The organism is Lysobacter sp. ESA13C (assembly GCF_019970005.1).
In the GTDB taxonomy this organism is placed as follows: domain Bacteria; phylum Pseudomonadota; class Gammaproteobacteria; order Xanthomonadales; family Xanthomonadaceae; genus Lysobacter; species Lysobacter antibioticus_B.
Genome location: NZ_JAHXYK010000004.1, coordinates 57,672 through 113,964, shown reverse-complemented (window position 1 = coordinate 113,964; position 56,293 = coordinate 57,672). Strand labels below are relative to the sequence as shown.

Sequence of the window (56,293 nt, the reverse complement as noted above, 5' to 3'; positions counted from 1 at the left end):
TCGACGACATCCTGGCGCGCGGCACCAGCGCGCATGCGCAACTGGCCCTGTACCGCCAACAACGCGACGGCGGCGCGACCCGCGCGGCGGCGCTGAAGTCGGTGGTCGATTGGCTGCTGCACACCACCGTACCCGCTGCCTGAGGCCCGCGATCATGTCCGCGAACGACCGAGACCCCGCCCTGCCCGCGCCCGCCCGCAAACTGCTGATCGGCCTGTCGCCGCGCCTGATGCGCAACCTGCCGCCGGCGTACGGCTTCCGCAACAAAACCCTGCAATACCTCGAACAATCGATGGCGCACTGGGTCATGTCGAGCGGCGCGCTGGTGGTGATGATCCCGACCGTCGACGCCCTGGGCGAAGTGCAGGCCACCGATTTGTCGGTGCGCGATTACGCGCGCTCGCTCGACGGCCTGATCCTGCAGGGCGGCGCCGACATCGACCCGCAGGCCTACGGCGAGCGCCCCAGCGAAATGCTGATGACTACCGACCCGGAACGCGACCGCTTCGAGTTGAACCTGCTGCGCGCCTTCATCGAGGCCGGCAAACCGGTGCTCGGCATCTGCCGCGGCATGCAGCTGATCAACGTCGCCCACGGCGGCAATCTCTACCAGGACCTGGTCGACGGCGGCGCCACCCGCAATCAGCACTACATTCCGGCGCGCTACGACGAACACGCGCACCCGTTGCGGATCCGCGAGGGCGGCTGGTTCGCCGAGCTGTACCCGCAAGCGCAGGCACAGGTCAATTCGATCCATCACCAGGGCATCAAGAGCCTCGGCGAGGGCCTGGAAGTGGAAGCCTGGTCGGAGGACGGCATTCCCGAATGCATCCGCAGCGCCGGCGCCGGCTTCGTGGTCGGCGTGCAGTGGCACCCGGAGTTCCACGACCAGCGCTTTCCCGAACTGTTGCCGGGGCGCCCCTTGTTGATGGCCTTCATGGAAGCGGCGCGCCAGCGCGAGCAGGCCGAAGCGGCCTGAGTGGGTTCCAGTGGACCCGCCGGAGCGACCGCACCGCACTGCGGCGACGGTCGCGGGACAACGGCCGCTTACAGCGCGGCCGTCACCACGATCTCGACGCGGAATTTCGGATTGGCCAGCGGTGCCTGCACGGTCGCGCGCGGCGGCGTATGCCCGGCCGCGACCCAGCGGTCCCACACCGCGTTCATGCCGGCGAAGTCCTCCATGTCGGCCAGGAAGATCTGCGCCATCAGGATGCGGGTCTTGTCGGTGCCGGCGCGCGCGAGCAAGGCATCGATCGAGGCCAGGGTTTCGCGGGTCTGGCCGGCGATGTCGAGGTCCTCGCTGTCGGGCACCTGGCCGGCCAGGTAGGCCACGCCGTTGTGGATCGCCATTTCCGACAAACGCGCGCCGACGTCGAATCGCTGGATCATGCATCACCTCCTGGATGTGGGGCGGCCATTGTCGGTCAAACCCGCGCCGCGCACACGCACAATGCCTCACCGGACCGCCGTGACCGGCGGCCTCGTCCTCTGGCACATTCTTTCGCACATCCCGGATGGCGCTACAGCTCCGGCGTGCTGGCCTCGATGATGCGTTCGCTTTCCTCGCGCTCGCCGCTGCGGTCCGGGCCGCTCAGCGCCGCGTCGGCATTGGCGCGATGCTGGGCCCGCACGTCCGGCGGCAGCACGTCGATCTGGCGGTGCGCCTGCGCCACCGCGCGTTCGCCGGGCTTGAGCTGGCAGTTGCGGCTGAGGATCTCGAGCTCGTCGCCGGTCTGCGCCGCGCCGCTCTGCAGATTGATCACCACCCCGAGCGTGTCGCCCATCGGTTCGAGCCGGTTGCAGATCGCATCGATGGTGCCGTAGCTGCGCTGGCCGTTGCGGTCGACGATGGCCAACAGGTTTTCGCCGTCCACCCATACCGCCGAACGCACGCCGGCCACGCTCTTGGCGGCGATGCGCGCATTCTCGCGGTCGATACGGCGGGCCGGGTCGACCAGGCGGATCGCGCGACGCAGGTCGCGGTCGAGCGCTTCGACGTTCTGGTGCAAGGCGACCTGGTCGCCGGCGATCGCCTGACCGCGCATCTTCGCCAGGCGCTCGGCGGTTTCGCTGCGGTCGATCGGCACGCCGGCGCGCGCCGGTTTCTGCGCCACCTCGCGCTCGGCCTGGCCGCTGCAGGCGCACAGCGCCACGGACAACATCAAGCCGCAGAGAACTGCGCCAACTGCATTTGCGCCACGTTTCATCGCATCACCTCGTGCAATGAGGACGGCCCGTATCGATCGGCCGGGCCTTGGCCGCCCCGACCGCTTTATACCCCGCGACGGCCCGGAACGGTTGCCGCATCGCAACGCAAATGCGACCGCGGTCGCGCCTCGGCCGCTTCGATGCAAGCGCGGGCCGGGCCGGGACGCGTTTCGCGACCGCGTCCCGGATTCGCCGGCGACCGCGCCGCTACAGTCGTTTGCAGGTCGTTCGCGACCGTCGCCACCCGCATGCGGCCTGAATGGACGCATGCCGATCCTGGGAACGGCCGGCTATCGCACCGGTCGCAGCGACGGTGCCTGAGCGCAGGCAAGGCCCATAAGCATAAGCAAGCCGCATGCAACGCCTCGCATCCGGATCGACCGCATGCGTACCCCGGGGGGACCGAGCGTCCACAACCGAGGATACGTAATGAACGCACCCAACCAGACCGCCCCCTACGGCAAGCGCCGCCGCACCGCCTGGGCCGTCGCCGGCCTGCTCTGCGCCCACGGCGCTTTCGCCGCACCGCAGGCACCGCGCGAAGACCTGTCCGCTGCACCGAACACGACGACGCAGGCCGGGCCCAGCGCGACCTGCAGCTATGTCGACTGGAGCCGCGGCATCAACTACACACTCGGCACCATCGTGAAATACCTGCCCAACGGCCAGTACTACAAGCTGGTCAACGTCGGCAGCAACGGCAGCGACGGCACCGACCCGACCATCAGCACCTGGTACTGGCAGCCGACCAGTTGCGACAACACCACCCCGCCGGGCGGCGGCGGCTTCATCGTCACCCAGGCGCAGTTCAACCAGATGTTCCCGAACCGCAACCCGTTCTATACCTACGCCGGCCTGGTCGCGGCGATCAAGTCGTATCCGAACTTCGCCCACGAAGGCGGCGACACCATCGCCCGCCAGGAAGCGGCGGCCTTCCTCGCCAACGTCAACCAGGAAACCGGCGGGCTGGTGCATATCCGCGAGCTAAACCAGGCCAACTGGAACCATTACTGCGCACCGGCCGGCACCTGCGGCAACAAGCAGTACTACGGGCGCGGGCCGATCCAGCTCAGCTGGAACTACAACTACGCCGCCGCCGGCAACGCGCTCGGCCTAGACCTGCTCAACAACCCCGACCTGGTCGCGACCAACGCCGCGATCGCCTGGCAGACCGCGCTGTGGTACTGGATGACCCAACGCGGCGGCGCCAGCAATACGCCGCACCAAGCGATGGTGAACCTGCGCGCGTTCGGCGAAACCATCCGTGCGATCAACGGCGGCATCGAATGCAACGCCAGCGGCCTGGGCCACCAGCAGATGCTCAACCGCGGCACCTACTACCGCAATTTCGCCGCGATCCTCGGCGTGCCGCCGGGCAACAACCTCACCTGTTGATCGGCACCGCGTCTCGATCGATGCCGCGTCCGGCCGCCGCATGCGCGGCCGGACGTTTCGCGGTGGCGGAGGTGACGCGCGCGTCAGCCGTCGAAGGCGGCGCAGCCGATCTCCTGCGTGCCCGCCTGCTCGCCGGCACGCACGAAGCGCAGATCCGGCATCGGCACGTCCTCGCTCGGCTTCGCGGTCGGCACCCCGAGCTTGAAGTACTCGCGATAGGCCTCGGGCACCGGCTGCGCGCCGATCGCCGCGCGCGCTTGTTCCGCGCTCGCCTCGACGACCACGGCGAAGGTCGAACCGCTGCCGAAGTCGTAATCGACGCGGCGCACCGGGAAACCGTGCAGACGCGTGGGACGGCTGGGGGTGAGCGTGCCCCAGCCGGGGCCGACGTCGCCGAGATTGCTGTCCGGGTCGATCGCCACGCCGGCTTGGCGCAGGGTCTGCGCGAATGCAGCGTCCTGCACATCGGCGAAGTACTCGCCCTGGCAAGCCGCATTGGCGGCGACCCAGGCGGCGAAATCGAACGCCGCGGCCGCCGCGGGCACGGTCGCGGGCGGCGATGGCGGTGCGGCGGCGACCGGCGACTTCGCGTTCTCGTCGTCCGGGCCGACGCAGGCCGACAAAGCCAACGCCAGCAACCATGCCCCCTTGCTCAGGATCTTGCCTTCCATGTCCCCGCCTCCGTAATCCGATGGCCACAGCCTACCCCGCAGGGCGACATCGGGACACAGAACGCCGGAGACTGACGGGCGTGAAGCCGGCGGTCGTGAAGCGCGCGGCTTGCGCGTGTCACGACCGCCGGCACGGGCCGAAAGGCCGGGTTCCGCCTATCCGATCATTCCGCGGTGAGGTAATAGGTGAAAGTCTTGTCGTGGCCGATCGTATTGGTGCCGTGCACGACCAACGTATGCGAACCCGGTGCGAGCGGCTTGAACATCATGAAGAAACCGTCGACCACCGCCGGCTGCCAGGCGCCGGTGATGCAGCCGTCCATGCGCGGGCGCAGGCTCGGATCGCCCTTGATCGAGAACAGGTTGTCGGACGCGTAGCGATAACCGAACACATCGCGGATCGGGCGCCCGTCCAGGCTCACTTCGAGCAGGTTCACCGTGTCCATCGCCGCGGCCGCATCCTGGCGCAGGAAGTCGTACAGGGATTGGCCCGGCGCCGGCTCGAAGTTGGGGTCGGGACAGGGATAGGTGTTCACCACCGCGCCGATGTAGAGCAGGATCGACTTGCCGCGCGGGATCGTGCAGTGGCGCGTGCCGCTGAACACCGGCGGCCCGGCGATGCGGGCGATGTACCAGACCGGCCCGTGCTGGTCGACCGCGCAGTTGGCGCCGGTCGGGTCGTACAGCGGGCTGCGCTCCAAGGGTTGCGCGTACACCCATTGCGAAGCGGTTTCGCCCCAGGTCGACATGCTCTTGCCGAAGGGTCGCGAATCGCGTGGATACAACACGCGCTGGTTGGCGTGGTGGCTGCCGTTGTCGACGGCAGGGCTGCCGGCCTGCGCCGAAACGCTGCAGGCGAGCAGGACGGAAAACAGGACGGAGATACGGGTCTGGCGCATGGGACGATCCCTCGGCTGAGGTGGATACGGCGACGGTGTCTGCGCGAGCGGATGCGATGGAGTGCGGACGCGCGCGCAGGCCTCGGGCGATTGCCTTGGCGAAGGCGCAAGCGCTCCCGGCGGTCACCCGCGATAGCGGGCCGCGTCGGGAGGGTTCGGCAACGGATCGCCATCCAGCAAGCACCCTCGGCGCGACGCTAGGCTGCGTGCCGGGCGATTACTCGCTGGTTTCGGACAAGGTCGTCCGTGGGCGCGTTTTCGGTCTGCCTGTGCACAAGGCGATGCGCGCCAGGCGCATCGCCGTGGCTCTGTTTACCGCGGCACGCGCTATTGAGGCACCATCAGGCAAGCGCCGTTGCCGTTCGGCGGCGGTTGCTGCGGAAAGGTCTTTTCCGGATACACATGCACCGGCGTGGTGGCGACGAAGCCGTCGGCGAAGGCGAATTCGACGAAGGCCGCCGACCAGCCCGTGGCGGGCAGCGTCAACGCGGCCTCGACGCTGTTGCGGGTCAGCGGCAACGGCGATTCGCGGTAACGGATGCCGCAGGCATAGCGAAAATCGCGCCCGCCCGGATTGTCGGCGACCCACAGCTTGGCGCTGACCGGCCGCTCCGAGGCGCGCGCGCTCAGTCGCAGCTGGCCGCCACGCTGGTTGAGCCGCGCGCGCACGCTCGGCAAGGATTCGTTGCGCCCCCAGCGTTGCAAGGCCGGGATCAGGGTCTCGCGCATATGCCGGCGCACCCCGCCGTGATCGGAGTTCGGCGCCGCGCGCAGGCTGGTCGCGCCGGGCAGATCGTCGACATAGAGCCGCTGCGCATCGGGCGGGAAGAAATCGTCGCCGCTGGCGCTGACCAGGTACTTCGGAATGCGCAGACGCTGACGGTGGCGCGTGCGCAGGTAGGCGTAAGGGTCTTCGATCTTCATCAGGTCGTCGAACTCGGGCTGCCGGTAGCGCGTGGTGATGCCTTCCTGGTGGTAGGGCTGCAAGGCGATCGGCCAACCGCCGCCGTAGCTGCGGTTGATGTGTTCGATCAGGGCCTGGATGCGCATGTCGATGACGTAGGAGACGATCGCCTCCACGCGCGGGTCGCCGATCGCGGTCAGCCACGCGGTCCAGGCGCGCTTGGACGCACCGGTGACGACGAACGAACGCACCCGCCAGCCGCGCAGTTCGCGCTCGGCCAGGTCCATCGCCTTGACCGCGCTTTCGGCCATCGGCACGTGCAGCGGCAGGGTCGTATTCGCCGCGGGGTCGTCGAGGAAACGGCGCCAGGTCGCGGCGACCAGCACGTCCTCTTTCTTCGCGACCGTCTCGCCGGGCAGGGTCAGATATTGGTTCGGCACGTCCGACACCGAAACCACGATGGTGTGGGTGCTGCGGGCGACTTCGAGCGCCAGGGTCTCGTCGAAATCGCTCGGCGGCCGCACCGGGTCGTTGCCGCTGGCGCGGTTGCTGCCGTTGTTGATCACCAGCAAAGCCGACTTCGGCCGGGCCACATCGGGAATGTAGATGTCGACCCGATGCGTCCATTCGGGCGGGATGGCGCCGCCGTTCTCGGGCCAATGCTGCGAAGCCAGGCGATAACTGCGTTTCTCCACGCCCTCCAGCGGCGTGCTGCCGAGGCTTTCGTAACGCAGCGGCACACGCGCCTGGCGCTGGCGATAGTCGGGCCAGACCTGGCTGTAATCGATGCGATGGCCCGACGTGTCCGGTGCCGCTGTCGAGGCCGCGGCCATGGCGGTCGCGCTCGACGCGAGCGCCATCGCCGCCAATCCCCAGCCCAGCAACCGCTGTTTCATCGATGGTCGAATGCTCGGAACCGTCCTCCGACTGATCGTCCGATTCATCGTATTCAGCCCTCGCCTGCCGTATCGGCGTCCAGCCTAAACGCAAACCCGGGCCGGACCTGTGCGGCAGCGCAGAGATCGGCCGAAGGCGCGGCCTACAGGTTGCGCCAGGCGCCGATCAATCCGAACAGATGGACCAGGCCGATGGCGAAGCAGATCGCCGAGCTCCAATACCAGAACGGGGTCGCCGGCTGCGGCACCGAAGCCACCGCCATCGGCACGACCACGAGCCCGCGCAGCAGATACACCGCGGTAATCGCGCACAGTGCCGGTTTGGCCCAGGGCCACGGCGCGATCAGGCCCGAGCCCGACAAGGCATAGCCGCCCCAGATCGCCAGCATGAGGGCGATGCAGGCGGTGAGCGCGGCCGGATACAGGCGCCCGGCTTCGTCCATGCGCGCCATGCCTTCGCCGGCGCCGAAGAAGCGATACCAGGCGGCGCCGCCGAAGATCACCGCGACATGGGCCAACGCCGCCAGCCCATTGAGGACCGCGGCGAACAACAACCAGGGCTGCGAGAGCTGCGACATCATGCGGCTTCGGGCCCGGAAGCATGGACGAAGTAGAGAGATCGGATCGGCATCGAGCGATCCTGGCGGACACGAAAACTGTGCGCGAGTGCCGAAAGCAACGGTCGCGCCGGCTGCGGATACCGAAGGCCGTATCCGGCGCCAACAGACAGCCTGTTGGCACGGGTTGCGACGCATCGGCGCCCGAGGGCATCCACGGAAGACATGGCCCCTCGCCGACCGCCGCGGCGGAATCGTTCCGTTGCGGCGGCCTTCCCCGGAGACCCTCATGCGCACCGCCCAGCGTCTGATCCATTCCCTGCTCGCACCGCTGTTGTTGCTGTGCCTGCCCGGCACCGTCCATGCCGCCGCCGCGACGCCGCGCGACAGCGTCGCCGACGTCGCCCGCCGCATCCAGGATCATTACTACGACGTCGATCGCGCGGCGAAGATCGGCGAGAGCCTGCGCAAGGCCGCGGCCGAAGGCGAATTCGACCGCTACACCGACCCGCGCGACCTCGCCACCGCCTTGACCGAACGCATCAAGTCCCACGATGGCCATTTCCGGGTCAATTGGCTCGCGCCCGAACAACGCGCTGCCGATCCACGTGGGCCGACGCAAGGTGCCGACGCCGGGCCGCGACTCGCCCCTGCGGGTGTCGGTGCCGGCCCGGGTGCGGGACCCCGCGTGCGCGGGCGGCCCGGCCCGAACGTGGCCCAGCCCGTCGATTACGCGCGTCGCCGCAACTACGGCGTGCATCGGGTCGAGGTCCTGCCCGGCAATCTCGGCTATCTGGATCTGAAAGAGTTCGCCGACTTCCGCTTCGGCGAGCCACGCGCACCGGCGCGCGTCGCCCTCGAATCGGCGCTGCAACTGCTGGCCTCCACCGATGCGCTGATCATCGACCTGCGCGACAACGGCGGCGGCTCGCCGGTCTCGGTCGGCTATCTGGTCAGCGCGTTCACCCCGAAAGGCGCCGACATCTACAGCAGCTTCCACTGGCGCGACGGCGACAGCCTCGGCAGCACCTCCGAAGCGCCTGTGGACTGGTACCCGAACCCGCGCCTGGACGTGCCGCTGTATCTGCTGACCAGCCCGCGCACCGCCTCGGCCGCCGAGGCCCTGGTCTATACGCTCAAGAACGTCGGCCGCGCGGTGGTGATCGGCGAGACCAGCGCCGGCGCCGCCAATCCCGGCGCCGAGATCGACGCCGGCAACGGCTTCAGCGTCTTCGTCGCGACCGGCACACCGACCAGCCCGATCACCCATCGCAACTGGGAGGGCAGCGGCATCGCCCCCGACGTCGCCGTGCCGCAACGCGAGGCCTTGCGCACGGCGCAAGCGCTCGCCCTGGACAGCCTGCTGAAGAAAGGCCTGAGCGGCGGCGATGCGATCGATGCGCGCTGGGCGCTCGACGCGGTGCGCGCCGAGTCCGCATCCGTGCCGGCGCCGGCCCACGCCGAGTACACCGGCCAATACGATCGCATGCGCATCGAAGAAGACGCCGGCCGTCTGTATCTGCGCAACGGCAAACGCCCGCAGCAGCCCCTGGCCGCGCTGGAACGCGACCTGTTCTACCTCGTCGACGACCCGAGCGTGCGGGTGCGCTTCGAGCGCAACGGCGACGGTCGCGTGGCCGCACTGGAAACCCTGCGCCCGGACGGCAGCGCCAACCGCTACAGGCGCTGAAGCGGCGGGCGTTGAAATGGTGGGCGTTGAAGCGGCCGTATCAGCACGGCCTGCCGGCGACGCGCGGCGGCATCGCGCCGCGCGTCGTCCTTCACAGGCCCGCCGGGCCTGCGTTTGTTGTCTGTGCAGAGCGTCGCAGCCTGCGTCGGCGACCCCTATCATCCGCCTCCGGCCGGGCTGCCGACGCTCTGCGCCCGATCACAGCTCGCGCAGGAACGCGACCAGGTCTTCCTTCTCCTGCTGCTCCAGACGCGTCTGCAATACGACGTTGAAGAACTCGACCGTGTCCTCCAGGGTCAACAGACGACCGTCGTGCAGGTACGGCGGCGAGTCCTTGATGCCGCGCAGTGGAAAGGTCTTGATCGGTCCGTCAGCGCTGGCATAGCGGCCGTTGATCGTGTGCGGCTTGAAGAAGCGCTCGACTTGCAGGTTATGCATGCTGTTGTCGGTGTAATACGGCGGCGTGTGACAGGCCGAGCATTGCGCCTTGCCGAAGAACAGGGCCTCGCCGCGCTTCTCGGCCTCGCCGGCATCGGCCTTGAGGCGCCCGAACACGTCGAGCTTCGGCGCCGGCGGGAAATCCAGCAGCGCCTGGAACTCGCCCATCGCGTGTACCTGATGACCGCGGTCGAGGATGTTGATGCCCTTCTTGGTCGCGATCACCGGGTCGCCGTCGAAATAGGCCGCGCGCTGCTCGAACTCGGTGAAATCCTCGACCGTCTTCAAGGCCCGCTGCGAACCGAACAGGCGCTGGATGTTGACGCCGCGCAAGGTCGGGGTGTCGATGCGATGACGGAACGGCTGTGGCCGAATATCGCCGACCAGATGCGTCGCCGCGACCGTATGCCCGTTGCTGTGGCAGTCCAGGCAGGCGACGCCGCGGCTCGGCAGGGCCGAACGCCTGTCCTCGGTCTGGTTGAACTGCTGCTGCGCGAACGGAGTCACCAGCAAGCGCAAGCCTTCCAACTGCTTGGGGTTCAACACACCGTTGAACAGCTCGAAGTAGTTGTTGATCGTGACCAATTGGCCCTTCGACACATCGCCCAGGTCGGGCCGCGTGGTCAGATAAATCGGCGCGGGAAAGTCCGGAAGAAAATGATCGGGCAAGTCGAAATCCAGATCGAAGCGGGTCAGGTCGCGCTGCTCGGCGCGCTTGACCGCATCGATGTGAAACTGCGGAAACAGCATGCCGCCCTCGGGATGGTTCGGATGCGGCAAGGGCAGGAACCCGACCGGAAACAGGCCGCGCTCGCGGATCTGTTCCGGGCTCATCGCGCCAAGCTCCTCCCAACTCGTCCCCGACGGCAGCCGCGCGCGCACCCCGCCCTGCACCGGCTTGCCGCCCGACATACTCACGCCGCGCACCGGTTTGTTGCCCAGGTCGTAGCGTTGTTCGAGCAGGCTGCGATGGCGTTGCATCACCGCCGGCTTGTCGCGCTCCATGCGCGACTTGATCGCGGCGAAGGTTTCCTTGATCACCACCGGCATGTAGCTGCTCGGAGGATCGGCGGCCAAGGCGATGCCGGACACGCCGAGTGCGCCTAGACATAACAGCCACAGTGGCCGAAGCCGTGGAGACTTCTGCTGCCTCATGGTCTTTCTCCCTGGATGGCGAAGACGTCGCTGTCGGGCACCGCGGACGCGGTGCGCTGCTCGAGGCTAGTCCTCGCGCAGGCACGAATGAAATCGTTTGATTCGATGGCAGCGATAGCCGATGGCTATACGCATGACGGCGCGGTTAAGCGCCGTGCGCATCGTCATGATGGTGGCGCGATGCAGGTCACGAAACCTTCTCTGCGTCGGAAGGGTCGCGGTCATGAAACCGCGGATACGATGCAAGCCGCATCCGCACCGTCGCGATCCGACCTCAGCGGTCTCTGGCGATGAACCGCGAATACCCGAATCGCCGCGCCTCGCGGCTCAGGCCACTTCCTGCCAGCGGTAATACTTGCGGTGCGCCAGATCGAGCAGATCCAGGTCTTCGACGGTATCGCCATAGGCATACACCGTCGCATAGTCGTCCAGATCGATCCGCTCGCGCACACGCCGCGGTTTTTCCGGTCCGCAGCAGTCGCGGTCGCGATAGCGCCCTGTCAGCACGCCGTCGTGCGACTCCAGATACGAACAGATGAACTCCAGGCCCTGGTCCTCGCACCAGGCGGCGACGAACAGATCCAGCGAAGCGGTCACCACGACCACGCGATCGCCGCGCTGGCGATGCCATTGGATGCGCTCCAGCGCTTCCGGCCGGATCTGCCGTGCGACCACCTCGCGCGCATGACGCGCGCCGGCTGCGCGCACCTCGTGCTCGGGGCGTCCGCGATAACCGAAAGCCACGATGCGCTTGCGCACCGTCAGCCCGGACACGAGGCCGAGCTTGTAGCCGACCACGTACGGCGCCAGCAGCACCTGGCCCAGGGCCAAGGTACGCCGGTCGATCGTGGCGCGCACGAAGCCCGGAAAGGTTTCGTCGAAGGTGATGGTGCCGTCGAAATCGAAAAGCGCCAGATCCATGCCCGCCGGGCGGCCCTGTCATCGGCAGCGGATGACTTGCATGGACGATCGCCGGCCCGGCGAAGTCTAGCCGGATTGAGTTGGGCTGCAGCGTGGGAGGGTGCTGTTGCCGTTCAATAAGGGTGGTTCTCGATCGAGAGCAAATCCCCCCGCCCCCCTATTTCAAAGGGGGGAACTCTTCGGATGGGGTTCGAGATGGCTGAATCGGATTCGGCAGTCGGTCGACTCAGAACCAACAGCAGCACCGAACTCAGACACCGAAGCCGCCGAACCTTTGCCCCCTTTGACAAAGGGGGCTAGCGCCCAGCGCATCGGCCGAAAGCAAGCGACTTGTAGCGCGGGGGATTTGCTCTTGAGCGCCCTAAGGCCCGAGCCATCAATCGGTCATCGGCCCGTACGGCATCAAGCCGAAACCGCGTTCGGATTCGACGATGGAACGCACCTGCCGCAGGGAAATCAGAATGCAGCCGCACAGGCAGAAGTCGCCGTGGCGCGCCGCCGGGCTGCCCTCGACCCGATGGGTCGGGTCGCCGGTCAGGACGATCGTCAGGCCGTGCTCGTGGCAATGCACCTCGTCGCCGACGCGCGCCCAACTGAAGCCGCCGGCGCGCTCCGGCGTCGAACCGGTCAGCACCGTGCCACCGCTGCTGGTCGTATCGCCGACCATTATCCAATGCCGAACCATCGCCCACCTCCGCTCTCGACTTGGTCAGACCTCAGGCAAGAAAACGGCGCAACGATCGCGGCGTGAATCGCCGTGCGATCGTCGGTTCCGCATTTGCGGACGCGCGTCATGTCGAACGGTCTTCCTCGCGGTATTCGAGAGCAATCGAAAGTTGCGCATATCGTCAACGTCCCGGCTGCGCGGCCGACAAGGCGATCGCCGACCCGGTGAACGGCAGCACCAGGTCGTAGATCGGCGCGGCCGGCGGCGTCGCCGGAAATGCGATCGGCGTGGTCGCGGCGGTGCCGAACTGGGTCACGCCGTCGAGGATCGTGCTGAGGTCGTAGCGGCGGCCGCCGAACTCGAAGGGCCAGCTGTCGATCAAGCGCGCGCTGAACACGTTGTTGGCGAACACCGAGGTCGAAGTCGCGCCGATCTGCGCCGCCAGCGTGGTGCCGACCACCAGGCCGGTGCGGCGGAAGGTCGCGATGCGTTCGCCCTGCGCGAACGAATCGGGCCGATCGAAATCGCCGGCCGGCTCGCGCTGCAGGTACACCGAGAACTCGCCGGCCGGGTCCAGCCCGAGCGTCAGCGCGCCGTTGTCGACGTCGGGCGCCACGAACGGGCACGCGGCGAAGGTGAAGTGCGCGGTGGTTTCGCCGACCGCGCCGGAGAACAAGGCACCCTCGATGCCGGACAGATGCAGGAAATAGCCGTAATCGGCCAGCGAGCCGGCGGGCGTGCGATAGAAACGTCCGGTGACGTACCAGGCGAGTTCGGCGGACAACAAAGGCGACATGGGCGGGCTCGGCGAGGCGGGGCGATGCCGGCTCGGCAAGGCCCCGCAAACGGAAGGGAACGCCGCATCCGCGACGTTTCCTCCAGCTAACGCCGCCAGGCCGAATTAGGAGGACAAGCGACCGCCCGCCAATGTCCGGAACCGTGCGCGAGCGCTCATTCCGGCGCGGCATCTCCGGCCCGCTCGGCGATCGGGCGGGCATAACGCACCAGCGAGACCAGGGTCTTGCCGGGCTCTTCGGTGAACATGACGTGCGCGGACCGCTCGAACCAGACCAATTGCTTGGACGGCGCCTGCAGGCGTCCGAACCATTCGGCCGCGAGTTCGGAAGAGACGTTGTAGTCGTCGCGGCCGTTGAACAGGATCACCGGGCAGTCCAGGCGCTGGACCGAGCTGTAGTCGCGCTGCATCGCCTCGACCAGCAAGCGCTTTTCCGAGAACTCGTTGCCCTCCCAGATGCGCGCGATCTCGGCGTCGCTGTATTCCGGCGCCAGCGCCACCGCGGCCGAGACCGTGTCGTAGCCCTGCAGACTGCGCAGGGCGCCGCCGTAATGGCCCAGCCATTTGCGCTGCAGGTACAGGTCCTTGGCCGCGAGCGGCTTGCCCGGTTGCGCATAGCCCTCGATCGTGGCGAGTTCGCGCAGCGCCTCGGCATTGCCGTCGCGCTTGGCGCGTTCGAGCGCGAACTGCAGGCCGCGGCGCTCGCTTTCCGGCGAATTGGTGACCTGGCCCATGCCGATGTAGGCATGCAGCCATTGCGGGCGACGCTGGGCGAATTCGAGACCGAGCACGCTGCCCCAGGAATGGCCGAGCAGGAAAATCTTGTCCTTGCCGAACTCCTTGCGCAGCCAGGCCACCATCTCCTCGGTGTCCTCGACCATGCGCTCGCGCGTCATGGTCGGCTCGAGCTGGGCCGGATCGTTGAGCAGATAGGTCTTGCCGGCGCCGCGCTGGTCCCACTGCACGACGGTGAAGTAATCCTCCCAGCCGCGCTGGAAGTACCAGCTGTACGGCATTTCCACGAAACCCGGCCCGCCGTGCAGCATCAACAGCACCGGATTGCGCTTGTCGACGCCGCGGATCGACACCCACTGCTCGATGCCGCCGATCTTCACCTTCTCGGCCCGCTCCACGCCTTCCGGAGTGACGATCCGGCGCAGATCGGCGATCAGCCGAGTGGCCTCGGCGCGGCTGGCCGGCTTCGCCGCCTGCTGCGCCGCGGCATTCGTGACTGCGCTCAGGCCCAGGGCCGCCGCGACGATCCAGCTCGTCGCCTTGTTCTGCCAATCGCTACGCATCTCGGTCGGTCTCCACTGTGGAGTCGCAAGAGATACGGGCAGACGCGAGGCGGTTGCAGCCGATGACATACCCCCGGAGGTGAGGCCTGTGGCAGCATGACCGCATCTCCAGCCGGCTCCCGGTTCCATGAATCGATCGATTGCGCTGCTGTTTGCATTGTTGTCCGTCTCGCCCGCCGCCTGGGCCTGCAGTTGTCCTGCCGAGACCGAATCTCTCTGGAACGGGGCCCATCAAGTGGCGCTGGTCCGGATCGATGCGGTCCATGTCGAGCGAGAACTCGCAATGTCGCGCAAGCGTTGCACAGCATCGGAAGCGACTTGCACGATGAGGCAGGTCGCAAGCTATACGCCGGTCGAGTTTTTCAAGGGCAATCGTCTGTCTGCCCCTACTCTGGCTACGGGCTACGGCGGCGGAGATTGTGGTTTACCGATGATCGCCGGTACTTATTATCTGATCTTCGCGTCCGATACGAGCGGGCAGATCGGTATCTGCAACGCCGCCGGCCCTTATCGCTGGGTCGGGTCGAGGAACAGCCTGGAGCAGCCGAAAGTGCTCAAACCGCTCCTCGAGGCCCTGCGTAAACGTTCCAAGGAGCCGGCAACGAAACTTCCGCCCCGGCCGCCATCGTCTTTGCCTTGGTAGCAACGTGCACGGCGCATTGGACCGCCCCACCGACGAGCCGGTACGGGGCGATATTCAGCCGTCCCTGTGACCTTCGTTGACCGGCCGAAGGCACAACCGCTGTCGATTCCCGCCCTCCCCGTTCGTCGGATCATCAAGACAGCGCACACACGGCCGCTCGGGCCGCGCTAGCGTGCTCTGTCCTCGACCGCCCATTCACGCTTCCACTCCAGGACCCCGCCATGCGCTCCTTGCTCTGCTCGATCCTGTTGCTCAGCCTGCCCAGCCTCGCGATCGCCGATCCGCGCAAGGATTGGGACGATTTCCGCGCGGCGATGACCCAACATGCCGGCGGCCCCACCGGCATGTATGCGATCCAGGACGTCGCCGTCGTCGATGCCGGCAAGACCGTGCATCTCGCAGCGGCGCGCGCGCCCGCCGACATCCGCTGGGCCGAACAGGCCGGCGGCAAGGGCCAGTTCAGCGTCTCCTACGAGAACGGCCGCGCCCTCCTCCGCGGCCCGGGGCTGGCCGAGGTCGATCTGTTGAAAGCCAAGGAACAGCAACAGGCGCTGCCGGACGGGCTCATCGTGCGCGGCACCGTCTACGAAAAGTCGATCAAGGCCTGGCTCTACAACCCGAAACTTCCGGCCCAGCGCTTCAAGAGCCTGAGCTTCTTTCCCTACGACCCCAAGGGCGTGGTCAGCGCGACCTTCAAGCGCAAGAACGTGCCGGTCGGTGTGAGCCACCTGGACTCGCGCAACCACACCGGCCTGATGTACTGGATCGGCGACATCGAACTGCCGGTGCACGGCAAGACCTACCGCCTGCGCGCCTTCAACAAGGAAAAAGACTGGATCAAGATCAACCACGTCCTGCTGTTCCTGACCGACAAGACCTCGAAGAAGACCACTTACGGCGGTGGCCGCGTGCTCGAAACGCACTTCCCCGCCGGCGAAGCGCCGAACACGATGACGCTCAACTTGAACACGCTCTACAGCTTCCTGTGCGCGCATTCGGACTACTACAATTGCCCGATCAACCTCACCAGCTTCGTCGACACCGAACTGAAGTACGGCGAAATGTATCCGCCGCAGACGAAGTAAGCGCGATCAAGGCTTGAGCAAAGGGCAGCGCAAGCGGCCAAGCCCGGACTGCCGGCTTGGCCCGCGAGCAGCGGGCCGCTTCGTCGAGCAGCTATGCTTGCCGCCCATTCTCGACCGATAGCAAGTCCCGCCCCCGCTCATGCAGACACCGAAACCCGCTCGAACCGGCCGGATCCTGTTGACCTTATCTGGCGTGGTGCTGACCGAGGCCGGTGCGTGCGCGATCCTCGCCGACGTTCTGGGCAATCGGCCGATACTGCTGGTGCAATCATCGAGCCATAGCTATCTGCGGATCGTGCCGACGCAGGGTCCTTATGCATTACCTGTCGGCATCGCCTTGACGCTGCTTGGGACTGGGCTGCTGATCGCATCGCGGCGGCGGCGCCCAAACCGATAGGCGCTGCCTCCGCAGCTATCTCGGCGAGCCCAGACTGTGCTGCGCACGGCACCCATCGCAGGAATCGCATCGGCTGCTCGTACGATCACACCACCGGCAATGCGCTCGCATCGTACTGTTCGACGAACTCGCCGCTCGGCGGAATCGGCTTGATGATGTCGATCAGCACGCCGTTCGGGTCGCTGGTAATGAAATGGCGCTGACCGAAGGCCTCGTCGCGCAGGCTCAACAGAATCGGCAAGCCGGCGTCCTGCAGTTGAGCGTGGACCGCGTCGACATCCTCGACCTCGAAGTTCAACAGCAGGCCGCCGACGCGGCCGCGTCCGGACTCGGGGATGGTGTGGTGGCGACCGTCCAGCACGGCCAGATTGATCGACGGGTCCTGCGCCGACTGCAGATGCACGTACCAGTCGCTGTTGAACAAGGCCACGAAGCCGAAATGGGCCTCGTAGAAAGATGCGGTGCCGGCAACGTCGTGGGTCATGATCACGGGGTAGTAGCTGGTGACTTTCATCTTGTCTGCTCTCTGGGATTTGACATACAGTCTGTATGTAAATCCAAATTAACATACAGGCTGTATGTATGCAACAACCTAGCCAGCCCCGATCGCCCCGCTCCAACCGCGAACGCACCGAAGCCACCCGCCACGCCTTGCTCGAGGCCGCGCGGGCCCTGTTCGTCAGCAAGGGCTATGGCGACACCTCCACGCCCGAGGTATCGGTCGCGGCCGGCACCACGCGCGGGGCGCTCTATCACCACTTCGTCGATAAGCGCGACCTGTTCCGGCACGTGCTGCAACGCGAAGCCGAGGCCGTCCGCAGCGACATCGTCGCCGCGGCGCCGGCCGGCTTGGGCGCGTACGAGGCGTTGATCGCCGGCAGCGAGGCCTATCTGCAGGCCATGGCCGTGCCCGGCCGCACCCGTTTGCTGTTGCTGGAAGGCCCGGCCGTGCTCGGACTGGCCGAGACCGCGGCGATCGACGAGTCCAATGCGGCCGAGACCCTGCATGCGGGCCTCTCCGCGGCAATCGGCGGCGGCGACGACGTATCCATCGACGCCCTGTCCAAACTGCTCTCGGCCGCGTTCGATCGTGCGGCCCTGGAGATCGATGCCGGCGGCGACCCCGAAGTGATCAAGGCGGCGATGCTGTGGTTGTTGCAGCGGGGGCTCGGCAAAGGCGGCGACAAAACGGCGCGCAAGCGTAAATAGGTATTGGCCCGCGACGACGAACGGGATGCACGCCTGCATCCATCGCACCGGAGTAGCTAGGCGCTATCGCCGGCCTGGCCACCGCACTCGCCTTCCAGCCAGGCCGCGAACGCCGTCGCGCCGACGCTCGCCGGCTTCAGCGCAAGCCGGGTCAACCAATAGCCACCGGCGTCGAGCATCGGCTCGAACGGTTGCAGCAAGCGTCCTTCGGCGATCTCGCGCTCGAACATCGCCGGCGGCGCCAGGGCGATGCCGAGCCCCTGCAAGGCGCATTGCACCATCGTCACCGACGAATCGAAGATCGGCCCGTTGACCGACCCATTCGGCACGACCTGCGCCGCCTCGAACCACAACCGCCAATCGTCGACGAAGTAGGAACGCAGCAGCGGAAAACGCGACAGATCGGCCGGACCGCGCAATTGCGCGGCGAGGCTCGGCGTGCACAAGGGGGTCAACGGCGCCGCCATCAGGAAACGGCTTTCCATGCCCGGCCAGTTGCCGCGGCCGTAACGGATCGCGTAATCCAGCCCTTCGCCGGCCGGATCGACGCGGTTGTTATGGGTGCTGACGCGGACGTCGACTGCGGCATGACGACGCATGAAATCGGCCAGCCGCGGCAACAGCCAACCGCTCGCGAAAGTGCCGACCACGCCGACATGCACGACTTCGCGCGCCAGGCCGTCGCCGACCCGGTCGAGCGCATCGTCGATGCGGTCGAAGGCTTCCTGCAGCACCGGCAACAGGCCCAGGCCCTCATCGGTAAGGGCGAGCCCGCGTGGCAGGCGCCGGAACAATTCCACGCCCAACTGCGCTTCGAGCTGGCGGACCTGCTGGCTGACCGCGGCCTGGGTGACGTTGAGTTCTTCGGCGGCGCGGGTCAGGCTGAGCGCGCGCGCGGCGGCCTCGAACACTTTCAGCGAACCGAGATTGATCCGGGGATGGGCCATCGCGGCTCCGTATGAATGCGAACAGGGGTGTTGCGCCCGGCGAATCGCACGCGAACGACGATTCGAGCGGTGTCAGGTCGGCGATTCAAGCCGTCGCCCGAGAGTGTAGCAACCGAACGCGACGGCTTCGGAACGCTAACCGCCCGCGGGCACGAACCAGGCCTCGTCCGGCGTCCGCACCGCGGCCTCGGCTTGTCTGTCGCGCAAGTAGCCGTACCACTCCTCTTGCACGCGATCGATCGGCCCGATCCGTCGTTCGAACGCCTCCGGCGAACCGCCGTCGCGGATCAGCGCCCGATAGCCTTGCGCGTATTTGCCGTCGCCATAGTGGAACAGGAAATGACTGAGGCTCCAGTACTCGACGTAGTACAGATTGAGATGACGGCCGATCTCCGGCCCGGTGTCGGCGAGCAGGTCGCGCAGCGGTATCCAGCGGCGCTGCGCGATGTCGCGGCCGAGATCGCCGCTCAACGGAATCCGGGTCAGCCACCAGATCGGATACGCCGTCGCATCGACGGTGCCGGGAAGCAGCACGCCGTTCTCGATTCGGCTCGCACCGAAGTAGGTCGCCAGCCCTTCGTTCATCCAGCGCCGGTTCTTGAAGCCGGCGACTTCGTTGTTCAACTGATGGGTCGCTTCGTGGACCATCCAGTGATAGGGGTTCTGCCCGCCGCCCGAGTAATAGGCGTGGCAGATCGGCGCACGGTAATAGGCCTCGGCCCAAGGCATGCTGCGGTTATGGGCGACGAACTCGCCGCGGTTACGGTACAGGCGCAGTTGCAGCCTGCCCGGCTCACGATTGGCGGCGAGCTCCTTGGCGAAGAACCCGCTATAGGCCCGATGCAGGCTTTCGACCGCAGCGCCGATGGCCTGGGTCTGCTCCGGCGTCGCCGTGGTCGCTATCGCGTAATGCTCGGTCTCGAAGACCTCGACCGGGGTTTGGCCGGCCGGCACGCGCTGCTGTACGGCTGGTTTTTTGTCCGATCCCTCACGGTGAGCCGGGTCACTACCCGAGCCATTGCAACCGGTGCAAGCCGCCAGCACCGCCGCCAGAACCAGGCGCTTCAGGGCAAGTCGAATCACACCCATCGAGTTTCGCCTCGGCATTCGACAGAGGCTCACCGCAACCGCGCCGAACGCAGCTCGTGCTTGCGACATAGTTGCTCGGGCTCTAATTGGCGATAGCGCGGTCCGAACCACAGCCACCCGGGCCTCAGTTCGCCGATCGACAGGACACGCGCATCGTGCAGGCTGAAAAGCACGTTGACGTAGTCACCCGACATCTGCTCGTGCTTGACGCCCGGCGCATAGAAATCGACCGAGATGTAGTACGGAATGTTGCTTTGTTCGTGATACCAGGAACCACTCAGTTCGATATCCTCGACACGCCGCGCCTTGATCAGCTCGGCAATGCAGTTCGGCAGCCTGATGGCGTTCGGACCGATCCTGAGTGTGACGAGCGGCGGTTGGTTTTCGGGAAATCGCAGGTCGAGAGCGACCGGGCCGAACCGCTGCGGAACACCCGCGACGCTGCCGTCGGAGCGCCGATGCAGAACGCGGTCGACATGCGCCTGCACCGTCATCGGCATCAGCACCAATGCCGCGAGCATCCACCCGGGCCGGTTCATCGCGCTCCTGGGTAGGAGCGGCGCAAGCCGCGACCGTGATGATTCCGGTCGCAGGCTGCTTCGCCGCCGCGCGCATGGCCGTGGTCGCAGCTTGCGCTGCTCCTACCCTGGGCTTGCGGCCGAGCGATCGCGAACGAATCGCGCGCGGTCTCGGCGAAACGCTCGATGGATGAATTCATTGGCTTTCTGGACAGCGGCTGTCAGGGCTGGGCTTTCACCAGTTTTCCACCGGTCCAACGGTAGCTCCAACGATAGCGGCCGGGATCGGGGCAATGGATGGTCTCCTTCTGCTCGCCGTTCCCGGTCGTATAAAGACGCTTGCAGATCGGCGAATCCTCTTTGACCAGGAACGACACTTCGACCTGGCGATTCAGGACGCGTATGCGTTCGACTTCGCCCGGGACCTGTTCGTTATGGCCGAAGCGATAGCCGGTGCGCGCCGCCGCATCGCGCAGCGCCAATTCGTCGGGGCTCAAGGCGGAGACGATCGGCGCCGGCGGGCCGGCGACCAGCACGACGAGTTCGTTGGGGCAGTCGAAGTTCGCGCCGACGCAACGGGCGGTGGCCAGGAACAGGATTTCCTCCTTGCCGTCGCCGTCCAGGTCGGCGGCTTGCGCACGACTGGAGAAACGCTCCTGGACGATGTCGTCGCTGTAGAACATGGCCATCTGGGCTTTGACGGCCTGGTCGATGCGCGCCTTCTCCAGCGCCCCGCTCGCGGGCGACGCCATCAGCAAGACGACAGCCATGCTCAGCAGGCTTGTTGCGTTGGTACGTGACATCGGGCGCTCTCCTTGGTGGCCAGTGCAGACGATCCTTCGCCGCTACGATAGCGCGCCGCCGCATCCGATCCAATCGGCCGGGCATCCGTAGCCGTCCGCAACCAGCCCCGGGGCGCCACCCGCCGGATCGGCCAGGATCGCCTGGCCGTGTGCGCCCGGCTCCGGGCTCCCATGCCGGTGTCGACCGGCATGGGCACCGCCGGGCTTACTCGCTCGGCGTCACGCACTTCTTGTCGCGGAACAGCGCCCACTCCTCGCAGACCTTGCCGTCGGGCAAGGTGCATACACCGAATTGCCCGCCGTCCTTGCCGGTGCGGATCTCAAGCGTGCCGCCCAGGTCCTTGCAATGCACCGAGGCCGGGTTCGGCATGCCGATCTTCGGGGTCAGGCTGGCCGCGCTATCGGCGGGCGTGGTGTCGGCCGGCGTGGCGCAGGCGGCCAAGGCCATCATGGCGGTCAGCAACAGGGCGAAACGGGGCAGGTTTTGCATGGCGAGGGCCTCGGGGAAACGAGGCCTCACTATACCCGCCGCCCGACAAGGCCCGGTCAAGACGCGTAGGCGCGATCGAGGCCGCCGGTGGATGCAACGGGCCCCGGGGCCCGCCGCATCCTTCCGGCTGCGGGCGGCTCAGGCGGCCGCGCGCAACGAGCGCTCGAAGCGCATGTGCTCGCCGATTTTGTCGACCCAGCTGACGTCGCCGCCGGCTGGCGGCAGCTTGCTCAGCATCGTCCACTTGGGCTGGATGTAATCGGGGAACTGGCCGACCCACTGCTGCGGATTCGCCGGCAAGGCGTGGCTCAGCACCGTGGTCAGGTTGACCACCGAGTGCCGCGACAATTCGTGCGGAAACCACTCGCCTTTGACGTAGAAAGCGGTCTGGAACGCCGAACCCACCGCATGGAAACCCAGGTCGCTAGGCGGCAGCGTCGGCACGTAGTCCCAATAGTTGTAGACGCGAATGCTGTTCGCCGCCGGGATGCTGGCGTTATAGGCGGTCTGCCAGTCGAGGGTGCCGACCATCGGGCTGGAGAAATTGATGTTGGTCGTGCTCATCGGCTGGCTGACCGCCAGGTCGAGCGAGAACAACTGGCTCAGCGCGGCGCCCAGGCTGTGACCGGTGACGTAGAGCTCGCTCGGCGTGTACTTGGCCAACAAGGCGAACAGTTGCTGCCGCATCGACTGGGCCATCGAACCGCCCTTGTCGTCGTAGATGCTGTAGAAGCCCGAGGCGACATGCGGCGTCGGCGCGACCGTGCCGCTGCTCGGTACGAACTCGGTGGTGAGGAAACGTACGTCCTCGTAGATGTCCATGTCCGAGTCGGTGCCGCGGAACGCGAAGATAAAGGTGCCGGGGTCGGCGATCGACTGGAACACCAACCCGTACTTCTCTTCCGAGCCGCTGATCAGGAAGGCGTCCCAACCGGTCCACGCGTCGATCTGCTGATAGCCCTCGGGCGACTGGAACGGCTGGCCCTGGTAGTAGTCGTAAGCGGCCTTCGAGGCTACGGCGAGTGCGATCGTCAGCGTTGCGTCGAGCGTCGCTTGGGTGGATGCGTTCGTGGAATCGGTGGTCATCGGATTTTTCCTCTCGGTAGGCAGATGCGAGCAGCCGACCGCACCGCTCTCGCCACCACAGCACGCAATGGGGTCCGACGACCGGCCACGATGTCGCCTTCGCATCCACATCGGCGAGGGATCGGCCATAAAAATTGTGACCGGACGCATGATTCCGGGGTGGCGATCTGCGATGGAGCGTGGCTTCCGACAGCGCAAGGACGTTCGATCTCGCTGCACAGCGCGGGGCTTCGCTATTGGCATCCGAGCGGCCGGCTCTTTCGATCGAGAGCCGATCCCCCTGCCCCCTCATCAAAGGGGAAGCTCTTCGCGGAGGGAATCGCGTCGGCCCCCGAACTCCAGAGGAGGAATGCATCAGACAAAGGAACTCTTCGCCGTCGGCTCACCACGCTCAACGACGCATCGCGCATTGAGCAACTCGGTCAGTTCCTTTCGCGATCCGGGTACATCGTCGCGCGAACGCCTTCGATAACGTTCAGTCTCCAACCACTCCAGCAAGGACCGAACATGAAGAGTCGTACTTCGATGGCCGCTCTCGGCATGACGCTCGCGTTGTCCGGTTTGACTCCGTTCGCCGCGGCGGCGCAGGACCCGATGGCGGCGCAGCACCGTCACTGCGAACGCGAGTTCGAACGCACCTCCGAAGCGCTCGGCGATGCCTTCGCCCGGCGCGATCTCAATCGTTTCATGGCCGGTTTCGCCGAAGATGCGGTCCAGGTCAACAGCCTCGGCCAGGTGCTCAACGGCAAGCCGGCGATCACTGCCTTCTATCGCGCGGTGATGGCCAACGAGTATGTGTTCAAGCGTACCCTGCTGGCGCAGACGATCAGCCAATGCTCCAGCGCCGTGGTCGTCGACCGCATCGAATTCACCATTCCCTCGGCCGGCATCACCCTGCACGCGATCGATGTCGCCAACTGGGCGCGGGTGCGCGGTCAATGGCGGTTGAGCGCCGACACCACCACGCCGATCGCCAAACCGTAAACCAGGCAGGCCATAAGCGGCAGGCTCCGGCGGGGCCTGCCGCAAGGGTGTGAAGCAAGAATGGCGGCGCACTGCTGTACGCTTCCGGTTCCGGGCCTGCATCACGCCCGGCGGTCCGAGGGCTCATCGTCGCAGGCATTGCGATGCAGGTGACGTATCCAGGCATTCGGGAATGCCATGGGATCGCAGAGGCCGCCATGTACGTCTATTACGTGAACCGCAACGCACAGCCGAACGGAAACCACGAGGTGCATCGCTCCGACTGCCCGTTCGTGCCGTTCAACAAACAAGACCTGGGGTATTACCTGCATTGCCAATCGGCGGTGGTCGCGGCTAAACGCTACTTCGCCCAGACCAACGGCTGCTATTGGTGCTCCAAGCCCTGCCATAGCGCTTGAACGCAAAGGCCCGCCGAATGGCGGGCCTTTCTTTATCGAAATGCGCCTGCCCGCCGAATGGCGGGCCTTTCTTTATCGAAGTGCGCCTGCCCGCCGAACGGCGGGCCTTTCTTTATCGAAGTGGACCTGCCTGCCGAGTGGCGGGCTTTTCTTTATCGAAATGCGCACCGAACGCAAGGCCGGACCGATCAGCCGCCGGTTTCGCGCAAAGTGACGCCGTGCTGCTTGGCGTAGGCCTCCTGCGCCGCATTCCAGGCGATGGCCTTGCTATCCACATCGCCGATCAGGCGCTCCATGTCGGTGCCCAGCGAACCGAACTGCTGATCGCTGTAACCGTCGGGCAGCTTGCCCATTTCTTCCAGCTTGGCGAACGCTGCGTCGACACTCTTGAGGTAGTCGAGCATGCTCGCGTGCAGCGCAGCGGCGTCCTCCGGCGGCGGAAACGCCTGCGTCACCGTGGTGTTGGCGGCCAGCTCGCGGCGCAGGCCGGCGAACTGGGGCTGATAGCGGCTCATGCCCTTGCGCGTCTGCAGCACCTTGCTGAACTCGTCGGCGCGATCGCCGCCGAGCCAGCGGACCGCGGGCGTGCTGGCGGAGTTCCACACCGAGACGTTCTGCTCCAGGTATTCCTCGGCGGTCATGGTGCTGCGTCCACCGCTGCTGCAGGCGGCAGCGAGGAAGGCCAACAAGCAGATCGAAACGAGGCGATTGAGTTTCTTCAAGACAATGTCCTTTTGCTGATGAGAGATGCGTCCGATGCGCAGCGGCGCCTGAGCGCCACCCGTGGGGAACCGGAGCGATGCTTGCGCGGCCGGGTCGGGATCCCCGCACCGACGCGACGCCGTGCCGCCGGGGTATCCAGCGGGACGGGATCGGTGCCAGTGGACGATGCGCGAGCCCTTGAGGAGCCGCGGAAAGGAAACCAGCCTGCGGCCGCCGTGCATGGTAACTCCGTGGGCCCTCGAGCGGCGCGGACGCGTCCTCCCGCGCGACAGCCGCCCGATTGGGCAAGCACGTTTTGGCAAACACGCTTGGGCAAGCACGCCCGTTCGCAGCCGTCCGTAGTGACGCAGGGACTAGACCCGCGTCACCACCAACCACAGCAGCAACAGATACAGCGCGAACGAGAAGCCGGTGACGAAGGCCTGCGTCGCAGGCGCCATGCCGAGCAGGCAGATCGCCGCCGCAATGCCCTGCCAAAGAAAATACGCCGCCGCGATCAACACCAGCCACACCAACGGCGGAAATAACCCCAGCGCCTTGACCAACACATTCTGCCGCCTCGGCACCGGCTGGATCTCGTCCATGTCGACGCGTCCGTCGACGACGAAGCCGGCGATCACGTTCCATACCGACTCCACGATCGCCGCGCCGTGCCCGCCTTTGACGTAGGTCACCTGGCTGACGCCGGCATCCGGTTGCGAGAGGAGGAAGCCGTCGTGTCCGGCGCTGCCGAGGTCCTGCAGCCTGAAGAACTGGAAGAATTTCGGGAAGAACGCCACCACCCAGTCGCCGGTGGCGACGAAGTTGAGCACGCCCCGGACCCTCGGCCGCTTGCCGTCGAGGAAGCGCCGCCAGTCGTAACTGCGGCGCACCACGCTGCCGGCGAACACGACGCGATCGAAACGGCAGCAGGGATACAGCTCCAGCGCGCGGGCCAGCAGATAGGTGCCGTTGCTGTGTCCGACATAGGAAAAGCTCGCGTTCGGATAACGCGCCAGGGCTTCGGTGTACTGGTCCATCAGCCATTCCACTTTCTGTCGCCGATACCACGGGAACAGGAACGGCAGCATCGGGAAATAGCCGTAGCTGGAGGTCTCGGTGGCCCAGGTGGCCAGGCGGTCGCCGGCGCGTTGCTTGATGCGGCGCGCGATCTTGTGGGTCCAGTAGCCGACGTCGCGAATGCCGTGCATGACGAAGACCACGCGCTCGATGCTCTCGTCGGGCGCGGCGAAACGCTCGTCGGACGGCACCACGGCTTCGCGCCGCAGTTGCGCACTGTCGGCTTGCAAGGCCAGCACGAAGGCGCGGGTGCGGCCCGCGCCGACGATCGGGTCGGCCATGTCGATGATGTCGGCATGCCCGGAATGAGGCACGTCGAGGTAAACGAAATCGCCTCCCGAGACGAGATCGACGTTGTCTTCGGGCGCAACCATGTCGTCGCGCGAACCCAGCAACTGGATCGTCAAGGCGCTGCCGGGCGCGGCCGGCGCACTCGCATCGCCCTGCATCGATGGGCCGGTGCGGCTGGCGCGGCGGCGCATCAGCAACCACTGGATGCGCAATTGGGTGATGAATTCGGCGCCGCGGCGAAAGGTGAAGACCAAGGGCCAGCGCCGGCTGAAGGCATGGATGACATGGCACAACAAGCTGCCCAGGCTCCACACCGGCGCGTTGGCGAGGCTGAGGTGATGCGACACGCGCCAACCGCGGTTCATGCCGGCCAGCAGCACGATCCGCGACACGCAGCCGGCCCAGGGCCGCGCCGGAACGAGTACCGCTTCGTCGGCGGATGCCGGCTTGAACACGGCCTCGAACGGAGCGCCTTCGACTTCGCCGCAGGCCACCACGTAAAGTTTTCGCGCCAGCAGCGCGCCGAGGCTGTGCCCGACCAGCACGATATTGCCGTAGCGCGTGGCCTGAGCGTAGGCCTGGGCGTATTTGCGATCGATCTCCGTCAACAAGCCTGCGACGATCTCGTTCGGATCCGCCATCGACAAGCGCGATGCCGGCAGCTCCGGGCAATAGATTTCCGCATCCGGCCAGGCGCCGCGCACCAGGGCTTGCACCGACTCTAGCCTGGCCGCAGTGTGCATATAGGCGTGCAGCAGTACCACCAACGTCCGCGAACGCTCCTCGACTTGCGTGTTCATCCCGCCCCCTGGCTGAGTCACGACGCTGCTCCGCAGCGAAATCCGCGGAACCCTGCAATGAATGCCGCGCCCGATTCGGCCCGGCGGCCATCGCTCTCGCTCTCGCGGACGCTTGCGGCGCGGACGCACGCACGGATGCCCGGGGCCGAAACCTCGGGACCGCGTCGCTGCATTCGGCGCGGGACCGAACGGCACCGAGAAACATACCCTCGCCGATCGAGCCTGCCGATTCATTCAACGTGGAAGCAGGCTGACTCCGGTCAGACCGCCTTGTCGAAAGCACGCAGACGGAACAACCGGAGCACGGCGAAAGTGCAGGAAATACGCTGCAACCGGCAATCCATGCCACGACGGACGCGAGTGCAAACGCGGGCTCGAAGGAATCGTTCAACATCTTCCTCCCAGGTCGCAAATTGGCTCCATCGCTCGTCAACCGATTGGGCCTCCATTGGAACCGCTGGCGCACCTAAGGTCGCCATCGTCCCAACCACCGAGACAAGACGATGACCCACCGCACTCCCCGCTCTGCCCGCACGTCGGCGCTGATCGCCGTGTCCATGCTCGCCCTGTCCACCGCCCCTATGGCGTTCGCCGCGGCCCCTGCTAGCAACGCAGCCGCAAGCAGCGCCCCGCAACCCGCCGCCTCCGGCTGGGTCGGCGACATCCTCACCCGCATCTGCGCCCGCCAGTTCGACGTCGCCCAGCGCACCGACATGGAATCCTTCCGCGACTACGACGCCGAAACCTTCCGCGCCATCCACGACGAACGCGCCATCACCGTGTTCGACAGCGGCGGCGTGCGCATCGGCATCGACGCGATCATGACCGCATTGGCCGGCCACTTCACCAACCGCGAAGCCAAGTGGAGTTGGACCGAACGCTATCGCGTGGTCGACGGCTGCAACTCGGCCTACATCCTGTACGAAACCGTCTACGAGATCCCGCGTATCGGTTATCGCCAGAAAGCCCTGACCGGCGTCACCTACAGCCACGACGGCCGCAAGTGGCTCGCGATCGCCGACCAGGGCACCAAGCTACCGCCGTGACGGCATGCGTGGCGGCGGTCGTTCCGCCATAGGCACGGCGCAAAGGCGGCTACGGCCGCCTTTGCTTTTTCCGGAGCACAGGCTTCGCAGGTGCGAGTGCGACGGTGCCGCGTCGAGGAATGCGGATCTCAGCCGGCCGAGGACAGGCCCGGTTTGGCCGCCTGCTTCGGGTCTTGGCGTTCGCTTCCGGTGAGGAGCCGCGCGCAGCGTCTCTTCGGCGGCCGCGGAGAACGGCCGGCTTCACTGGACTGCTCGGCTCGCCCTGTTTCACCGGCCGCAGAAACACGGACGTCCGCATGCGTCATCGCCAACCAGCGCGCAGGACTGCGGTCGCCACCAGGAGAGGTCCGATGAAATCCAGACACTGCACGCCCGCGCTGCATTGCGCGGCCGGTCCGACGCGTCCACCGCAACATCCGCCCACCGCTTCGCCGACGCCGCGCTACAGCGGCTTCGTCATCCTGCGTTTGTCCGATCGCATTGCGCCGGGTTCCGACAAAGACCTGCGCAGCCTCGCACGCAAGCACAAGCTGGTGGCGCTGTCCAAGTTGCTGGAAGAGGCGACGGTCGAATCGACCCGGCCGGTGATCCGCAGCGTCGATGCCAAGCGCTTGATCGAAATGGAGCGCCGCGCCGCGCAATCGCCGTTTCCGCCGTTGCGCAGCCTGACCGGTTACTGGCGCCTGGATCTGCGCCATCGTCCCGACGACGCCGAAGCCCTGGTCGCACGCTTGCGCCGGCTCGCCGAAATCGCAGACGCCTACCGCGAACTCGAAGTCACCGAACCGGTCAACGACGCCGACGACCCGTATTGCGCCGGCCAGGACTACCTGGATGCCGCTCCGACCGGTATCGACGCGCGCTGGGCCTGGACCCAGGCCAACGGCACCGGCGGCGGCATCGGCGTGGTCGACCTCGAACAAGGTTGGTTCCTCGGCCACGAAGACCTGGTCGGGCACGCGCCCAGCCTGATCTTCGGCGACAACCGCGATGGCGTGAGCACCTACAAGGGCAATCACGGCACCGCCGTGCTCGGCGAAATCGCCGGCATCGACAACACCCTCGGCGTGGTCGGCATCGCCCCGGACGTGGGCTCGGTGCGGGTGACCTCGCATTACGACGCCGGCACCGACACCAACCTGCACGTGGCCGATGCGATCGTCGCCGCGCTGCCGAGCATGGCGGTCGGCGACGTGCTGTTGCTGGAAGTGCAACGCGGCGGCGCGATCCTGACCGAAGTCGACAACGCCGACTTCGATGCGATCCGCCTGGCCAGCGCCCTGGGCGTGATCGTGGTCGAAGCCGCCGGCAACGGCAGCAACGACCTCGACGCCTACACCGACGGCGGCGGTTTCCAGGTATTCAACCGCGCCAGCGCCGATTTCCGCGATTCCGGCGCGATCGTGGTCGGCGCAGCACTGTCGCCGCTGCCGCACAACCGCGCCGGTTTCTCCAGCTTCGGCTCGCGCGTGGATTGCTATGCCTGGGGCGAGAACGTCACCACCTGCGCCTACGGCGATCTCGACAACGGCGGCGGCGACGACAACCGCACCTACACCGCCGGTTTCAACGGCACCAGTTCGGCCTCGCCGATCGTCACCGGCGCCGCGCTCGTCACCCAGGGCATGTACGCCGCGACGACCGGCACGCGCCTGTCGCCGGGGCAGATGCGCAGCCTGCTGTCCGACCCGGCGATCAATACCCCGCAGGGCGGCGGCGTGGCCGGCGCCATCGGCGTAATGCCGGACCTGCGCGCGATCATCGAGGACACCCTGGGCCTGGTGCCCGATGTTTACCTGCGCGACGCCGTCGGCGACAGCGGCGTGGTGCCGTCCACCGGCGCCATCAGCTCCAGCCCCGACGTGATCCTGCGCCCGACCGCGGTGGCCAACCCCGATGCAGCCTTCGGCGAAGGCAGCGGCACCGAGAACAGCAACACCCTCGGCCACGAGGCCGAAACCGGGCAGGACAATTTCCTCTACGTGCGCATGCGCAATCGCGGCGCCGCCGATGCCGACGACGTCCGCGCGACGGTGTACTGGAGCCCGGTCGCAACCTTGCTGACCCCGGACCTGTGGAACCTGATCGGCACCTCGGCGCCGGTCGACGTGCCGATGGGCGACACCCTGGTGGTCGCCGATGCGATCACCTGGCCGCAGGCCGACATCCCCGCGCCCGGCCATTACTGCTTCGTCGCCAGCCTCGACCATCCGAGCGACGCCGCGCCGCCGCTGCCGCCCGGTCCGCCCAACTTCGACTGGGATGCCTTCCGCGACTACATCCGCGCCCACAACAACATCACCTGGCGCAACTTCAACGTCGTCGACCCGCCGCCGGATCCGCAGGCCTGGTTGTCGTTGCCGTTCCTGATCACCGGCACGCCCGATCGCGCCCGCGCCTTCGATTTCGAGATCGTGCGGCGCTTGCCCAAGGGCGTCACGGTGCACCTGGAACTGCCGCGCGACCTCGCCCGACGCATCGGTGCCCGGGTGCCCTGGAAGGTCGATGTACCGCGTAAAGGCGATCGCGCCACCATCGCCTTGCCGGGCCTGCCGCGCCTGCCTTTGTGCGGCCTGCCGCTGCCGCGCGGCGCGCGCCTGCTGGCGCGCTTCCTGGTGCGCGGCGCCAAGCCCGAACAGATGCAGGGCGCCAGCATCGCCATCCGCCAACTGTTCGAAGGCGAGGAAGTCGGTCGCATCACCTGGCAATGCCTCAACCGCGGCAACGCCGGCAAGGCTAAGCCGGCGATGGCGGTCAGACCGGCAGCGGCTAAAAAACGCTGAAGCCTAGACGCGCTTCGTCGGGCACGGCGCCGCAAACGGATCCGCCCGAAGCCGCGTCGGCTTCGGGCGGACGCGAAAATTCACCCGGCGGGCTCGTTCGCGATGGCGACGAGCTCGCCGGATGCGCGGCTTCGCTCAGGGGTTGGTGAAATAACCCGAGCAATAACGCGAGCCGTTCTTGCTCAGATAGAAGCGGCTGCAGTTGGTGTCGTAGCTGCTGCCCAGCGCGGTGATCTGGAAGCCCGACAGATACACCCCGTTGAGGTGATAGTGGCTGCCGTTGTACTTCAGCGACCAATGCTCGTGCGGGCCGGTGGAGGCACCGCCGTTGCACAGCGCCTGGGCGCGAGTGTTGGCCGGGTTGCCGATACGGCTGTTGGCGGCGACGCTCGCGCCGGTGCCGTACTGCAGGTTCATCATGTGGTAGTAGGTCGTCGACCAACCGCCGCTGTGCACCACTTCGGCGAAGCACGAGGAATGGCGCTTGAACGAGCCGCCGGCCGAGGCCGACACCCAGTTCCCGCTCTGGTTGCTGCCCCAGCCACCGCCGCGCGACATGTCCAGCGACGACATCGGGTAATTGCCCGAGCCGGTGTTGGTGTGCGCGCCGCCGACATGCCAGGACGCGCCGCGCGGGTACGGGAACTGCAGGAAACCGTTGGCCGGCCCGGCCAGGGCGTTGACGTCGCTGGTATCGGCGAAACGCGCCGACGCCGGCACTGCCTTGCGCGGCTCGTTGAACAAGCGGCCGTAGACCTGCTGGAACTCGCCGTCGCCGCGCAGCGCGGCACTGGCCTGGCTCTCGCCAGCCTGCAGGTACAGGGCTTGCAAGGGATTGCTGCGCGCCAGCGGCACGCGGCCTTGCGGCGCCAGCGACGCGTCTTCCTGCTCGTACAGAGCCTGGCGCAAGGCCGTGGCGACCTCGCGGGTCTGGCCATTGAAATCCTTCGCCGTCGACAGCTTGCCGAACGGACGGCGCATCGCATCGGCGCTAGCGCGCTGACGCGACACCACGCCGCTCTGCTGCTCCATCAGCGCGATCAACACCTTCGGGCTGATGCTGCTGTAACCGGCCCAGTGCGAAATCGACTCGCTGTGCCGCACCAGATGCGGCGCGTGCTTGGCCAGATAGGCCGCGGTGTCGAAGTCGAACATCTCGTCGTAGGAATACACCAGGTCCTGGCCGCTCAACCCGGCAGCGGCGTTCGCATCGCGCCCGCCGGCCGTCGCCGTGCCGCCGATGGCCGCTGCGATACAGCAGGCCAACAACCCCAGTCGTGCTTTAGAAATCGCCTTCATCGTATCGCTCTCGTCGAATGTGGGGTGGCGTGCATGCCCTGTCCGCAACGACAGATCCGGCATCGAGCGCAGTGTGCTTTCTCGTTCGCATCGGCCACCCTGAGTGATGCGATGTCCCGACTCTAGGGTTCGTCAACAACGCTGTCGTGCGATCGCAGCGCAGTTGCTCACTTGCGGTGAGACTGCTCCTGCACTTCCTTCATTTCGAATCGTCATATGGCAGCGAATCGCTGCAGATGTATTCGATGTCAGTCGCGTATCGAGGTTTCATCCCCTGCGAATCGACGGCGCATACGCTGCGCACAAAGCACATTAGCCCGCATTCACGATGCGTGATTTTCGCTGTTTGAAACTTCATCGAGCCGCGTGCGCCGCACTGCACGAACGCGCATTCATCGCAAGCGCTCGCCCGGGTTTTCCGGAGGGGAAACCGGTTTCGCTTGAATGCGGCGATGGCGCGATATCCGCGCCATCCCCGCAAACCCCGCCGTGTGCGCTGCGGGCCGGGTGGTGCGCTTCAGAAGGTGATCTTCACCGAAGGCGCGCTGCGCTCGGCTTCGCCGTGATACACCGCCTCGATGTTGTTGCCGTCCGGGTCAAGCACGAACGCGGCGTAATAACCGGGGTGATAGTCGCGGCCTCCGGGCGAACCGTTGTCCTTGCCGCCGTTGGTCATCGCGGCGCGGTGGAAGGCATCGACCATCGCCCAGTCCTGCGCCTGGAACGCGAGGTGATGGCGCCCGGTCAGGCTGCCTTGGGCGGCCGGGCTGTCGGCGGTCGACACGAACAACTCGTCGGCCCAGAAATGATCGTCGCCGCTACCGGCTATCGGCACTTTCAAGGCGGCGAAGACCGCGGTGTAGAACTTGCGGCTCGCCTCGATATCGCTCACCACCAACTGGATGTGATCGATCAAACGGCCGCGGTGCAGTTCCTGCGTTTCCATGTTCGCCTCTCCCGTCGTCATGTAGTCGTGCCCGCCCCAGAACCGGCGGATCGGGCCTGAATCCTTGCCTGTTTTACGACCGGTATCAAGAAACCGCGTTGAAGATGACGTTCCGATAGGGGCAACCCTAGCTGTGCCCGCGGCGGGCGCGGCCTAAAGTGCCCGCATCGGCAGTGCCTGTCGGCGAGAGGAGCCTTCCCATGCACGTCTCCGGCACCAGCGGCAGCGCCTGGATTCCCCAGACGTCGGCTCCCGTCCAAGAATCCGCTCGCCCCACCCTGCCCGACGGCCCGGAGCTGATCCACGTCGGCGAGTTCATCCCCCAGGGCCAGGGCTACGATGCCCAGCGTCGGCAAGTCCTGACGACCTACTACAACAAGGACGACGGCGTCCTGTTGTCGATCCAGAACCAGGACGGCGGCCCCGAGGTCAAGCACGTCAAGCTCGACGGCGGCAGCGCCGAGAACCTGTGCGCGATCGCGCCGGACAAGGGCGGCGGCGTGGCGACCGACGGCAAGTTCGTGTACTTGGCCGATACGGAATCGGTCTACGTGTATCGGCGCGAAGACATCGATGCCGCCCAGAACGGCGGCTCGGTCGAACCGGTGTGGATCAACCGCATGCCGGAAGGCAGCAAAGCCAGCTATCTGACCGTCAAGGACGGCAAGGCCTATGTCGGCCAGTTCGCGGTCGACCCGAACGGCTTCGGCTCGGACCAGGCCAAGCAGGATTTCGACGGCAAGCCCAGCCTGGTGCGTTTCGATATCGGCGCCAAGGGCGAGTTCCTCAATCCCGGCGCTCCGGTCGAGACGCCCTATTACGCCCAGGGCGTGACCGTGACCGAGCGCGGCCTGCTCTTCAGCACCTCCTTCGGCGGCCAGGACGAATCGCCGCGCGAGCTGGTCTTTCAACAGTTCACCGGCAACGGCGAGAACTTCCGACTCGAAGCGGCCAAGGATGCGCAGAGCGTCTACCGTCTCGACCATTACGCCGAAGGCATCAACGTCATCGACAACGAAGTCTGGGTGACCTACGAAAGCGCCGCCGACGACTACCGCGACAGCGGCGTCGAACCGCGCACGCACATCCAGCGCATCCCGCTCGGCGAACTGAAAGACTACTGATCGGACCGCAGCGGCCGCATCATCGCAGACGCAAGCGGACCGCGAGGAAACTCGCCGGCGGGTTCACGCACCGGCCTGGCCCACGTTCCAACAGGCAACGGACGAGGCGCTTTAGCGCCTGGTCCGACTAGGCGCGGCTGCAGGCGATGGCGAACCTTGCAGCGCGCCCTGCCTTTCCGCGATTGCCGATGGGAGCGTCCGATGTCCAGAAACAAGACTCTTTTTATCTACAACGACACCAGAGCCGACCAGGAGTGGACCATCTATTCCGAAGGCGTCATCAATCAAAGCTATACGCTGGGCCAGGACCGAAAGAGCTTCACGGTCACGCTCAGCGCCAACGCCGTGATCAAGTTCGGCGTGGACGATGCCGTGTATCTCGACGCCATCTACGACTATCGCAGCGACAGTTGGACCAGCCGCACCGCCACCCCGAACGAGATGCAGTTCTCCGCCGCTCAAAGTGCGGTGAGCGTCACATGCAGTTATGTTCCCTGAACCGATTCGCTGACATCCGAATCGCCCCCGGGCCGGAGACCGTTATCACAAATATAAGTCTCCGTCCCGTCTCGACGCATCGGTCTGTCCTGTCCATGCGAACGCATGCGTTGGATAGGTGTCTCCGGCAGACTCTTCGAACATCGGATGTGGTCGGCTACCGCACGCATCGGTCTCCTCGTTCAAAGCGACCTGCTCCATGAGGCCGCCCGGGGCAAGTACGCGCAACTGAGCCCGATGGAGCGATCGGTGTTGCTGGCCGCGGTTTGCGGCGCCGAAGACAAACAGATCGCCGCCTTGCTGGGTTGTTCGATATCCACCATTCGTACAATGTGGCAGCGCGTGTACCATAAGACCGGCCTGACCTCGCGGCGCAAACTGGTCGCGACGATCTGGAGCGAGGCGGTGCGCAACTTGGGCGGTGTCGTTTTTTGAGCGACATGCGTTGAGCTTGCGATTCTGGTACATGCTGTTCCATGAAAAGTTCATTACTCCTGTGGACGGTTTGCGCCGCACTCAGTGCCGTTGGCCTGGTGGCGCTCCGGCTTCTCGCCCCTGAATCCGCAACGTCCTTCCAAGAGAGCGCAGCGAAGGCGAAGGCGCGTTCGCAAACCGCAGGCAGCGACGCAGCGCGGATCGAGCGCATGCAGGATCAGGTGGTTGAGTTGCAGGCCCAGGTGGCCGGCCTGAAGCGCCTCTCGACCGACGTGCAGGCATCGACCGAACAGAGTCCGGTCGGCGTTCTGTCCATCGACGCGAGAAGGCAGGCCGAGCAGGACTCTCGGCGCCACGCCGCCTACATCGCCCGGCTCCAGTCCGCTTTCCAGCTCGAGCATGTCGATCCGGTCTGGGCGTCGCACACCACATCGCGCGTATGGAACGCCATCGAACGAACCGATGGGATGCGCGAAGCGGCGCACGACGTTCAATGCCGATCGAGTATGTGCCGGATAGAAGTCAGCGACGACGGCTCTGGCCATCTGCACAAGCAACTTCCGCTGTGGGCGCAACAGTTCGCCGACGCATTGCCGCGCATGGCGGGCCAGGCCATCGTAAGCCGCAACGGCCAGTCCAGGATGGTGCTCTATCTGATGGGGCCGGAACTGAGCGACGCCACGGCATCCAAACACTGACTCGGGCCGACACTGCCGCCTTTGCGCGCAGGAGGCAACAGGGGAGACAGGGGGACAGCAAGTTCGTCAACCGACCACACGAGGTGATCTCATGAAAGCCAAAGCAATCATGTTCGGCCTGTCGTTGAGCGCGGGCCTGCTGGCCAGCGCGGTCGCCGGCCATGCCGATGCCGCCACATCCCAGAATGTCAGCACTCACGGCAGCGCCTGCAAGAACTACAACGCCGCGGACGCCCTGGATATCGACTACTGGAGCTACGGCGTCAGGAATCTGAACGCCGCCGCGCGCTACGTCATCTGCCCCATCGCCCGACATCCCGTCACCGGGCCCGGCCAGAACTTCTACGTCGACGGCAGCAATAGAAACGGCGCGTCGACCAGTTGCACGGTCTATGCCTACAACTACAACGGGGACTTCCTCAGTTCCTACAGCTTCACCACGAGCCTGGCCAAGTACGACCAACTGGCGCCGCTATCTAGCGTCAGCTACTGGGGCTTCGTTTCGGTCGTCTGCTCGCTGCCCGCCAACGGCGACGGCGTGCTCTTCGGTGCGTTCGCGGTCGATTCGTAACTGCACAGGCGCGATCGCCACGAAGCTCCGCGCCGATCATTCCATCGCCCATTATCCGGACCGGCCTCACGGCGAACCCGTGAGGCCGCTGTCTGCGTGCAGCCCTCATCTCCAGAGCAAAAGTCGGCAGCTGCATCCCCGCGCACCGCCTGGGGTGCCTATCTTCCTGTCGGCGTGCGTGTACGCGCCCGAACCGCTCTTCGATCCGGTGATGAGGCATCGACCCATCGGCCTGTGGATAAAGCTGGCCTCCAGTGAACGTCCCAGATTTCGCCCCCCCCCCCACGATCCATGCTGCCGTCGCCGCAACCGTTTCCGCCATCGCCGCATCACTTACACCACGCAACGAGAACACGCAGCGAAGATCGACCCGGCCACCGTCAGGTCGAACCTGCACCGATCCAGCCTCGCAGCGCCGTCCTGTCGACCACCGATCCGGAAACTGCCTATGAAGACGATGCCTGCTTTGTTCGCCCTGTTGCTGTCCGTCCCCGGCCTGACCATGGCCGAGGAATGCAAGAACACCTCGGACTACGAGCGCGCCCGCGCCGTGGTCCAGGACCTCAGCCGCATCGTCGCCCCGAACGGGGTCCAGGAAGCCTATGCCGTGCGCATCGGCGGCATCGACCAGTGGCTCAACGTGCGCGGCCAGGACAAGGCCAACCCCATCCTGCTGTTCGCCCACGGCGGCCCGGCCTCGCCGCTGATCCCGACGATGTGGCAGTTCCAGCGTCCGATGGAGGAATTCTTCACCGTGGTCAACTGGGACCAGCGCGGCGCCGGCAAGACCTTCGCCTCCCACGATCCGCAGGCTTATGCCGACACCCTGCAGGTCGAACGCTATGCCGACGACGCCATCGAGATCGCCGAGTACGTGCGCAAGCGCTACGGCAAGCGCAAGGTGGTGCTGGCCGGCCACAGCTGGGGCACCATCGTCGCGATGACCGCGGCGCTGAAGCGGCCGGACCTGTTCCATGCCTACCTCGGCGTGGGCCAGGCCATCAACGTGCGCGAGAACGAGCGCATCAGCTTCGACTACGGCATGCAGCAGGCCAAAGCCCACGGCAACACCCAAGCGGTCAAGGAGATGGAGGCCATCGCACCCTACCCTGGCGACCAGCCGATCACCCGCGAACGCATCATCGCCGCACGCAAGTGGTCGCAGTACTACGGCGGCATGACCGCCTACCGCGACGAGTCGCTGTACTTTTACCGCGCCCCACTGCTGTCGCCCGAGTACAACGACTGCGACCGCGCCGCGGTCAACCGCGGCAACGAGTTCAGCCTCGGCCGCGTGCTGCCGGAATTCGTCACCGTCGACTTCAGCAAGGTCCGCGAATTCCCGATCCCGGTGGTGATGTTCATGGGCCGCCACGACTACACCACGCCGTCGCAACCGACCGCGGACTGGCTGGCCCAGGTCAAGGCGCCGTACAAGCAGGGCGTGTGGTTCGAGCACTCCTCGCACATGATCCAGTGGGAAGAACCCGGCAAGGTCCTGGCCAGTCTGTTGCAATACGTGCGACCGCTGGCCAAGGACGACGCCAAGCAGTGACCGCTGCGCATGCGGGCCGGCGCGCTGCCGATGCGGCCGCCGGCCCCGATCGCGGGTCCATGGCCGACCTGCGCCCCGATCCACGTTGCCTACCCATAGCCACAGGGCTACAGGGAAGATCGCAATGTCGGCCGTGGACCGATCGAAAAACATCCTCATCTTCGCCGATGGCACCGGACAGGCCGGTGGGCTGCGGCCCGACCAGCGCCTGAGCAACGTCTACAAACTGTACCGGGCCACCCGCAACGGCCCCGAGAGCCCGATCGACCCGGCCGAGCAAGTCGCCTTCTACGACGCCGGCCTGGGCACCGACGCCGATGCCGGCCAGGTCCGCCTGCGTTTCCTACGCACCCTGCGCAAGTTCTTCAGCTCGGCGATGGGCACCGGCATCAGCACCAACATCGTCGAATGTTATGCGGCGATCTTGAAACACTACGAGCCCGGCGACCGCATCTATCTGTTCGGTTTCAGCCGCGGCGCTTACACCGCGCGCTGCGTCGGCGGCGTACTCAATCTGTGCGGCGTGCCCACCCACGACGCGGACGGCAAGCCGGTCCCTCGCTACGGACGCGGCCTGATGCGGGTCGCGCGCGAGGCGGTACTGCAGGTCTACGAGCATGGCGCGGGTAAGGACCGCGGCAAGTACGAGCCCGAACGCAAGGAGAAAGCCCGGCGCTTCCGCCTCAAGTACGGCTGCGACATCGACGGCCAGTCGAACGTCGTGCCGTATTTCATCGGCGTGTTCGACACCGTTGCCGCGCTCGGGGCCAAGGGCCTGCTGCGCTTCGTCATGGTGTCTCTGCTGGTCGCGCTGACCATCCTGCTGCCTTGCGCCGTCCTGTACGGCTTCGATCTGGGGCGTTACATCGTCCCCTACCTCGGCGGGTTGATCCTGGCCGGCGTCTGCCAGTTGTTCAAGCAACACTACCGGTCGATCCGCGACTTTCCGAACCCGGGCGATTTTCGCTGGCATTTCGCCGGCTGGCGTTCGGGCTTCTACGACCGCCTGCTCGGCCGCCGCGTCCGTTACGCACGCCATGCGCTGTCCATCGACGAGCGCCGCGCCGACTTCGCCCGCGTCGAATGGGGCGTGAAAGGCCAGCACGTGGCGCACGAGCCCGGCGAGCCGGAGTGGCTGCGCCAGGTCTGGTTCGCCGGCTGCCATTCCGACATCGGCGGCAGCTACGACGAAGACGAATCGCGGCTGTCCGACATCGCCCTGTCGTGGATGCTGGAACAGACCGCCGAACTGCCGCACCCGCTGCTGGTCGATCGCAGCCGCCTGCACCTATTCCCTTCCGCGGCCGGCATGCAACATTGCGAGATCCAGCGCATGCTCGATCGTTACCCGGACTGGGTCCCGCAGGGGTGGCGCATCGCCTGGAAAGCCAAGTCGCGGATCGAGGCGCGCGGCGCACCGCTGCATCGCAGCGTGTACGAACGCTTCGACCTGGCCTCCGTGCGCCACTGCGGCGAGGTCCGTCCCTATCGGCCGGACTCGTTGGCCCTGGACGTGCGGCTGACCCGTTACTACGCGGTCGCCGAGACCGCCTCGTGCCCGCAGTCGCTGCCGCACGAAACTTGACAGCATCGGCATTCTTATCGAGCCTACGCGCCCACATACGGAGGTGATCGATATGCATGTTCGACCGGCGGCCCTCGCGGCCATGGCCATCCTGGGCCTGTGCGCTCTTTCCGCCCATGCACAGACCACCGTGCTGAGCTACAACGAAATCGCCGCCGAATACGCCGCGAACCCCGAGGCCGCGGGGAAGAAGTACGACGGACGCCGTCTGGCCTTCTCCGGTCAGCTGATGCGCATGGGCTCGGAGCCCGGCGGCACCTACTTCGGCGCGATCGCCGAGGACGGCGCGATGTTCGACACCGCCTTCGAAGTCGCCGAGCAGGAAGCGCTGAAGGCCAAGTTCGAGGGCAACGAGATCCAGCCGTTCCAGAAATCCTCGACCCTGGTGTTCGAGTGCATGAACGAAGGCCAGGTCGGCACCGTCGTGCAGGGTCTCAAGCTGACCAAGTGCCGCGCCGCGGAGTAAACCGCCACGCACTGGAAGCGAACCAAGCCGGGCTCCCATGGAGCCCGGCTTTTTTATCGCCTCAAGTCAGCAACGCCCCGGGGATAGGAGCGGCGCGAGCCGCGGCCGCGCAGCCACAGCGACCGCGCCGCCATCACGGAAGCGACGATGGAATCGATCACGAGCGCCTACCCATCGGCTCATCCCCTGCGACACCCCTGCCTTACAGTGCACGAGGACATGCCCCGGACCGAAGCGCTTCGCTCGCCGGCCATGTCCTGTCGCCCCGGGGTCTCTCGATCGTGCCGAAACGAACGTCCGCAGCCGCACAGCGGCCTCGGGCGCGTCCGCTCGCGCAATCGGGGCACGGCGCGTCATCGCAAGCCTCTCGATCATCACACCAAGGAGTTGGTATGAAGCATACGCAATTGAAAAAGACCGCCCTCGCATCGCTGGCGCTGTCGCTGGCACTGCCCGCCGCCGCACAGACCACCCTGCGGGTCCCGGCGGATTACCCGACCATCCAGGCCGCGATCAACGCCGCCGTCGCCGGCGACACCGTGCTGGTATCGCCGGGCAGCTATCCCGAACGCCTCAATTACGACGGCAAAGCCATTACCGTGATCAGCGAGGGCGGCCCGGCGACGACCATCATCGACGGCGGCAACAGCGGCAACGTATTGGTGTTCGACAGCGGCGAAGGCCCGGCTGCGCGCCTGGAAGGCTTCACCATCAAGAACGGGCGCGCCAGCTTTGGCGCAGGCATCGACATCCTGGCCGCTTCGCCGAGCATCGTCGGCAACATCTTCGACACCAACACCCAGACCGCGGGCGGCTACGGTGCGGCCATCGGCGGCAACGGCTCCTCGGCGCTGATCGAGCGCAATATCTTCCGCAACAACAGTTGCGACACCCAGCATCTGTCCGGCGTGATCACCTTCGTCAACGGCTCATCGCCCGACATCGTCAACAACCTGATCGTCGACAACCCCTGCCGCGCAATCACCATGACCCTGCCGAGCGGCAACAGCCCGCAGGTGTCCAACAACACCATCGTCGGCAACCGCACCGGCATCAAGGTCAGCGCCCAGGTCAACTCGACCCTGCACCTGTACCAGAACAACATCCTGGCCGGCAACGCGGTCGGTTTCGAAATCACCAACGGCACCCCGGCGAACCATCCGTTGTTCAAGAACAACCTGGTCTTCAACAACACCAGCAATTACGTCGGCGTCGCCGACCAGACCGGCATCAACGGCAACCTTTCCGCGGACCCGTTGTTCGTCGCCCCCACCATCGGCAACTACCACATCGCCGCCGGCTCGCCCGCCGTCGACGCCGGCGCCACCGCCGATTTCTTGCCCGAAACCGACATCGACGGCGAAAAGCGCGTCATCGACGGCAACGGCGACGGCGTGCGCACGGTCGACATCGGCGCCGACGAACTGAAGGTGCTGTACCCGCCGGTCGCCGACTTCAGCCTGGCCGCCGCCGAGCTCAAGGTCAGCTTCACCGATACCTCGACCGACCGCGACGGCGTCATCGCCTCGCATCTGTGGGACTTCGGCGACGGCAGCCAATCGACCCAGGCCCATCCCGAACACACCTATCTCGAAAACGGCACCTACACCGTCACCCTGACGGTGACCGACAACGACGGCGCCAGCCACAGCGTCAGCAAGCAGGTCGCGGTGAGCGGCAAGACGTTCTTCGAGAACGCCGGCGACTACCCGATCCTCGACCTGCGCAGCGTGGAAAGCCCGATCGTCGTCAGCGGCGTCTCCGGCAATGCGCCGGCCACGCTGAAAGTAGCGGTCGACATCAAGCACACCTTCATCGGCGACCTGCGCGTCGACCTGGTGGCGCCGGACGGCACCCGCTACACCCTGCACAACCGCAGCGGCGGCAGCGCCGACAACATCATCAAGACCTATACCGTGAACGCTTCCAGCGAAGCGGCGAACGGCACCTGGAAGCTGCTGGTCAACGACAACGCCCGCGCCGACGTGGGCAAGATCGACCAGTGGAGCCTGCAGTTCTGATGAATACCGCCGCTTCGGCGGCGCGACGGATACGGTCCGGGCTTTGATGGCCGGCCGCACCGGGAGGGGCGCAGCGAGTCGATTCGCTGCGCCTCTTTGATTCGAAGACTCTCAAGATTCTGCTCGTGGCGCCGCCTATATGCCTGGCCGCTACATCTCAGGGGTCGATTGTTCGATGATCCGCTGCGATTCCTCGGCACGGCGTCGCGCTTCGCGGATCTCGGCGTCGGTCGCCTGCTTCTGCTCCGGCAACACTTCTCCATGCCAGGTCACGCTATCCATCGGCCTATCGTCCTCCCCGCGAGCTGGAGGTATCGGCCCCGGCTCGCGTTCCATGCGCTGCGCAGCGGGCCCTGCCGTGCCGGCCGTGCGCTGCAGCAAGGTCTGAATCAGCCATAGGAAAACCAACATACCCAGCAGAGAAAACAACCACCAAATGGCGTTGGCTGCGCGCTGTGAAGCGCGATTGACGCGCCCGCGCCTGCCGTGGCCGTTCGCTGTTGTGCGCACAGTGAATTGCGAGGCGTCGAGCCGATCCAGGCGCGCACCCAGCATGAGCCTGAGGGCATCGCCATCGATCAATTGAACGTGCCCCTGGCGGGTTGCGGCATCGATCGCAGCGCGAGTGAATTCGCCACTGCTTACCAGGATCGCGCCTGTTGCCCCTTCATTGACCAGCAGGCCCAGCAATTCGTGTACGGCGTTATGCGGAACCTGCTTGGCATTCCAGTGTTTGCACTGGACCAGGATGTACTCATCCTCGCGATGGAGTTTCAGATCGATGCCGCCGTCGAAACGCGCCCCGGTGCCCGCTGTTCCCACGTGCTCGACGCGGAACCCCTGCCCGCGGTAATGCTCCGCGAGTAATGCCTCCAGTTGCTCCCAGCCGACCTTGGCCAAAGCGTCGTCGCGACGCTGGCGTACATTCTTGAGTCCGTTCATACCTGCCCCGCAGCGGCCCACGCAAAACGATAACCCACATCGGCGGCGCCATTCGAGTGACCCGGTGTCGGCAGGCGGGATGGTTGCGATGCATCGATACCCGCGCCTCTCGGACGGACGAACAGCGGGCCGTCAGCCTACCTGCCCGGCATCGCCCATAGGTGCAATACCCAAGCTCACCCCACAGGTCCAGCATCGGCCCGATCCGGCGTTCGTCGCCGTCGAGCCGACACCCTGGGGAGGGAAGCACTCATGCTCCGCACCGCGCTGAAGTGGGTTTGCCACGGTCCGTCCGATTCCGCCTTCGATTCGACCCGCGCCGCGGGCCTGACCCTATCGGCCCTGCTGCCGATGCTGGGCGCGCTCGCCTTGCTGGCGCCCTCCACCGCTCGGGCGCTGGATTGCGGCAGCAACAACGGCTACACCTGCCAAGGCACGGCTTCTCAGTACGCGGGCGGTTTCAGCCCCGGCGTGGGCAGCGGCGGCTTCGGCGGCGGCGATTGCATCGCCACGCGCACGCCGGTCGTATTCGTCTCCGGCAACGGCGACAGCGCGCTCAGCTTCGACATGCCGCCGGCAGCGGTCACCGGCTACGCCACGCCGGCCCATTCGATGTACGACGAGCTCAAGGCGCGCGGCTACAACGACTGCGAGCTGTTCGGCGTGACCTATCTGGATGCGGAGGAACGCAGCTCGCCGCAGTACAACTATCATCAGCCGGCCAAGTACCAGATCCTCAAGACCTTCATCGACAAGGTCAAGACCTACACCGGCCGCGGCCAGGTCGACATCGTCACCCATTCGCTGGGCTCGTCGATGTCCCTGGCGATGCTGCGCTACTACGGCTATCAGGCCAGCGTGCGCCGCTTCGTCAATATCGGCGGCGGGCTGCGCGGCCTGCAGACCTGCCTCAGCACCGGCTATCAATCGCCGTATGCGCCGACCTGCAATGCCGAGGCCTATGTTTTTCCGTACGACTACTACACCTTCGGCCTTTACCCGAGCAGCGGCGTCGCCTACTACGGCTATAACCGCTGGACCGGCAGCGGCAGCAACAGCCTTCGCGCCGTGCCGGCGATGTACAGCGGGATCGCGTTCTACACGATCACTGCCGGTCTGCACGACCAGGTGCAGTGCTTCACCACCAGCTACTCGGCCGGTTGCAGCAGCGGCGCGCTGTTCAACCCCGCCAGCAACGTCAAGGCGCAAGTCGACATCGGCGTGGGCAGCACCGCCTATGCCTACGATTGGGATTGGAGCGACGGCAGCCCCTACAACGCCGGCGGCGGCGACACCAGCAACGGCGTCGGCCACTTCCGCTCCAAGACCAACGCCGGCCGCATCGTCTACAACATGCTGGCGACGACCTGCACGACCGGCTGCGCGAACGGCTATGTCGGTGTGAACGGGCCGGCAGTGAATCGCTAGAAGCACCCAGACGGCGGAACCGTGATGGACCGCCGCGTCGAGCCCGATCGAGCGTGGGCCTTTACGACGGCGGGTTACCGTTTCCGCCGCCTGCGCCGCGGCTGTAATGCAGCAAGCGCCCGCGATGCGGAGGCAGGTCCGTGTCGTTCATCGGGCAGCGCCGCTCTTCCACCGAATAGCCCTGCGCCAGCATCAGGCGGGTGAAACGCGCGCTGTTGCCGCGGCCGGGATCGGTGATCAGCACCTGCGCATCGTCGAAGGCGTGACGAGCGATGACCTCGCCGATCAACTCGGCCTGATCGCGCTCGTACAGCACGTCGCTGGCGATGATCAGGTCGAAGCGGCCGAGCGTGGGCAGCGGCGTGTCCCAACGCAGTTGCCGGTAATGCACCGCCGGCAGTTGATTCAATGCGGCGTTGTAGGCCAGGAAGGGTTCGGTGAGCGGATGCACGTCGCTGGCGACGATGTTCGCCCCGCGCCGCTGCAACACCAGGCTGGCCAGGCCGATGCCGCAGCCGAGTTCGAGGATGCGTTCGCCATGGATGGCGAAACGGTGCATGGCCTGCGCCAGCAATTGCCCGGCCGGCCAGACCTGCCCGAACAGACTCCATTGCGCGGCGGAAATGCCGAGGCGTTCGCCGTGGCCATCGGGATCGCTGAACTGCTGCAGATCGCTCAACACTCGCAAGCCCCAGGCGTCGCCGCCTACGGTCAGGGAAAGTTGTCGGGTGGTATAGCCGGGCAAAAGCCGCTCCCAAGTGGGCGTCCCCCTGGATCAGGGCGATGACGCGTGAAAGGGAGCGAAGCGAGCGATCAAGGATCGGTCGGGCGAGACGCGCGATTGGAACGGCTTACGACTGCATCCTACACCTGTGCGGGCGGTCGCGAGGCCGAAAGCCTGAACCGAGCGTCGGCCGCGACGCGCATTGCCTGACCCAGCCGGCGCGGGCCGACCGGCGCCTGCTCACTCAGCGGCAGGCTGCGCTTGCGCGACGGCCGCTTCGCGACGACCCGTGTCCGCCGCCGGCTCGAAACTGCGACCGCCGGCCCGACTTCGTCATCGGCCTGGCCGCCCCGCTCCCCTCACTACGTCCATCCCGAAGAAGCGCTGTATCGACGGTCGTGATCGGCGATCTCAGCGCTCTGCATCGTTCAACGACCGAGAGATGGCCGCCGACTTCGAAGATGCCCGCCGCGAAGATGCTCGATGCCCGTCGACATCCAAGCCGGGCCGCATCGACGCGATACGAGAAGGCGGAACAAAGCGCTCGGCAAACCATGCAGCCGATTACGGATCGCCCACGAACCAGGAGGACTGCAGGATGCGCTATACACGCCGCGAATTTCTGACCACCACCGCCGCCGCGCTCGGCAGCTCGATGTTGCCGTTCGGCTCGGCCCTCGCCGCCGGCGCCGAAGGGCCGGACAAGGCCGCGCGCTGGCGTCGTTACGACGTCGCCACCCCGGAGGGCCAGAAGATGCTGGTCAGCTACGCGCGCGGCATCGAAGCCATGCTCAAGCTGCCTCCCGAAGATCCGCTCAACTGGTTCCGTAACGCCTTCACCCATTTCCTCGATTGCCCGCACGGCAATTGGTGGTTCTATGTCTGGCACCGCGGTTATGTGGGTTATTTCGAACGCGCCATCCGCAGGCTCAGCAACGATCCGAACTTCGCCATGCCGTTCTGGGACTGGACCCGCCATCCGGAAATCCCCGCGGGCATGTTCGACGGTGTCCTCACCCCCACCGACGGCGCCTATTCGCCGTATACCGGCAACCTGGCGAAGTTCACCTCCTTCATCAAGCCCTCCCTCGAGAAGTACTGGAATTCGCTGTCGACCGCGCAGCGCACGCAGTTGCAGTCGCGCGGTTATTCGACCTTCGACCAGGTCTGGAACGACGTCACCGGTTACAACGTGGCGCAAAAGACCGGCATCTCCGGCAACCAGGCCTTCGTGGTCACCTGCGCTGCGCGCTACTTGTCGCGATCCAATCCCAAGCTCGACGAGAAAACGACTTACGACGTCTCCCCGCACGTCATCGATTCCGGGTTGGCGCCGACGCTGTTCTACGATCCCAGCATCAGCAACAGCTTCACCAGCTCGAAGACCGCCACCCATCTGGTGCAGCCCGACGGCTCGACCCATTTCTCGATCCTAGAAGGCTTCCCGCACAACAAGGTGCACAACTACATCGGCGGCGTCGGCCCGATCGACCCGGGCCCCTACGGCAACATGACCAACTTCCTGTCGCCGGTGGACCCGATCTTCTATCTGCACCACTCGAACATGGACCGCCTGTGGTATCTGTGGACGAAGAAACAGTTCTTGGCCGGCTTGCCGATCCTCCCGACCGGCAGCGATTCGAACACCTTCCTGAACGAGCCCTTCTTGTTCTACGTCGGCGGCGACGGCGGCTTCGTCGGCCCCAGCAAGGCCGGCGACTACGTCAGCACGACCGCCTTCGACTACGACTACGGCCCGGGCTACGGCAGCGAACTGCCAACGCAGCCGAAGTTGCAGGCGTCGGCGGAACGGTTCGGTTCGATCAAGGGCGCGGTCGAAGCGAATGCGGCCTCGGTGACCTTGCCGGCGGCGCTGGTAAAACGCCATCTGGCCGATACCTTGCCGGCGCCGTTGATCGCCGAGGTCACTTTCGACCGCCCGGACGGATTGGCGCTCGCGCGCGAGTTCGACGTGCTGGTCAACGCGCCCGCCGACGTCGGCCAGGTCGACGCGAACAGCCCCTACTACGCAGGCACCATCGCCTTCTTCGGCTCGACCATGCCGAACATGGCGATGTCGCACTCGGCCACGTTCGCCGTGCCCTTGCGCAAGACCTTGCAGGCGTTCTCCACCGCCGAAGGCGCCAGCACCCGCTTGAACATTCGTTTGGTGCCCTCGGGCCCGCAACCGGCCGACCCGGTGCCGGTCAAAGCCGTTTCGATCACCTCGGGCGGCTGATCGGGCATGTTTCGCGGCCTCGTCGCCGTCGTCTTCGCACTCGCCCTGCTGATCGTGCAGGGCGGGTGCGCGGCGAGCCGCGATTACACCAGCCTGACGCTGCCGCATCCGCCGAAACCCGGCGAGCGCGCCTTCCTCGAAGTGGAGTTGGGCGCGCTCCCCACCGGGCATGAGGTCGAGGTGAGCAGCGACACGGGGCGCAGGCTGGGGGTGATCTCGCCCCATGCCATCCGTCCCGGCCGCGACGCCGGCACCTATACCCTGCCGTTGCCCGCCGATGCGGTTCGCGACACGCCGTTACGTGTGAGGATCCGCATCACCCGTGCGGACGCCGCGCCGCGCGAGGCGTCCGCCGATGAAGTACGCGGCGTACGGGTGATCCTCAGCGGCGACCAGGGCCCCTGAGCGCACGCTCAGCATCTGCTCCGGTTGCAGCGACTCGGTCGCGGCGAATCAATCGACTTCAGTCAGTTGACTCGAATCGGCTCGCCGCCGCACTCGCCGTCGGGTTGCAACTGGCGCAATTCGCACTCGATGTCCCAGGCGTCGCCGTGGACCGCCAGGAAACGACGCGTGTGCGCGATCGCTTCTTCCTTCGAGTTCGCCTCCAGCAAGGCATAACCGCCGATCACCTCCTTGCTTTCGGTGAAGGGGCCGTCGGTGGCGGTGATCTTGCCGCCGCGCAGGCGCAGGCGCACGCCGTCGGAACTCGGGGTGAGACCGGCGGTGCCGATCAGCACCCCGGCGCGGGTCATCTCTTCCATCAACTTGCCCATGTCGGCCATCAACTGCTCGGTAGGCGGTTGGCAGGTGGTCTCGTTGATCCGGATCATCGAAAGAAAGCGCATGCAGGTCTCCTGGTGGTCGCATCGATGGAGCGCGGCCGCCGGAACTTCCGGCGCTTGAAACCCGCTCCTGTCAGGACGACGAACCAGCGGGGTGGAAATCGACACGCCCGCGGAAATCGATGCACGGCCGGGACAAGCCGGCCCAGAGCCGCTCGGACCCTACCCACTTGAGGCCGCCGCGGAGGGCGGCCCTCGTAACTTGCGGCACCGGCCGAGACCGGCGCCGGGCGCTCAGGCCTGGTGAGCCAAGGCGAAATCGATGGCTGCGCGCACCGCTGCCGCCTGCGCGGCATTGCACTGCTCCGGCGTGGCGCGCGGGCTGTCGGGATAGACCTCGGTGGTGGTGCGATAGCGGGCATCGGTGATGCCGGCGCACAGGCCGAGCGACTTGACCGGGTAATTGATCACTCCGTGCGCAACCACGGTCGAGCCGATGATCTCGCCCTGGGCGTCGGCCGGGGCGATATGGGTGACTTTCTCGACCGCGGCGATCACCGCCTGCTGGAACTCGGGTTGCGGGTCTTCGCTGTCGCCGACCAGATAGAAGCCGTCGGGGATTTCGCCGGGCTCGTAGGGCTTACCGTCGCGCGCGGCCAAGGCCGGGCGGAACTCGGACTCGTCGCTGTCGGTGGTTTCGTGCAGGTCGATGTGCATCAGCACCTCGGTGCGCACCGGCGCGACCAGGCGCATCAGCGCCGCCGATTCCTCGGCCGGGCTGTTTTCGCGGAACGAGCGGTTCGGGTCGATCGCATCGGCGTTCCAACGGTGGATGCGCTCGTAGGCCCAGGGGCTGATGCAGGGCGCGACCAACAGATTGATCCGGCCGGCATAGTCGGCGGCATGGCGCTCGACGAATTCCAGCGCGCCGTGCACACCGCTGGTTTCGTAGCCGTGCACGCCGCCGGTAGCGAGCATGCAGGGCAAGCCGTCCTGCCAGTCGCGGCTCTTGATCGCGAACAAGGGATAGCTGTCCGGGGCGTAATCGAGGCGACCGTACTCGACCACGTCGAAACGCGAGCGCAGACGCTCGATCGCGCTGACCACGTCGGCCTGGTAGCTGCGATGGCGGACCTGGCTGGAGCGCCATTGCGCCACTTCCGTCGCGCCCCAGGCTTGTCCGGGCGTGCCGATCGGGTAAAAAGCTGGTGCGGTCATCGCGTCGCTCGCTCTGGTGCGTGATGGAAAGGCCGGTATTTTAGCACCGGCCCGGGTGGCGGCCGGTCAAGCGGGCTCCGGCCTCCCTGCACGAAACCCAGGGCAGGCGATGAGCCGTCGAAAAAATTCGCGCCGGAACCAAACACCGTGTCGATTCGTCGGCGCCTCGTTCGTCGAATTGGCACAAGGGCGAAAACCGACCGCCCCAACCAACCACTCCAGGAGCCGTACCGATGTCCTTCCAGGCCTATCTCGACAATATCCAGACCAAGACCGGCAAGACCCCGGCCCAGTTTCGCTCCCTCGCCAAAAGCAAGGGTTTCGCCGACGCCAAGGGCCTGAAGCCGGGCATCAAGGCCGGCGACATCATCGCCTGGCTGAAGCAGGACTTCGAACTCGGGCAAGGCCACGCCATGGCCATCGTGGCCCTGCTCAAGGGCAGCAAGAAGGAAGGCGACAAGTAAGGCTTTGCCGTCCGCAGGCACCGGCAAGACGAGGAGCGCATGAGGCCCGACCGGGCCTCAGGTCGAAGCCCTGCTCGGCAGGGCTCGATTCGACAAAGCGCTCGCCCCAAGCGGGACGACGGAACCAACGACGGAGCCAGGGCGGGAATTCGGCGAAGCGCGCCCGGCTTCGCGCGATTTATGCGGCCTCGAAGAACATCAGATAGACCAGGCGGCCGTTCTGCAGGCTGTCGCCGAAGCCCGCGCCGGCGGTATGCCACAGCCACGGCCGCAGCAGGATCAGGCGATTGAAGCGCATCGGCACCGTCATCGTCGTCTCCCAGCAGCTGTCGTCGAGGCCGTCGCGTTCGATGATGTCCTGGTGGGCCTCGTCGATCGAGGCATACCCCAACTCGGCCAGCTCGCGCTCGTTCATCGGGCGGCGATCGGTGTTGGTGCGGCGATGGCGGAAGAAATCGGTGCCCCCGCGGCAGTCCTCGGGACGGCTGAGGTAGAGCACGCCGGACCAATAACCGGGGTCGACATGAACCTTGCCGCGGCCCTGGTCAGAGCCCAGGGTGATGCGGAATTTCGCGTGCGACCCCAGCGGCGAGATCACCTTGAGACGCTCGCCGACGATGCTGGACACGTACTGGGCCAGGCCGTCCAGCTCGATCCGTTCCAGCGAATTGCGCCCCGGGAACGCGCCCTCCTGATCCGGATACGTCAGGCGCAAGGCCGCGTCGCGCAGCCCGTTCGCGTGCTCGAAGAAGTCGTCGACAACGATCAGGGAAGTGGGCATGTCAGCGGCGGGACGATCAATGAGGGGACGAAGCCGGAAAGGATGAAGCGGCTCAGGGCGGAACAGGAGCGGTCGACAAAGTCAGCAGGCCGCCGGCGAACAGACGATGGCCGGCTTCGATGCGTTCCATCTCCTCCGAAGCCAGATCGGCGCAGCGCTGCCCCAGCAACTGCGCCGCCAGCGCGACCGTCTCCGGCCGCAGCGTGGTGCTCGCATAGTCGTTCAGGCTGCGGCCGCTCGGGTCCAGACTACGCACCAGCGGGCTCAGTTGCACCTGCAGCGTTTCGAAATCCGGCTCGGGCGGCAAAGGATGCTCCAGACGGTCCAGCGCCGCCAGCAAGCTACGCTCGAACGCCGCGACCGACCAGCGCTCGTCGATCAGCGTGGCCCCGCGCCGGCATTGCCCGGCGATCGCCTCGCGCTGGCCGAGGTCGCCGAGGATGCGTTCGGCGACGCAGCGATACGCCGCCGGGTCTTGCCGGCCGTCGGCCTGCGCCGCCATCGCCGGCGTTTCCAGCACGGTGATGCCGTTGCCGGGCGGCAGCAGGAAACGGTTGTTGCCGACGCCGTTGGTATAGACCGGGCAGCCGTTGTGGACCGATTCCAGCACGTAGAAACCGAACGGTTCGGGAAACCGGTTATAGGCCAGGGCGAAGTGGCTGGACCGCATCAGGCGGAACAAGGCGCGCTGGTTGAGGTTCGGCACCGGCACGAAGTAGTCGTCGCAGGAGCGGCCGCTCCCGGCCAACATCGCGTCCATCGCCCGGCGGGCGTCGAGGGTCAGCGACGACTCCGAGACCAGCAACTTGATGCCCTTCGCGCTCGGGCCGCCGCGCAGTTCGTTGAGCCAATACATCACGCTCAAAGTGGCGAACCAGTCCTGCTTGCCCGGCTGCAACGCGTGCCCCCAGACCAGGTCGCCCTCGATCCGGCGCAGGATCTGCGGCGGGATGTCGGCGCCGTAGCCGAAACCCGGGTGGCCATCCGGGCTTTCGACGCAGGGCACCGGCAGTTGCAGGCTGGTCAGGGCGCGCATGCCGTGCGGGTTGAGACAGCTGCGGCGGTGCCAGTTGGGAAAGGCGAAGGTCGCGTGCAGGGTGCGTTCGAGATAAGGCGAGTTCGCGCAATGCAGATCGATGTCGCGCGAGGTCATCCACACGCCGGTACCGTAGGCCAGGCCGTGGTACAGCATCAGGTTGCGCCGGGACCAGCCGCGGCTCGGTGCGCGGATCGAGGTGCCCGCGCCGTCGAACAGGGCCACATCCGGCGCCGACGAAGCATCGAGCGCGGCCAGGCGCGCGCTCAGCGCGAACGGCAGCATGGCCTCTTCGCCCAGGTCGCTGCGCGGCGGCTCGAACGCGCGCACCCGCCAGCGATGACGGGCGAGGATCGTGCCGATCGTATCGTTGACGTAGCCGACCGAGCCGTGAAACGGCGGACCGCCGGTCTTCGACAGCATCAACGCGATAGAGCCGGCCATGCGTACATCCCTGTGCTGGTGAAGTTCGGCGACGAGCGCGGCTGCAGCCCTCGTCCTGGCCGAACCTCCCGCGCGCGAAGCAGCGAGAACATTGGACAGAACAGGTGCGGCACCGGCCGATCGAAGGCCGCGCGCACACCTCTTGGGCGCATTGTACAAGGCCCTCTTGAGCGAACCGAGACTGCCAAGTGGGCCTTGACAGTAGATGCGGACCGAAGGCTTTTGGTTGTAAGGCAGAGATACCGCTGCTGCGTGGCTGCGGATACGACCCGGCACCCCGTCGACGAACAGCGACCGCGCAGCAAAGCAACATCGCGCCAACGCCCCCGGCCGCCGTCAACGCACTCAGGCATAGCGCACAGCGACGACCGCCAACACCGCGTAACGCGCGGTCTTGGCGATGCTCACCATCAGCAGGAACACCCGCAGGCGCTCGCGCATCACCCCGGCGGCGAGCGTCAACGGGTCGCCGACGATCGGCAGCCAGCTCAACAGCAACGTCCACTTGCCGTAACGGCCGTACCAGGCGCGGGCGCGCGCCAGCGCCGCCGGCTTGACCGGAAAAAATCGGTGATGGCTGAAACGCACCGCTTCGCGCCCGAGCCACCAGTTGACGGTCGAGCCGAGCACGTTGCCGATGCTGGCCACGAGCACCAACAACCACGGCGTATAGCCGGCCACGACCATTCCCGCCAGCAGGGTTTCCGATTGCGCAGGCAACAAGGTGGCGGCGACGAACGCGGTAAGGAACAGTCCCAGATAAGCCATCGCGCGCATTCTAGCGTCGCCGCCGCGGCCCTTCGCGCGCCAGGCCGGTTGTACGGCCCAGGCGGCGGTATCGCCGGTAATGCAACGGGGCAGACTTTCTTCGTCCCGGACGGACTCGAAAGCTGCCCCGCTGTCTCGCAAGTATCGGTCGTGCGGCGTAGCCCGCGGTCGCGGGCTACGCCTCGGCGCTCAGCTCACCAGATCCGCACTCATCAAATCTGTACTTATCAAATCTGTACTTATCAAATCTGTACTTATCAAATCAGTACTTATCAAATCCGCACTTATCGAATCCGTGCTCACCAGATCCGCACGCGCTTGTCCGGCGCAAGGTACATCGCGTCGCCCGGCTTCACGTCGAACGCGCGATACCACGGGTCGAAATTGCGCAGCGGGCCGTTAGCGCGGTACTGCGAAGGCGAATGCGGGTTGGTCTTGATCTGGTTGAGCAGCGCTTCGTCGCGGTACTTGCCCTTCCAGATCTGGCCCCACGACAGGAAGAAACGCTGGTCGCCGCTCAAACCGTCGATGACCGGCGCCGGCTTGCCGCCGAGGCTGAGCTGATAGGCGGTGTAGGCCATCGAGATGCCGCCGACGTCGCCGATGTTCTCGCCCATGGTCAGCGCGCCGTTGACGCACTGGCCCGGCAACGGGCAAAACTCGTTGTACTGGGCGCCGAGGGCCTGGGTGCGCTGCTCGAAACCGGCGCGGTCGGCATCGGTCCACCAGTTGCGCTGGATGCCGGCGTAGTCGGACTTGCTGCCCTGATCGTCGAAGCCGTGGCCCATCTCGTGGCCGATCACCGCGCCGATGCCGCCGTAGTTCACCGCCGGGTCGGCGTTGAGATCGAAGAACGGCGCCTGCAGGATGCCGGCCGGGAACACGATCTCGTTGAAGGTCGAGTTGTAATAGGCGTTGACCGTCTGCGGCGTCATGAACCACTCGTCTCGGTCCGGGCGGGTGCCGATGCGGCGGACCTGGTCGTTACGGCCGTAGCGGCGCAGTTGCATGACATTGGCCATCAGGTCGCCCGGGACGATGGCGACGCTGCCGTAGTCGCGCCACTTGTCCGGATAGCCGACCTTGGGACGGAAGCTGGCAAGCTTGCGGTAGGCCTCGGCCTTGGTGCCCTCGCCCATCCAGTCGATCTTCTCGATATTGCTGCGCAGGGCCTTGCGCAGGTTCTCCACCAAGGTCTGCATCGCGGCCTTGGCCTGCGGCGAGAAATGGCGCTCGACATACAGCTTGCCCATGGCATCGCCGAGGCCGTCGCTGCCGGCGACCGTCGCCACCGCGCGTTTCCAATCGTCGCGCTGGGCCTTCTGGCCGCTCAACACCGTGCCGGTGAAGGCGAACGAGGCATCGTCGATCTCGCGGCTCAGCAGTGGCGCATTGTTGCGCACGGCGTGGAAGCTCAGGTAATCGCGCCACACCGGCAAGGGCGTGGCGGCGATCGCGTCGAGCACCGGCTGCACCGCGCTCGGAGTGATCACGTTGACCCGGTCCAGCGTCGGCATGCCCTGCGCCTTGACCTGTGCGGCCCAGTCGTAACCCGGGTATTGCTTGGCCAGTTCGGCGAAAGTGGCGACGTTATAGGTCTTGTCGCGGTCGCGCAGCTTGGCGCGCTCCCACTGCGGCTTGGCCAGTTCGGTCTCCAGCGCCAGCACCGCCTGTGCGCGCGCCTTCGCATCGCTCACCCCGGCAAAACCGAGCATGCGCTCGATGTGGGCCAGATACGCCGTCCGGATGCCGACGAAGCGCGCGTCCTGGTTGAGGTAGTAGTCGCGGTCCGGCAGGCCGAGGCCGCCGACGCGCAGGCCGACCAGGTACTGGTCCGGGTCCTTGCGGTCCAGGTCGACGCCGAAACGCAGCGGCGCGGTGGTGCCGTCGAGGTCGGTGCTGCCGAAGGCGGCGACCAGCGCGTCCTTCGAGTCGATCGCGGCGATGCGGTCGAGCACCGGCTGCAGCGGGCGGATGCCGGCGGCGTCGCGGGCGGCCCGGTCCATGTAGCTGGCGTAGTAGTCGCGCAGCTTCGATGCGTCGCTGCCCGGCGTCAGGTCCTTGCGCTGCTGCAGCGATTCGATGATCGCGTGCACCTGCGCCTCGGACTGGTCGCGCAGCATGTTGAACGAGCCGTACGAGGTCTCGTAGTCCTTCAGCTGATAGGTATCGAGCCAGTGGCCGCTGACATAGCGATTGAAATCGTCGCCGGGCTTGACCTTGGTGTCGCGCGCCGACATGTCGACGCCGAAGCTGCCGAGCCGGGGCTGCCCCTTGCCTGCGGCGCCGGCCGCGGAACTTGCCGTGGAACCGGCGGCGTGGACGGAAGGAATAGCCAGCGCGGCGGCAAGCGCCAGGCCCAGGCTCAAACGTGAAGGCTTCATATGCGGTCCCCGCTGGAAAGGCCGCAGCCTAGCGCAGCCCGGCCGGCCTGTCGTAGGCCGATGGTTTGGGGGGCGCAGTCATCAGCCAGGATTGGCACAGATGGCCGTGATGGCCGCCGGCATAAGTCCTGGCGTCACGGGTTTCCAGCCTCTCCGGCCTGATCGCGGCCTGGTCCGGTCCCCGCGACCGAACCCGAGGCCTCCCGGTTTTTTGGCCGCGATCGGCCTGCCGCGCTATCGTTCCGTCCCACGCTTGGGCGCATCCCCGCTTCGTCGCCTGCGCGCCTGCCGATCACTGCCCCAAGGAAACACCTGCCGTGCCGCACTACTCCGGTCCCCTGCTTACCCGCCCCGACGCCGAAATACTGCTGGCCGCGCGCGCCGCCGGCACCGGCACCTGGACCGGCTCGTTGGATCTGGGGCGTTCGACCGGCGAGGCGCGACTGGAAGCGGAAGCCTGGATCTGGCGCGATCAGCGCTATCGGTATCCGTCCAAGCTCAAGGACCGCACGATCTACCACTGGGACGGCGACGACTTCGCGCCGGTGTCGCGCTTCTCCGGCTCGCTGATCAAGCTGGTGCCGACCGAATGGGGTGCGCCGACCTTCGAGATCGACGGCATCAAGATGCTGCCCACCTCGAAGGCATCGCCGATCGACGATGCGCAGCGCAAGGTCGCCTTGGTCGAACCGCGCGGCAAGGTCGTGCTGGACACCTGCGGCGGCCTGGGCTATTTCGCCGCCTGCTGCCTCGAAGCCGGCGCTGCCCAGATCCATTCGTTCGAGAAGAACGAAGACGTACTGTGGCTGCGTACCCTCAACCCGTGGTCGCCCGACCCGGACGCAGCCGCCAGCGGCGGCCGCCTGCGATTGACCCATGCCGACGTCTCGCAGGCCATCGCGCGGATCGCCGATGCCTCGGTCGACGCCCTGCTCCACGACCCGCCGCGATTCGGCATCGCCGGCGAGCTGTACTCGCAGACGTTCTACGATCATCTGGCGCGGGTGCTGCGCCGCGGTGGACGCCTGTTCCA

At 66.3% G+C, this 56,293-nt stretch carries 56 protein-coding genes (2 of these 56 only partly in view); 26 read left to right on the top strand and 30 right to left on the bottom strand.

The genetic code is table 11. The features are described from left to right. Both LC490_RS09485 and LC490_RS09480 read left to right on the top strand, forming a co-directional pair. Positions 1-143, top strand: partial view of a carboxylate-amine ligase gene (locus tag LC490_RS09485; RefSeq protein WP_223620044.1) — the 3' portion only. Its footprint begins 988 nt before the window's first position; 143 of the gene's 1,131 nt are visible here — the last part of the coding sequence; the start codon falls outside the window, past its left edge; its stop codon occupies positions 141-143. A gap of 11 nt (positions 144-154) precedes the next feature. Then, positions 155-979 (top strand): gamma-glutamyl-gamma-aminobutyrate hydrolase family protein, encoded by an 825-nt coding sequence (locus tag LC490_RS09480; protein ID WP_223620043.1) that lies wholly within the window; start codon positions 155-157, stop codon positions 977-979. A 68-nt stretch (positions 980-1,047) separates the two neighbouring features. Here LC490_RS09480 and LC490_RS09475 read toward each other — a convergent pair whose 3' ends face one another. Beyond that, positions 1,048-1,392, bottom strand: coding sequence for a RidA family protein (locus LC490_RS09475; RefSeq protein ID WP_057918314.1), 345 nt, complete (start codon positions 1,390-1,392; stop codon positions 1,048-1,050). 131 nt (positions 1,393-1,523) lie between these two features. Beyond that, the gene (locus tag LC490_RS09470; protein WP_223620042.1) at positions 1,524-2,210 is read right to left on the bottom strand and encodes a hypothetical protein; all 687 of its coding nucleotides are present in this window, start codon (positions 2,208-2,210) and stop codon (positions 1,524-1,526) included. A gap of 430 nt (positions 2,211-2,640) precedes the next feature. Between LC490_RS09470 and LC490_RS09465 the strand changes: the two genes are divergently transcribed. After that, positions 2,641-3,606, top strand: a complete 966-nt coding sequence (locus tag LC490_RS09465; RefSeq protein ID WP_036147687.1) for a chitinase — start codon at positions 2,641-2,643, stop codon at positions 3,604-3,606. Between the two features lie 83 nt (positions 3,607-3,689). On the opposite strand, the gene LC490_RS09460 is transcribed toward LC490_RS09465, so the two are convergent. From LC490_RS09460 to LC490_RS09445, 4 genes are all read right to left on the bottom strand, one after another. Then, the gene (locus tag LC490_RS09460; RefSeq protein ID WP_031369992.1) at positions 3,690-4,277 is read right to left on the bottom strand and encodes a hypothetical protein; all 588 of its coding nucleotides are present in this window, start codon (positions 4,275-4,277) and stop codon (positions 3,690-3,692) included. Between the two features lie 164 nt (positions 4,278-4,441). Continuing rightward, positions 4,442-5,176 (bottom strand): hypothetical protein, encoded by a 735-nt coding sequence (locus tag LC490_RS09455; RefSeq protein ID WP_223620041.1) that lies wholly within the window; start codon positions 5,174-5,176, stop codon positions 4,442-4,444. Positions 5,177-5,503: 327 nt separating this feature from the next. Then, positions 5,504-6,976 carry a PhoPQ-activated protein PqaA family protein gene (locus LC490_RS09450; protein ID WP_051884235.1) on the bottom strand — a complete coding sequence of 491 codons (1,473 nt, stop codon included), beginning with the start codon at positions 6,974-6,976 and terminating at the stop codon, positions 5,504-5,506. Positions 6,977-7,119: 143 nt separating this feature from the next. Then, entirely contained in the window at positions 7,120-7,554 is a 435-nt protein-coding gene (locus LC490_RS09445; RefSeq protein WP_031369995.1) for a hypothetical protein, read from the bottom strand. Positions 7,555-7,822: 268 nt separating this feature from the next. Here LC490_RS09445 and LC490_RS09440 point away from each other — a divergent pair, with 268 nt between their 5' ends. Then, complete coding sequence (locus LC490_RS09440; protein ID WP_051884236.1) at positions 7,823-9,223, top strand: S41 family peptidase; 1,401 nt, start codon at positions 7,823-7,825, stop codon at positions 9,221-9,223. A gap of 198 nt (positions 9,224-9,421) precedes the next feature. Here the strand turns inward: LC490_RS09440 and LC490_RS09435 are convergent, their stop codons facing one another. The 5 genes from LC490_RS09435 to LC490_RS09415 form a co-directional block, all read right to left on the bottom strand. Beyond that, complete coding sequence (locus LC490_RS09435; RefSeq protein WP_031369997.1) at positions 9,422-10,816, bottom strand: cytochrome b6; 1,395 nt, start codon at positions 10,814-10,816, stop codon at positions 9,422-9,424. A 327-nt stretch (positions 10,817-11,143) separates the two neighbouring features. Continuing rightward, a complete protein-coding gene (locus LC490_RS09430; RefSeq protein ID WP_223620040.1) occupies positions 11,144-11,737 on the bottom strand; it encodes an HAD family hydrolase in 594 nt (197 codons plus the stop codon). A gap of 376 nt (positions 11,738-12,113) precedes the next feature. After that, positions 12,114-12,404, bottom strand: a complete 291-nt coding sequence (locus tag LC490_RS09425; RefSeq protein WP_051884237.1) for a PAAR domain-containing protein — start codon at positions 12,402-12,404, stop codon at positions 12,114-12,116. Between the two features lie 181 nt (positions 12,405-12,585). Further along, positions 12,586-13,200, bottom strand: coding sequence for a hypothetical protein (locus tag LC490_RS09420; RefSeq protein ID WP_223620039.1), 615 nt, complete (start codon positions 13,198-13,200; stop codon positions 12,586-12,588). Positions 13,201-13,355: 155 nt separating this feature from the next. Then, positions 13,356-14,498 carry an alpha/beta fold hydrolase gene (locus tag LC490_RS09415; protein ID WP_223620038.1) on the bottom strand — a complete coding sequence of 381 codons (1,143 nt, stop codon included), beginning with the start codon at positions 14,496-14,498 and terminating at the stop codon, positions 13,356-13,358. Positions 14,499-14,625: 127 nt separating this feature from the next. Here LC490_RS09415 and LC490_RS09410 point away from each other — a divergent pair, with 127 nt between their 5' ends. From LC490_RS09410 to LC490_RS09400, 3 genes are all read left to right on the top strand, one after another. Further along, on the top strand, positions 14,626-15,141 hold the full coding sequence (locus tag LC490_RS09410; RefSeq protein ID WP_223620037.1) for a hypothetical protein: 516 nt from the start codon (positions 14,626-14,628) through the stop codon (positions 15,139-15,141). Between the two features lie 221 nt (positions 15,142-15,362). Then, positions 15,363-16,226 carry a DUF1684 domain-containing protein gene (locus LC490_RS09405; protein WP_223620036.1) on the top strand — a complete coding sequence of 288 codons (864 nt, stop codon included), beginning with the start codon at positions 15,363-15,365 and terminating at the stop codon, positions 16,224-16,226. A 139-nt stretch (positions 16,227-16,365) separates the two neighbouring features. After that, positions 16,366-16,623, top strand: coding sequence for a hypothetical protein (locus LC490_RS09400; protein ID WP_223620035.1), 258 nt, complete (start codon positions 16,366-16,368; stop codon positions 16,621-16,623). An 85-nt stretch (positions 16,624-16,708) separates the two neighbouring features. Here the strand turns inward: LC490_RS09400 and LC490_RS09395 are convergent, their stop codons facing one another. Next, the gene (locus tag LC490_RS09395; RefSeq protein ID WP_031370004.1) at positions 16,709-17,137 is read right to left on the bottom strand and encodes a VOC family protein; all 429 of its coding nucleotides are present in this window, start codon (positions 17,135-17,137) and stop codon (positions 16,709-16,711) included. Positions 17,138-17,205: 68 nt separating this feature from the next. On the opposite strand from LC490_RS09395, the gene LC490_RS09390 reads away from it, so the two are divergent. Next, positions 17,206-17,832 carry a TetR/AcrR family transcriptional regulator gene (locus tag LC490_RS09390; RefSeq protein WP_223620034.1) on the top strand — a complete coding sequence of 209 codons (627 nt, stop codon included), beginning with the start codon at positions 17,206-17,208 and terminating at the stop codon, positions 17,830-17,832. 56 nt (positions 17,833-17,888) lie between these two features. Here the strand turns inward: LC490_RS09390 and LC490_RS09385 are convergent, their stop codons facing one another. The 6 genes from LC490_RS09385 to LC490_RS09360 form a co-directional block, all read right to left on the bottom strand. After that, a complete protein-coding gene (locus tag LC490_RS09385; RefSeq protein ID WP_223620033.1) occupies positions 17,889-18,779 on the bottom strand; it encodes a LysR family transcriptional regulator in 891 nt (296 codons plus the stop codon). 135 nt (positions 18,780-18,914) lie between these two features. Further along, on the bottom strand, positions 18,915-19,733 hold the full coding sequence (locus tag LC490_RS09380; protein WP_223620032.1) for a hypothetical protein: 819 nt from the start codon (positions 19,731-19,733) through the stop codon (positions 18,915-18,917). Between the two features lie 164 nt (positions 19,734-19,897). Further along, positions 19,898-20,407: a hypothetical protein gene (locus LC490_RS09375; RefSeq protein WP_161786047.1), complete on the bottom strand. Its 510-nt coding sequence runs from the start codon at positions 20,405-20,407 to the stop codon at positions 19,898-19,900. 200 nt (positions 20,408-20,607) lie between these two features. Beyond that, a complete protein-coding gene (locus LC490_RS09370) occupies positions 20,608-21,189 on the bottom strand; it encodes a hypothetical protein (protein ID WP_223620031.1) in 582 nt (193 codons plus the stop codon). A 205-nt stretch (positions 21,190-21,394) separates the two neighbouring features. Further along, positions 21,395-21,679 (bottom strand): DUF333 domain-containing protein, encoded by a 285-nt coding sequence (locus LC490_RS09365; protein WP_223620030.1) that lies wholly within the window; start codon positions 21,677-21,679, stop codon positions 21,395-21,397. 138 nt (positions 21,680-21,817) lie between these two features. Then, the gene (locus tag LC490_RS09360; RefSeq protein ID WP_223620029.1) at positions 21,818-22,765 is read right to left on the bottom strand and encodes a lipase family protein; all 948 of its coding nucleotides are present in this window, start codon (positions 22,763-22,765) and stop codon (positions 21,818-21,820) included. Between the two features lie 507 nt (positions 22,766-23,272). Here LC490_RS09360 and LC490_RS09355 point away from each other — a divergent pair. Together LC490_RS09355 and LC490_RS09350 are read left to right on the top strand one after the other, a co-directional pair. After that, positions 23,273-23,749 (top strand): SgcJ/EcaC family oxidoreductase, encoded by a 477-nt coding sequence (locus LC490_RS09355; protein WP_161786048.1) that lies wholly within the window; start codon positions 23,273-23,275, stop codon positions 23,747-23,749. 197 nt (positions 23,750-23,946) lie between these two features. Next, positions 23,947-24,147 (top strand): hypothetical protein, encoded by a 201-nt coding sequence (locus LC490_RS09350; protein ID WP_031370014.1) that lies wholly within the window; start codon positions 23,947-23,949, stop codon positions 24,145-24,147. A gap of 188 nt (positions 24,148-24,335) precedes the next feature. Here the strand turns inward: LC490_RS09350 and LC490_RS09345 are convergent, their stop codons facing one another. Beyond that, positions 24,336-24,869 (bottom strand): hypothetical protein, encoded by a 534-nt coding sequence (locus tag LC490_RS09345; protein ID WP_031370015.1) that lies wholly within the window; start codon positions 24,867-24,869, stop codon positions 24,336-24,338. A 354-nt stretch (positions 24,870-25,223) separates the two neighbouring features. Further along, complete coding sequence (locus LC490_RS09340; RefSeq protein ID WP_223620028.1) at positions 25,224-27,020, bottom strand: alpha/beta fold hydrolase; 1,797 nt, start codon at positions 27,018-27,020, stop codon at positions 25,224-25,226. 503 nt (positions 27,021-27,523) lie between these two features. Here LC490_RS09340 and LC490_RS09335 point away from each other — a divergent pair. Beyond that, a complete protein-coding gene (locus LC490_RS09335; RefSeq protein ID WP_223620027.1) occupies positions 27,524-28,066 on the top strand; it encodes a hypothetical protein in 543 nt (180 codons plus the stop codon). Positions 28,067-28,416: 350 nt separating this feature from the next. Continuing rightward, positions 28,417-30,849 carry a S8 family peptidase gene (locus LC490_RS09330; RefSeq protein WP_223620026.1) on the top strand — a complete coding sequence of 811 codons (2,433 nt, stop codon included), beginning with the start codon at positions 28,417-28,419 and terminating at the stop codon, positions 30,847-30,849. 135 nt (positions 30,850-30,984) lie between these two features. Here LC490_RS09330 and LC490_RS09325 read toward each other — a convergent pair whose 3' ends face one another. Both LC490_RS09325 and LC490_RS09320 read right to left on the bottom strand, forming a co-directional pair. Then, positions 30,985-32,148, bottom strand: a complete 1,164-nt coding sequence (locus LC490_RS09325; protein ID WP_031370019.1) for a M23 family metallopeptidase — start codon at positions 32,146-32,148, stop codon at positions 30,985-30,987. 517 nt (positions 32,149-32,665) lie between these two features. Then, the gene (locus LC490_RS09320; protein WP_223620025.1) at positions 32,666-33,094 is read right to left on the bottom strand and encodes a VOC family protein; all 429 of its coding nucleotides are present in this window, start codon (positions 33,092-33,094) and stop codon (positions 32,666-32,668) included. A gap of 200 nt (positions 33,095-33,294) precedes the next feature. On the opposite strand from LC490_RS09320, the gene LC490_RS09315 reads away from it, so the two are divergent. The 9 genes from LC490_RS09315 to LC490_RS09275 all read left to right on the top strand — a co-directional run bounded on the left by LC490_RS09315 (position 33,295) and on the right by LC490_RS09275 (position 42,047). Next, entirely contained in the window at positions 33,295-34,218 is a 924-nt protein-coding gene (locus LC490_RS09315) for a hypothetical protein (RefSeq protein WP_223620024.1), read from the top strand. Between the two features lie 201 nt (positions 34,219-34,419). Further along, entirely contained in the window at positions 34,420-34,716 is a 297-nt protein-coding gene (locus LC490_RS09310) for a hypothetical protein (protein ID WP_031370022.1), read from the top strand. 147 nt (positions 34,717-34,863) lie between these two features. After that, entirely contained in the window at positions 34,864-35,151 is a 288-nt protein-coding gene (locus tag LC490_RS09305; protein WP_223620023.1) for a helix-turn-helix transcriptional regulator, read from the top strand. Between the two features lie 41 nt (positions 35,152-35,192). Continuing rightward, positions 35,193-35,849, top strand: a complete 657-nt coding sequence (locus tag LC490_RS09300; protein WP_223620022.1) for a hypothetical protein — start codon at positions 35,193-35,195, stop codon at positions 35,847-35,849. A gap of 91 nt (positions 35,850-35,940) precedes the next feature. Beyond that, on the top strand, positions 35,941-36,420 hold the full coding sequence (locus LC490_RS09295; RefSeq protein WP_223620021.1) for a hypothetical protein: 480 nt from the start codon (positions 35,941-35,943) through the stop codon (positions 36,418-36,420). Positions 36,421-36,868: 448 nt separating this feature from the next. After that, complete coding sequence (locus tag LC490_RS09290) at positions 36,869-37,975, top strand: alpha/beta hydrolase (RefSeq protein ID WP_223620020.1); 1,107 nt, start codon at positions 36,869-36,871, stop codon at positions 37,973-37,975. Positions 37,976-38,108: 133 nt separating this feature from the next. Continuing rightward, a complete protein-coding gene (locus LC490_RS09285; protein WP_223620019.1) occupies positions 38,109-39,560 on the top strand; it encodes a DUF2235 domain-containing protein in 1,452 nt (483 codons plus the stop codon). Positions 39,561-39,612: 52 nt separating this feature from the next. Continuing rightward, positions 39,613-40,026, top strand: a complete 414-nt coding sequence (locus tag LC490_RS09280) for a hypothetical protein (protein WP_223620018.1) — start codon at positions 39,613-39,615, stop codon at positions 40,024-40,026. A gap of 392 nt (positions 40,027-40,418) precedes the next feature. Further along, positions 40,419-42,047 carry a proprotein convertase P-domain-containing protein gene (locus LC490_RS09275; protein ID WP_223620017.1) on the top strand — a complete coding sequence of 543 codons (1,629 nt, stop codon included), beginning with the start codon at positions 40,419-40,421 and terminating at the stop codon, positions 42,045-42,047. A 150-nt stretch (positions 42,048-42,197) separates the two neighbouring features. Here LC490_RS09275 and LC490_RS09270 read toward each other — a convergent pair whose 3' ends face one another. Continuing rightward, on the bottom strand, positions 42,198-42,989 hold the full coding sequence (locus LC490_RS09270; RefSeq protein ID WP_051884243.1) for a restriction endonuclease: 792 nt from the start codon (positions 42,987-42,989) through the stop codon (positions 42,198-42,200). A gap of 252 nt (positions 42,990-43,241) precedes the next feature. Between LC490_RS09270 and LC490_RS09265 the strand changes: the two genes are divergently transcribed. Further along, on the top strand, positions 43,242-44,417 hold the full coding sequence (locus LC490_RS09265) for a hypothetical protein (protein WP_051884244.1): 1,176 nt from the start codon (positions 43,242-43,244) through the stop codon (positions 44,415-44,417). A 61-nt stretch (positions 44,418-44,478) separates the two neighbouring features. Here the strand turns inward: LC490_RS09265 and LC490_RS09260 are convergent, their stop codons facing one another. Beyond that, positions 44,479-45,162: a methyltransferase domain-containing protein gene (locus LC490_RS09260; protein ID WP_031370029.1), complete on the bottom strand. Its 684-nt coding sequence runs from the start codon at positions 45,160-45,162 to the stop codon at positions 44,479-44,481. Positions 45,163-45,739: 577 nt separating this feature from the next. On the opposite strand from LC490_RS09260, the gene LC490_RS09255 reads away from it, so the two are divergent. Continuing rightward, a complete protein-coding gene (locus LC490_RS09255; protein WP_223620016.1) occupies positions 45,740-47,380 on the top strand; it encodes a tyrosinase family protein in 1,641 nt (546 codons plus the stop codon). 6 nt (positions 47,381-47,386) lie between these two features. Next, positions 47,387-47,785, top strand: a complete 399-nt coding sequence (locus tag LC490_RS09250; protein WP_051884245.1) for a hypothetical protein — start codon at positions 47,387-47,389, stop codon at positions 47,783-47,785. A 62-nt stretch (positions 47,786-47,847) separates the two neighbouring features. Here LC490_RS09250 and LC490_RS09245 read toward each other — a convergent pair whose 3' ends face one another. Together LC490_RS09245 and LC490_RS09240 are read right to left on the bottom strand one after the other, a co-directional pair. Then, the gene (locus LC490_RS09245) at positions 47,848-48,228 is read right to left on the bottom strand and encodes a YciI family protein (RefSeq protein WP_223620015.1); all 381 of its coding nucleotides are present in this window, start codon (positions 48,226-48,228) and stop codon (positions 47,848-47,850) included. 231 nt (positions 48,229-48,459) lie between these two features. Beyond that, positions 48,460-49,383 carry a M14 family metallocarboxypeptidase gene (locus LC490_RS09240; protein WP_223620014.1) on the bottom strand — a complete coding sequence of 308 codons (924 nt, stop codon included), beginning with the start codon at positions 49,381-49,383 and terminating at the stop codon, positions 48,460-48,462. Between the two features lie 233 nt (positions 49,384-49,616). Here LC490_RS09240 and LC490_RS09235 point away from each other — a divergent pair, with 233 nt between their 5' ends. Beyond that, positions 49,617-49,847, top strand: a complete 231-nt coding sequence (locus tag LC490_RS09235) for a DUF4287 domain-containing protein (RefSeq protein WP_031370034.1) — start codon at positions 49,617-49,619, stop codon at positions 49,845-49,847. 178 nt (positions 49,848-50,025) lie between these two features. Here the strand turns inward: LC490_RS09235 and LC490_RS09230 are convergent, their stop codons facing one another. From LC490_RS09230 to LC490_RS09215, 4 genes are all read right to left on the bottom strand, one after another. Continuing rightward, a complete protein-coding gene (locus LC490_RS09230; protein ID WP_031370035.1) occupies positions 50,026-50,628 on the bottom strand; it encodes a DUF6445 family protein in 603 nt (200 codons plus the stop codon). Between the two features lie 52 nt (positions 50,629-50,680). Next, positions 50,681-52,108, bottom strand: a complete 1,428-nt coding sequence (locus LC490_RS09225) for a hypothetical protein (RefSeq protein ID WP_223620013.1) — start codon at positions 52,106-52,108, stop codon at positions 50,681-50,683. A 345-nt stretch (positions 52,109-52,453) separates the two neighbouring features. Then, positions 52,454-52,876, bottom strand: a complete 423-nt coding sequence (locus LC490_RS09220) for a YqaA family protein (protein WP_031370037.1) — start codon at positions 52,874-52,876, stop codon at positions 52,454-52,456. Between the two features lie 299 nt (positions 52,877-53,175). Beyond that, positions 53,176-55,260: a M13 family metallopeptidase gene (locus LC490_RS09215; RefSeq protein ID WP_223620012.1), complete on the bottom strand. Its 2,085-nt coding sequence runs from the start codon at positions 55,258-55,260 to the stop codon at positions 53,176-53,178. Positions 55,261-55,577: 317 nt separating this feature from the next. Between LC490_RS09215 and LC490_RS09210 the strand changes: the two genes are divergently transcribed. Continuing rightward, a protein-coding gene (locus LC490_RS09210) for an SAM-dependent methyltransferase (protein WP_223620011.1) crosses the window boundary here: on the top strand, positions 55,578-56,293 show its 5' portion. Its footprint extends 127 nt past the window's final position; only the first 716 of its 843 coding nucleotides appear in the window; the start codon lies at positions 55,578-55,580; its stop codon lies off the right edge, out of view.

Bases quoted from the DNA above. Each gene is read 5' to 3' on its own strand.
- LC490_RS09480 (WP_223620043.1), top strand. From the start codon at position 155: ATGTCCGCGAACGACCGAGACCCCGCCCTGCCCGCGCCCGCCCGCAAA.
- LC490_RS09475 (WP_057918314.1), bottom strand. From the start codon at position 1,392: ATGATCCAGCGATTCGACGTCGGCGCGCGTTTGTCGGAAATGGCGATC.
- LC490_RS09470 (WP_223620042.1), bottom strand. From the start codon at position 2,210: ATGAAACGTGGCGCAAATGCAGTTGGCGCAGTTCTCTGCGGCTTGATG.
- LC490_RS09465 (WP_036147687.1), top strand. From the start codon at position 2,641: ATGAACGCACCCAACCAGACCGCCCCCTACGGCAAGCGCCGCCGCACC.
- LC490_RS09460 (WP_031369992.1), bottom strand. From the start codon at position 4,277: ATGGAAGGCAAGATCCTGAGCAAGGGGGCATGGTTGCTGGCGTTGGCT.
- LC490_RS09455 (WP_223620041.1), bottom strand. From the start codon at position 5,176: ATGCGCCAGACCCGTATCTCCGTCCTGTTTTCCGTCCTGCTCGCCTGC.
- LC490_RS09450 (WP_051884235.1), bottom strand. From the start codon at position 6,976: ATGAAACAGCGGTTGCTGGGCTGGGGATTGGCGGCGATGGCGCTCGCG.
- LC490_RS09445 (WP_031369995.1), bottom strand. From the start codon at position 7,554: ATGTCGCAGCTCTCGCAGCCCTGGTTGTTGTTCGCCGCGGTCCTCAAT.
- LC490_RS09440 (WP_051884236.1), top strand. From the start codon at position 7,823: ATGCGCACCGCCCAGCGTCTGATCCATTCCCTGCTCGCACCGCTGTTG.
- LC490_RS09435 (WP_031369997.1), bottom strand. From the start codon at position 10,816: ATGAGGCAGCAGAAGTCTCCACGGCTTCGGCCACTGTGGCTGTTATGT.
- LC490_RS09430 (WP_223620040.1), bottom strand. From the start codon at position 11,737: ATGGATCTGGCGCTTTTCGATTTCGACGGCACCATCACCTTCGACGAA.
- LC490_RS09425 (WP_051884237.1), bottom strand. From the start codon at position 12,404: ATGGTCGGCGATACGACCAGCAGCGGTGGCACGGTGCTGACCGGTTCG.
- LC490_RS09420 (WP_223620039.1), bottom strand. From the start codon at position 13,200: ATGTCGCCTTTGTTGTCCGCCGAACTCGCCTGGTACGTCACCGGACGT.
- LC490_RS09415 (WP_223620038.1), bottom strand. From the start codon at position 14,498: ATGCGTAGCGATTGGCAGAACAAGGCGACGAGCTGGATCGTCGCGGCG.
- LC490_RS09410 (WP_223620037.1), top strand. From the start codon at position 14,626: ATGAATCGATCGATTGCGCTGCTGTTTGCATTGTTGTCCGTCTCGCCC.
- LC490_RS09405 (WP_223620036.1), top strand. From the start codon at position 15,363: ATGCGCTCCTTGCTCTGCTCGATCCTGTTGCTCAGCCTGCCCAGCCTC.
- LC490_RS09400 (WP_223620035.1), top strand. From the start codon at position 16,366: ATGCAGACACCGAAACCCGCTCGAACCGGCCGGATCCTGTTGACCTTA.
- LC490_RS09395 (WP_031370004.1), bottom strand. From the start codon at position 17,137: ATGAAAGTCACCAGCTACTACCCCGTGATCATGACCCACGACGTTGCC.
- LC490_RS09390 (WP_223620034.1), top strand. From the start codon at position 17,206: ATGCAACAACCTAGCCAGCCCCGATCGCCCCGCTCCAACCGCGAACGC.
- LC490_RS09385 (WP_223620033.1), bottom strand. From the start codon at position 18,779: ATGGCCCATCCCCGGATCAATCTCGGTTCGCTGAAAGTGTTCGAGGCC.
- LC490_RS09375 (WP_161786047.1), bottom strand. From the start codon at position 20,407: ATGAACCGGCCCGGGTGGATGCTCGCGGCATTGGTGCTGATGCCGATG.
- LC490_RS09370 (WP_223620031.1), bottom strand. From the start codon at position 21,189: ATGTCACGTACCAACGCAACAAGCCTGCTGAGCATGGCTGTCGTCTTG.
- LC490_RS09365 (WP_223620030.1), bottom strand. From the start codon at position 21,679: ATGCAAAACCTGCCCCGTTTCGCCCTGTTGCTGACCGCCATGATGGCC.
- LC490_RS09360 (WP_223620029.1), bottom strand. From the start codon at position 22,765: ATGACCACCGATTCCACGAACGCATCCACCCAAGCGACGCTCGACGCA.
- LC490_RS09355 (WP_161786048.1), top strand. From the start codon at position 23,273: ATGAAGAGTCGTACTTCGATGGCCGCTCTCGGCATGACGCTCGCGTTG.
- LC490_RS09350 (WP_031370014.1), top strand. From the start codon at position 23,947: ATGTACGTCTATTACGTGAACCGCAACGCACAGCCGAACGGAAACCAC.
- LC490_RS09340 (WP_223620028.1), bottom strand. From the start codon at position 27,020: ATGAACACGCAAGTCGAGGAGCGTTCGCGGACGTTGGTGGTACTGCTG.
- LC490_RS09335 (WP_223620027.1), top strand. From the start codon at position 27,524: ATGACCCACCGCACTCCCCGCTCTGCCCGCACGTCGGCGCTGATCGCC.
- LC490_RS09330 (WP_223620026.1), top strand. From the start codon at position 28,417: ATGAAATCCAGACACTGCACGCCCGCGCTGCATTGCGCGGCCGGTCCG.
- LC490_RS09325 (WP_031370019.1), bottom strand. From the start codon at position 32,148: ATGAAGGCGATTTCTAAAGCACGACTGGGGTTGTTGGCCTGCTGTATC.
- LC490_RS09320 (WP_223620025.1), bottom strand. From the start codon at position 33,094: ATGGAAACGCAGGAACTGCACCGCGGCCGTTTGATCGATCACATCCAG.
- LC490_RS09315 (WP_223620024.1), top strand. From the start codon at position 33,295: ATGCACGTCTCCGGCACCAGCGGCAGCGCCTGGATTCCCCAGACGTCG.
- LC490_RS09310 (WP_031370022.1), top strand. From the start codon at position 34,420: ATGTCCAGAAACAAGACTCTTTTTATCTACAACGACACCAGAGCCGAC.
- LC490_RS09305 (WP_223620023.1), top strand. From the start codon at position 34,864: ATGTGGTCGGCTACCGCACGCATCGGTCTCCTCGTTCAAAGCGACCTG.
- LC490_RS09300 (WP_223620022.1), top strand. From the start codon at position 35,193: ATGAAAAGTTCATTACTCCTGTGGACGGTTTGCGCCGCACTCAGTGCC.
- LC490_RS09295 (WP_223620021.1), top strand. From the start codon at position 35,941: ATGAAAGCCAAAGCAATCATGTTCGGCCTGTCGTTGAGCGCGGGCCTG.
- LC490_RS09290 (WP_223620020.1), top strand. From the start codon at position 36,869: ATGAAGACGATGCCTGCTTTGTTCGCCCTGTTGCTGTCCGTCCCCGGC.
- LC490_RS09280 (WP_223620018.1), top strand. From the start codon at position 39,613: ATGCATGTTCGACCGGCGGCCCTCGCGGCCATGGCCATCCTGGGCCTG.
- LC490_RS09275 (WP_223620017.1), top strand. From the start codon at position 40,419: ATGAAGCATACGCAATTGAAAAAGACCGCCCTCGCATCGCTGGCGCTG.
- LC490_RS09270 (WP_051884243.1), bottom strand. From the start codon at position 42,989: ATGAACGGACTCAAGAATGTACGCCAGCGTCGCGACGACGCTTTGGCC.
- LC490_RS09265 (WP_051884244.1), top strand. From the start codon at position 43,242: ATGCTCCGCACCGCGCTGAAGTGGGTTTGCCACGGTCCGTCCGATTCC.
- LC490_RS09255 (WP_223620016.1), top strand. From the start codon at position 45,740: ATGCGCTATACACGCCGCGAATTTCTGACCACCACCGCCGCCGCGCTC.
- LC490_RS09250 (WP_051884245.1), top strand. From the start codon at position 47,387: ATGTTTCGCGGCCTCGTCGCCGTCGTCTTCGCACTCGCCCTGCTGATC.
- LC490_RS09245 (WP_223620015.1), bottom strand. From the start codon at position 48,228: ATGCGCTTTCTTTCGATGATCCGGATCAACGAGACCACCTGCCAACCG.
- LC490_RS09240 (WP_223620014.1), bottom strand. From the start codon at position 49,383: ATGACCGCACCAGCTTTTTACCCGATCGGCACGCCCGGACAAGCCTGG.
- LC490_RS09235 (WP_031370034.1), top strand. From the start codon at position 49,617: ATGTCCTTCCAGGCCTATCTCGACAATATCCAGACCAAGACCGGCAAG.
- LC490_RS09230 (WP_031370035.1), bottom strand. From the start codon at position 50,628: ATGCCCACTTCCCTGATCGTTGTCGACGACTTCTTCGAGCACGCGAAC.
- LC490_RS09225 (WP_223620013.1), bottom strand. From the start codon at position 52,108: ATGGCCGGCTCTATCGCGTTGATGCTGTCGAAGACCGGCGGTCCGCCG.
- LC490_RS09220 (WP_031370037.1), bottom strand. From the start codon at position 52,876: ATGGCTTATCTGGGACTGTTCCTTACCGCGTTCGTCGCCGCCACCTTG.
- LC490_RS09215 (WP_223620012.1), bottom strand. From the start codon at position 55,260: ATGAAGCCTTCACGTTTGAGCCTGGGCCTGGCGCTTGCCGCCGCGCTG.